The following is a 57671-nucleotide window of genomic DNA, read 5'->3' as shown; positions in this document are numbered from 1 at the left end:
AAGATTTATGTCAGAATTAGAAAGGTTGTCACGTAGTACATGGATCCCGATGCAGGATGGACGTAAATCAGATCGGAAATGGTATTTCGAACGCGCTCGCGGTCAATATATGGTTGATATTGGACGTAGAAAACGTGGAAAAGAACAGAGTGGTTTTAAAAAACAATTTCCAAAAGAAAATGTTTTAACAAAAGTAGATTTAGCAAAATGTTTTATGTCGTGGGAGGGATTCCCTCATATATCAAGTAAAGGAGGGGAGGAAGCTTTTAAGAAGTTTATGGATCAGAATCGTAAGTACTGGAAACACGAACGAAGTCAGGATGATAAACACCAGCAATTAATAGATGTAACAGTTGAAATATATCAAGAATTAATCGCAAAGAGTATTATTAATAAACATATATCGAAGGTAATCGATCAAATAAAGCTAAAAGGTTATAGAGCGAATGTTATATACTATACAACGGCTATGTTGCAACATATTTACGGTGAAGAAATAGATTTACAAGAAGTATGGCAAAAACAAAAACTTTCCCAGAAGTGGGATAATGTAATAAGAACCATCGCCACTGATTCTTTAAACTATCTTAAGGAATCAGCAGGGGAGCAAAATGTAACTCAATGGGCTAAAAAGGAAGATTGCTGGGAACGTTTTAAAGCAGAGCGTTATAAGCAATTAAGAAATTTAGTTTAATATTATAAATTTACAATAAATACCGCTTAAATTTTTAGGCGGTATTTATTGTGGTATGTAATTGAATTCATTGTAAATATTAAAATGTTTTTATGTGTGAAAAGTATTAAATGAAATTCTTACTTATTCTATGTCACTCTCTTAAAATATAGTGTAAGGAGAGCATCTGAATATACTATATTTTAAGAGAGTATCTTATGTTGTATTTACTTACAAGGAGTTAATTTTAATAATTGAAGATTTAGTTCGTGAACAAATTTATTTGACTTAGATATATTTATTATATTTTCTTGTAGATAATTAATTTTATAACCTTCGATAGTTTGGAGAATAAAAGTATAAGAACTATTTATAATATTATCAGTTATTTGTTCCTCAGTAATAATTGAAATATCTCTATCGCTATATGTAGCTTTATTGGTTATTAAAGTGGCGCATACTCTAGCAATGTGATATGAAAAATTTCTTGCTATTCCCTTTTCGCTTTTTTCTATATTTCTCTTGATATAATTTGTTACCTTTCTATATATAATTGCGGAATTTAAAAAAGCACCAAATTCAATATGGGGATTGAATATTGAATTATAGGATTCTTCGTCTTTTATTAAGCTAGTTGGTTTAGATCGAGCATTTGCTGGGCTATAATTTAGTACAGCTTCTATAGATTGGGCCATATTCTGGATGCTGATAATTTTACTTGCAGGCTTTTGTTTATTTTTATAATAATTTTTTCTTCTATCGTAATAATAGCCTTTATTTAAACAAAATGTTTCGATATCTCTTTGGATATCATCAGTAGCTCTTAGTAGGGCAGGTGGTACTGGATTTTGGCTATTTGAAGCAGAGATAATTTTATCTATTGTTGGCTTTTCACTTGTAGTAATGACTTTAACTAGTATGGATCTCATATCATTACTATTCTTAGTATAATATTTACTAAAGGTATAAGATGTTTGTAAGCCGTTAACTATTTGTACATCATCTAAATAAAGAGTTTTTAATATAGGCCTACAGTTAGATGCTATGATTGTAATTCCATTATTTAACCACCAAAAATCTTTTTCATAATCAGCAGATAGGCTACTGGCTATATTTGAATTTACATCGACATCACCTTGGTAATGTCTAATATTGTTTTCAAATATATTTTCCCGAATATTATAATTTTCATCCATTATAAAATCGTAATAATCATTTAAATTTACTACTCCTACGTAACCAAATTCATTCTTTTTAAATGGGATAGGTATAGGAGTTTCTTTAAATGTTAATTCTAATTCTTCAGCAATAGATTGTTGATAAATTGTAAGTAACTCCCTAGAACTATAAAGTTTAAATGCAACATTTTTGATATTGAGCTGTTCCTTGGTTAAAGTGACTAACTGTTCTTTTTTTGAATCCAAAGCACTATTAATAACAATTTCATCGGATTTACATGAATAAGTATAAAATATGTGTAATTGTGATTTTTTTCTTACACTATTTCTTAGTATTCTTCTAAAAATAGTAATTTTCTCTATTAAATTAGGATTGAATCGAGATGATAATGTATTTTCATTGATTCCTAAATTTAAAATTAAAGGTAAAGATGCAAGTAATTTGTCAATGGATTTTTCTGTGAAAGATTTTTCTAATTTCGCTTGAGATATGTATATTTTTATCTCAGTTTTTTCGTTAAATTTAATCTGATCAAGTTGATCTTCACTAGAAATTGAACTATCGTTAATCAAAAAAAGAAAAGAATCAATTCCTCCGTCTAATCCCCCGTCAACTATACTATTTTCAATTTCTTCATAAGAAGTGTCGGAATCTTTAGTGATTTGAAGGGTGGAAAATAGTTCAAAGGCATCTTGTTTGTTGAGTGGCAATTCATTTTGTTGGATAAATTCTTCTAAACAATCTTCTAGCATAATTGTATTATTCAATCTTAATCCCCTCATTTCTATATAGTATAGAAATTATAGCATTAATTAGAATTAATTGGGATTAAATATGGTGTAAAAAGTATTTATAAAAGAATATATTAACGGAAACATATTTTAATCGAAGTAACCGATAACTAGCCCCTCCTAAGCCCCTTACAAGCCCCTACCAAGTAATAAATCACTAAGAAAAAACATAACAAAAACAAAAACAAAAACAAAAACAAAAACAAAAACAAAAACAAAAACAAAAACACCAACAAACACCATAGTAGGAGTCGAAAAAAAATTTGAAATAACACGCCAAAAACCCGGCCATCCTCCCATATATATTATGAAGAGGTTTTCATTTTGAACGGAGACAGGAGGAGTTAGGATGGCGGTATACCGTACTGTGCAGGTGAATTTTTGGCAGGATGATTTTGTTTTGGATTTGACGCCGGAGGAGCGGTATTTATTTGTTGACTTGTTCGAAGACGACGCAGTGTGGGATTTTTCCTTTTCCGAAGCGATTAGCTGAGATGGAGACTGGTTATAATCGGGAGACTGTTGATAAGCTTGTGCAGCGCTTTGTTGATTATGGAAAGATTCTTTATGATGCGGATACGCGGGAGTTATTCGTTTTGAATTGGCTTCGTTATAATCCGGTGACGAATACGAATGTGGAGAAGTGTGTGCTTCGTGAGCTTAAGGGTGTGAAGAATAAGGAGTTTGTACATATGTTTCTTCAGAAGTGCGTAGAGGAGGAGCTGAATGTTCCAATGCTTTTAGCGCATTTCGGTATGCCGAGTAATTTGGCTGTGGATGATGTTGAGCCAGTTTGTGAGGAGACAGAGGCGGAAGAAGATGTTATAGAGGAAGAAACGGGAAGTCGTGTGTTTTCCTTTTATGAGCAGCATTTCGGTAGTTTGTCTCCGCATACTGTGGAGGAACTGAGTGCGTGGATGGAAGATTTGTCAGAGGAGCTTGTGCTGAAGGCTCTTCAAATTGCGTTTGAGAATAATAAGCGGACGGTTGCTTATGTGAAGGGGATTTTGAGAGGGTGGCACGGGAAAGGATTTACGAAAGTATGTGAGGTTGAGGCGGATACGGCTAAGTTCCGAAAGAAGGATTCGTCTGTTAGTACGGGGGAGACGGAGGAGTTTTTGGCGAGGTGTGAGGAGTGGGAGAAGAATGCGCCGTCTGAGGAAGAGTTGCAGCGCTTTTTAGCGGAGCGCGGGTGGCGGCCATGAGCATTCAAAATGTGGAGGCGGAAAAGACGGTGTTAGGTTCTCTATTACTTGATGGAGAGCTTATTAAGGAGTGCCGTTTGACGGAGCAGTATTTTTCGATGCCGGTGCATAAGTCTATATTTCAGTTAATGCGAAAAATGGAAGAAGAGGGGCAACCGATTGATCTTGTGACGTTCATTTCTAGGGTAGATCCGAAGTTTTTAGAGGGGATCGGGGGAATGGAGTATTTTATAGGGTTAATGGATGGTGTGCCTACTACTAGAAACTTCTCTTATTATGAGGGGCTTGTTCGAGGTGCCTGGAAAATGTATCAGGCAGGTGTTCTTGGGCACAAGATGGGGGAGCGTCTTATTGCGGAGAAGAGTGAGAAGATTATTGGTGAGACGATTACGGCACTTTGTGAGTTAGAGGAAAAGGACTGTGTATGTGAGTTTGATTTGAAGGATGCGTTAGTTGATTTATATGAAGAGCTTCATCAAGATGCGAAAGAGATTACGGGTATTGAGACTGGTTATACGTCGCTCAATAAAATGACGTGCGGATTGCAGGAAGGTGATTTTGTCGTTCTTGGTGCGCGTCCTTCTATGGGAAAGACTGCGTTTGCGTTAAATGTTGGACTGCATGCGGCGAAGTCTGGAGCTGCGGTTGGATTATTTTCGTTAGAGATGAGTAGTAAACAATTGCTGAAAAGGATGGCGTCTTGCGTAGGTGAAGTGTCAGGAGGCAGATTGAAAAATCCGAAGCATCGTTTTGCGATGGAAGACTGGGAAAGGGTGAGTAAGGCGTTTGCGGAGATTGGTGAGTTGCCACTTGAGATTTACGACAATGCAGGGGTTATGGTGCAAGATATTTGGATGCAAACTCGTAAGTTAAAGAGGAAGCACGGTGATAAAAAGATTTTAATTATTGTAGATTACTTGCAGCTTATTACGGGCGATCCGAAGCATAAGGGCAACCGATTTCAAGAGATTAGTGAGATTTCTCGTAAGCTTAAGTTATTAGCGCGGGAATTAAATGTTTGTGTAGTAGCATTGTCACAATTGTCTCGTTCTGTAGAGTCGCGTCAAGATAAGCGACCTCTTTTATCCGACTTAAGAGAAACAGGACAAATTGAGCAAGATGCGGATGTCATTATGCTTATGTATCGCGAAGATTATTACGATAAGGAAACGGTGCAGAAAGAGATGACGGAGATTCATGTGGCGAAGCATCGGAATGGGCCTGTTGGTATTTTTAAGCTGAGGTTTTTGAAGGAGTTTGGGCGGTTTGTGGAGGAGAAATAGTGAAAAGACTTGAGTATTACTTTGCATATAAAATAAAGCATAAGTTTTCCAGTGTATTCACTTATGCTTTATTTTTTGAATATGCTTCTTATTTCCCCATAAAGAAAGATCGTCTCTCTGCAGTAATCCATTGCTCCAAGTCATCTTGGCTACGTCGGACAAGTCGGTTCACTAACACATCATGCCATACATAATCCTCTAATAGGTATATATGAACCGGATCATCTGTATAAAAGGCAACGTTACGCTCTTCAAGTGATGGTCCATAAATCATCTCTTTAGAATCTATGGATAAAATAAACCAATGTTCTGTAGAGAGGGTTTCTGTATAAGTTGTTATACGATGGGCTTCTAGATTTTTAATAGGATTTTCAACATGCAGGGTAATGCCTTGTACTGTGACTTTATCAGCTACCTCAGCTAGGTCCTCTTTTAACGCTTCATACATTTCATCCCACATCGAAATGACAATACGTCGTTCTGCTTTTTTTATTAATGTCTGACAATAGCTAATGATTGTTTTGTTGTCTTTTAAAGTAATTACTCGATTATCCGTTTTTTCCTCGGAAGTTTCGAGTTTGTTTAATGAATCACTGATTCCTTCATAAGTAGACTGCCATTCTGATTGAGCTTTCTGTAAAAAGATTTCAACAGGTAGAGGTGAATAGCGAGTGGTGTCATTTATTTCTTCCTTCATGACAATTCCTTTTTCTACAAGGTTACCTAAAATCTCATAAATTCGCGCTCTTGGGACACCCGAATCCTTACTCACTTGATAGGCTGTGACAGGCCCTTGTTTCACAAGAGATACATAAGATTTAGCTTCATATTCATTAAAACCAATTTTTTTAAGCTGTTGTACGATGTAGTCCACTTTTTCGTCCTCCGATGTTTGCTGTTTATTTCAACGTTACAATAACTCTTTACATTTAGCAAATTGATAGTTACTATTACAATAGTGACTAAAGGGGAGGCTACTAGTATGGATTTTTATTTAGACCCATCTGTATTAATGATTTTGATTGTTTTTGGATTTGTAGCTGCATTTATTGATTCAGTTGTAGGTGGTGGCGGACTCATTGCCTTACCAGCTTTATTATTTACAGGATTGAATCCAGCAAGTGCGGTAGCCACAAATAAGCTAGCATCAACAATGGGGAGTGCAACTAGTAATATTGTGTTTTATCGTTCTGGTCATCTTGATTTGAAATCGGCGTTTAAATTATTTCCAATCACTTTCATAGGTTCCATAATAGGGGCATGGACCGTTCATTTAATGAATCCAGAAGTACTGAAGCCGTTGATGCTGGTAATGCTTGGTGCAGTCGCTATTTATACGATATTCAAAAAGGATTGGGGTAGTATTTCTACTCATAAGAAATTGTCTGGTCGACACGTCATTATTTTTACCTTTTTTATTTTTGCTATTGGTTTTTATGATGGATTTCTAGGTCCTGGTACAGGTTCATTTTTAATGTTTTCTCTTTTATTTATTGGATATGATTTTTTAAAAGCAGCAGGTACTGCGAAGTTTCTTAATTTAGGAAGTAACGTTGGTGCATTGTTCATGTTTATGTATGTAGGGCAAGTAAACTATGCGTATGGTTTTATAATGGGGATTGCTCAAATTGCTGGAGGGATTGTTGGCTCCAAATTTGCTATAAAAAAAGGAAGCGGGTATGTTCGTGCTCTCTTCATTACAGTAACTTGTTTATTGTTAGCGAAAAATCTGTATGACTATGTGCAGTAAGTAATGTAGAAAAGGTTAACTATGCAGGCTACATAAATATAATAATTCCTTGTAACATTTTTTAGATGCTACCTTATTCGAAGGTAGCATCTAAAAAATTAAGGTAAGAGGATGAAAATAATGCAAACGAATATTTTTGGGGTATGTTTATGTACTTTAGCGAAATAACTATTCCATATTCTTCTTATAATTAACCCGCAACAACCCCTTAAAATCCACCTCAGCAATCAATACACTTATTAATATAAGCGTCGCCCCTAAATATCCTTTTCCTGTGAGCGTTTCACCTGTAAAAACGAAAGCGAACCCTGCGGAAAAGACAGGTTCTAATGAGAAAATAAGTCCGGTATGTGTAGGCGTCGTGTATTGCTGGGCGATCACTTGCACGATGAATGCGACTGCGGTGCAGAATATGCTTAAGGCTAGGATGATGAGCCATGAGTTGGTTGTGCTAGGCAGTTTTGGCGTTTCTATAATGAATGAAAATATAAGACTAAATAGACCGACGAAACCGAGTTGTATGACTCCAAGTGCAATGGAGTTCACATGTTTTGTTACGCTTCCGGTAATGATGACGTGAATGGCATAAAATAAGGCTGACAGTATGCAAAATATATCGCCATTACCGATCTTGAATTCGCTCGTTAATGTTAATAAGCCGATTCCTATTATCGTTAAAATGATTCCTACTATCACTTTCTTTTCTGGAATGTGTTTTAAAAATATAGCTGATAGTATCGGAATGAAGATGACTGTGAGACATAGTAAGAAACCAGCGTTAGAAACACTCGTGTACTTTGTACCGAAAGTCGCGAAAATGTAAACGATAAATAAGACAGAAGCGAGTATAAATGCATATTTTACAGTTTTAAAATCGATTTTGAATAAATGTTTGTAAAATATTAAACCTGATAAAAGAAAGGCAATAATAAATCGTAATGCGATTAAGTTGTATTCTTCTATACCTTCAAGTCCAACCTTCGTAAGTAAGATCGATGCACCCCAGAAGAATGTAACTAGTAGTAGCCCTAAATCCGCTTTTAATTGTAGTTTCATTTCTATTCCCTCGTTATGTATAAATTTTTAAATCCCATACCCCTATCCCCATTCTTCATTTTAATATTAATTCTGAATATTTGTAACTTAAATTTATCGACGTTTTATTCCATTAAAAAAAGAGGCTGTTTATAAAACAACCTCTATGTATCTGAAAATCCGGACCTTGATTAAAGACTACGTAGAATCTCCAAACCTTTTCCTGTTAAATGAATTCCTGCTCTACCTCTTTTTATTTGCACATACCCTTTCATTTTTAGGAAGTTCAACCGGTGTCTCACTTGTGCTTCAGATAAATTTATTTCGACTTCTTGGCTCTTTTCAGAAATAATTCTTCTTCCGATTGCTTTTCCTTTTTCTTCATAATTCATGACGAGCGTAAGGATGAAAAGTGATTCTTGGTCAAGAGCGTTTGAACTTGAAGAAAAGGGTGTTATACCCTCGGCCTGATCACTATCTGTTTTCCTATGTGGAGGCTTTTGAAAGTAATGTTGATTAGGCAAATCATTTTTTGTTATTTGGTTTCCAGTACGGACAGCAAGCATATAATCTATCGTATTTTTAAGTTCTCTTACATTTCCGTACCATGGATATCCTTGCAGTTCTTCAATTAGTTCTTGTTCAATTTTGACTTTAGGGTCCGATAGTGAGACAAAATGTTTAGCTAATAATTCAATGTCATTTCGGCGCGCCCTTAATTCGGGAAGGTGTATAAAGAGTACTTTAAGCCGATGGTATAAGTCTTCTCTAAACACATTTTCTTGAATCATTTTCAGTAGATCCTTATTGGTTGCTGCAATAATCCGGACGTCTATCGGGATAATTTGGCTTCCGCCAACACGCATAATCTCTTTTTCCTGCAATACTCGAAGGAGTCGTGCTTGAAGTTTCAGGCTAATATCTCCAATCTCATCTAAAAAAATAGTGCCACCATTTGCTTGTTCAAATAATCCCATTTTCCCGCCTTTTTTTGCTCCAGTAAACGCTCCGTCTTCATAACCAAATAATTCACTCTCGACTAAATCATCCGATAAAGCACTAAAGTTAACAGCAAGAAAAGGACCACTATTTCGCTGGGAAGCATTATGAATAGCACTTGCAAACAACTCTTTTCCGGTACCACTTTCACCCTCAATTAATACAGTTAGATCAGTCTTAGCTAACCTTTTTGCAATTTGTTTCGTGTCTTGGATCGTAGAGCTAATGCCAACGATATTATGAAAATTGTATTTTGCTACATAACCTTTTTTGACAAATTCTTTTCTCAATTTACGTTCAAACCCAATGGTCTTAAGGGCATTTCTAAAAGTAACAATAATCGATTGATCATTTATATGTAGACGTTCCACTATTACATCCAAGCCGTTTACAACAAATATTCCGCTTTCTTGTTGCTTATTTGAAAGGATGAAGTTTACTAAATCAATATTATCAATAATGGCATCAATCGGATGACCAATAGCGTTTTTACTTTTTATTTTCAGCATGCTTTCCAGAAATTCATTAAAGACAACAATTCTTCCTTCATAATCAATAGCTAGTATGCCATCACCAACACCATCAATAACTTGATGAAGTTGTCGATGAGCTTTAGCTAAATTCTTTGTTAAATCTACTATTTTTCGATAGTATCTCTCAGAAACGTGGTTACCCGATTCCTCCATTAAATGAAATCGATCTAGAATGGACATGATTGTAGTAATATCTATTAATCTATGACCGATATTAATTACTTTTTCTACAAAGTCAGGGATAATTTCAAGTTCGCCAGGTGTGATTGCGAGCTTGATCATTTGTATATTCGTTTTTCCAGGATAGTATGGGAAATATTCAATGTGGTTCAGCCCCAATTGACGCATCGTTTCAATTGATTCGTATACTGTTTCATGATTATCATTCACATATAGGGCTTGTGTTCCTTCTGGTAAAAATAAAAGCTGGTCCACGTTTTCGTAATTTAATGTTCGTTTTGCTATTATTACTTCGCAGTTTTCCCCGATAAAGTCTTTCACCGTTTCTATCGTAAATGTATTAGGTAACAAGATTAATGTAGAATGAAATACTTTTGGAATACTTTCTTCTACAGAAAAACTTTCAATATCTATGAGGTCACCTACCATCTCCGTTAGTTGTTGATGTAGGGCTTTTCGTGTTTCTTTTAAAACGGTGATCAATACAATGTGGTTAGTTTCAAATTTGTTCATAGAACACCTCTTTAGTTGAATGTAATTGGTCTAAAGTTGGTTATTAATTGGTTATTATGTAACCAATTAATAACCAATTATAATACATATCAACATAGTAAACACCGATAAAGTGACAAAATATTTAAATATGTGTAAATAATCGTTTAAATTTTAATGTTGGCATGATTTTTGCTTATATCAATGGTGTGTAAAGAAATAATGAAATGAGTAGAGTCGTAATTTACATATTTAATTCTTTACCACTTGTTAGAAAAGGGAGGTTAAGAGTATACAATTTCAGCAGAGAAAGACAACGAAACCATTTAAATTATGAGGTGAGAGAAAATGAAACCACTAATTGGTGTTACGGGGTATTATGTTGATCATAGTGAAATAGGGAAGGAGGGCTTACGAGGGCTACCAGGTCAGGATATGGCTATCTTTTCTTACGACTACATCCGTTCACTTCAACGAGCAGGTGCAACGGTTGTTCTACTTCCAATTGAGGAAGTTGATCAAATTGAGTCCACACTTAATCAATTAGATGGATTGTTATTGGCTGGTGGCGCGGACATCAATCCAATTTATTACGGTGATATTTCAAAATCATATATAGGTACTGTAGAGGAAGAACGAGATAATTTTGAATTAAATTTGGCAAAGCAGGCTTTAGAAAAAGATATTCCTATTTTAGGAATTTGCCGAGGATTACAGGTGTTAAATGTTGCAGCTGGTGGATCCCTTTATCAAGACTTAGAGCAAGAGATGGGCCCAGAATATTTCCATGTTCGAGAACAGTTCCGTAAATGGCAAGGCTCTCATTCCGTAGATCTTCTGGAAGAGGGGAAAATTTATGAGGCTATTGGCCAAAAATCTTTAATGGTTAATTCTTTTCACCATCAAGCAGTGAAAACATTAGGGAAAGATTTTGAGGCGAGCGCATGGTCCTTTGATGGTGTAATAGAGGCTATTGAATCGAAGGCTCATCGTTATGTAGCAGCGGTTCAATGGCATCCAGAAATGATGTCGGAAAGGGATGTCTTGCAGCAACGTTTATTTAACCAATTTGTAAATGAAATTAGTAAAAAGGTAGTTAAATCATAGCGTGTTATAAGTAAAAGAATTGATGGATAGCTTGGTACGTCATGGTAGTGGGGAAACCAGACTGCCGGCTGTCTGTAAAAGTAATAATCATTGAGGGAAGAACCCCCCAATGATTAAAGTTTCACTTTATCCCGCTTTAACGGGCAGTAAGACCACCCTCAAAATTCAGCGGAAGCAAAGAGAAGTTAGATGGGTGATCAACTGCCCGTAAAAGCCCGATTGGTTCAACTAATAATCATTGGGGGAAGAACATCACCACTGATTAAAGTTTCACTTTATTGCAAAGGGGATTGGTATATGAGTCAAGTGTCAGAAAAGGCGGTTTCATTTGAGCCAGAAGAAAAAAAGGAAAGAAAAGAATGGAAAATAAACGTATTTGCAATGTTACTTGTCTTGTTAGTTATTGCGGCTGTTATTACACATATATTGCCGGCCGGAAAATATGAACAGATTGAAAAAAATGGGTATACAACAGTAGATCCAAATTCTTTTAAATGGATTGCATCATCGCCACTTGGATTTTTTGATACGGTAAAATCTATTCCTACAGGGATGGTAGAAGCTGCTAATATTATCTTTTTTATTCTTATTATCGGAGGTTTTTTTGGTGTATTAAAGGCATCAGGTACAGTTGAGGCTCTTGTTTCAACGATGGCAAAAAAACTTGCTAACCGTGAAAAGTTAATGATTCCTATTATCATGCTGTTCTTTGCGCTTGGTGGGTCATTAATGGGAATGGCGGAGGAAGCTTTAGTGTATGTACCTCTATTCATCCCACTAGCTCTTGCGGTTGGATTTGATACGATAACAGGAACCGCAATGGTACTAGTAGGAGCGTCCGTCGGATTTACAACGGCAATTATGAATCCGTTTACAGTTGGGCTTGCGCAAGGGATAGCGGGTCTTCCTATGTATTCTGGGATGGGGTTCCGGCTCATTTTATTCGTAGTCATATATGTAATTGCGGTTACATTCGTCTATCGTCATGCTATGAAAGTAAAGAGGGATCCTGCAAGTGGAATTTACGGAAAATTCGATACAAACGAGCAAGACAGCCTACTAACAGCGAAAGTAGAGTTAACCAAAAGACATAAATGGATATTAACGGCCTTTTTAATCAATTATATTATTCTTGTATTTGGTGTAATTAAGTACGAGTGGTATATAAAAGAAATTGCAGCCTTATTTATTATTTTAACTATAATCATTGCAATCCTCGGCAAGATATCTCTTGATGATACTGTAGAATCTTTTACACAAGGATCGGCATCTTTAATCGGGGGAGCTTTAATCATTGGTGTATCACGCGCTATTTTAGTTGTATTGAATCAAGGGCATATTATAGACCCACTACTGTATCAAGTGTCGGAAGAAATGAAACATGTTTCTCCTTTTTTAAGTGTTGTTGGAATGTACAACTTCCAAGTAGCGATTCATTTTATTTTAGCATCAGGTAGTGGCCATGCGATGTTGACAATGCCTATCATGGCGCCACTTGCAGATTTATTGGACATTACACGCCAAACAGCCGTATTATCCTTTTCATTCGCGGATGGTATTGGAAATATTATTTTTCCAACAGGTGGTACGCTAATGGCTGGATTAGCAATTGCAGGAATTTCATGGACAAGGTGGGCAAGGTGGATTCTTCCTTTAATTCTAATTGAATACTCAATTGGTTTAATAGCAGTTATAATTGCTCATCTTATTGGTTATGGTCCGTCTTAATAAAAGGTAGATATGCTTTCAAGGATAGAAAGTTCGGATTTGAAGAAAATCGCTAAATAATGGTGATAGAAAAGCCCAGTTTAGAAGGGCTTTTTTTCTATGTAAACTTTTATTTGTTTTGTTTACATAATATCTTTACAATTATTTGATAAAATAAATTCAACTGCGTATTGTGAGGGTGGGTGGTTATCCCTTCTTTCTATTTGGAAGGAAAGGAGGTGATAATATGGACTTTTTGTTTGACCTTGTAAAAGAGTTTGTCAAAGCGAATGTGCGCGAAGTTTCAGCGTATTTTTTGCGGAAGCAACTTCTAGATAAGGACAACAAAAAACCCACTCCGCGCCGTAGGAAGCAGAAGGGTGGGTTTCGTAAAAAGAAATAACTTATAATAACTACCACCCTATACGGTAGCAGTTAGGGAAGAGATGTTAGCGCATCTCTTCTTTTATTATATGCCATTTTATTTGATGTCATACTTATATAGCACTCTACCGAAAATATATCATATTCCTATTTTATGGTCAATTTGATTACATTTCCTCCGTAACATCATACCGAAGCAACTGCCCCTGATCATAAAACCTCTCAAAAATAATCCCCATTACATAGAAGAATACGAGACCGAAACCAATATGAATGAGTGTAAAAGTAGCTCCAAATGAAGAAAATTCATATACGATAATCGGTAATTTTGCAGTTGTCCAAACGCCTAAGAAAAATACGATGTACCGAATGCTTGCACCTTTTTTTAAGAGTAGTGCTGCGATGGGGAAGGCAACATAGAGGGGACCAGCTGCAATGCCTCCTAATAATAGAGAAAATAAGATTCCGTACATACCTGATTTTTCTCCCATATATTTAATTAACGTTTCTTTCTTCACCCATTGGTCAAGCAATCCTACAAATACTAGAACAGGAGGAAGGAGAAACAGCATATCTAAAATGCTATTCCCTGTTAGTTGTAATGCACTCCATCCTAAAGATTGATTTATGAAAGTTAATACAAAGAGCCCGAGTAGTAAGACGAAAAAGAAGCGATATCTTTTTAGTTCTTTCATACCATCACCATCCAAATGATATAGGAGAATAGAAGTGACATGAGCAAAGCGGCTGCATTACGTGCGTAAGCAAAGCTTCGTCCGAATATCTTTTGTTCCATGGGCAAGGTTGTAATTCCTACTGACATGAGTGTAGACATAAGTGCCGCAACTTGAGGTAGGCCTGCACCGTGTTGGACTAATGTATTTCCAAGAGGAAATACGACAAAGCTTGGAATAAGTGCAACGGAGCCGAGTATTGCTGAGTAAATAATACCTAACAATCCGGACTGTTCTCCAATGATAGAAGAGATAAAGGACGGCGTTAATATAGAAAGCGATAAGCCAACGAAAAGCATGATGGAAAGCATGGCAGGGAGAAGGTTGCGAAACATTTTCCACGACTTCGTTAGAGCATCTTTCGTTTTCTTGCGGTCCTTCATAAAAGAAATCCCCGTAAGAATAATGGCTAAAGTATAAAGAATCACACCGTTAATCATGGTCGGATTCCTTTAAGTCTTTATATTTATCTAAGAAAAAGGATAAGTTCTTCATTTTTTCTTCAATATCCATTTGAAAATCTACCAATTGTTCCTTTCCAGCAGGCGTAATTTTGTACATCTTTCTCGGTTTGTCTTGATGATCTGTGCTTACGTAAGATTCAATTGCACCTTCGTTTTCTAATTTTTTTAGTGTGCGATATAGAATGGCACTATCGATTGGATTGACGGGAAGTTCTTCCTCGCACTTTTGTAATAATTGCCCGCCATAGTTATCTCCTTCAGCTAGAAATAACAAAAGAAATGCACCTGTATGTCTTCCTGTATGTTTCATGGATATACCTCCTAGAATAAATTAGAATTCATACTGTTAATAACAGTATACTGTTATTAACAGTATATGGTGCATGAAATGCTATGTCAATTTGAAAATGTGCAATCTCGAGATAGGGGCTGTACATCCAAAAACACAAAAAAAAGACACTCTCAAGAGTGCCTTCCTTTAGCAGCCGAATCCGCCGCCCCAACAGCTAGCGCCAACGATGATTAATAAGATAAAGAGTACAACAAGTAAAGCGAATCCGCCGCCGAAACCGCAGCCTCCACCACAACTACCGCCATAGCCCATATTAACTCCTCCTTCCATAAAGACCATTAATTAATGGATTTAATTCACTTTATGTTTTTACAGATAATCTTGAGCAGGTCCTTTTGAAAAATAAAGGTGCTTAGATTTTAAAAGAGTTGACGACCTTATTTTTGTCACCGCTATTCGGCTGATGACATATTGTATTTTATTCTGTGTATTGGGGGAAGGAGGATCTTTATGGCTAATTCTGAAATGATTTTACGTTTACTTACAGATTTAAAGATTGAACAGCAAGCTTTAAAAGAACAGCTGGAGAAAATGCAAACAGCTGTGAATACTCTTGAAGAAAAATCAGCGATTGTGGAAGAAAAACCAAAGACTATTGAAGAAAAACCAGCTGTTGCTGCTGCAAAGCAAAGAGCTCATTCTGGACACCCAACATCTTTTCGTGCTTGGAGAGCATCTGCTCAAAGGAATTCATAAAAATATAAGAAAAGAAGACATCAATTAAGATGTCTTCTTTTGCTTGTACAATCCAAATGCGATAAGAAGGTATATATCCATATTGCTTTAAAACTAAGAAGAAAATAACGATTGTCGACTCCTTTTTTTAGTATAGCATGTAATAATAAAGATTTTTATGTAATATTGCATATATATGGATTATATGATGTTTTATGATATATATTTTAGTTGTCTGTTATTTGTTTTAATTCATTTACTTATATTATTTTTTGAGTGCCCCAGTGATGGGGCCTTTTTTTATAATTGTGTGAAAGCAGAAACCCCTCACACATAAGGAGGGGTTACATAACTAGGTAAATGGTTATTAGTGTTTAATGAGAGGAAGGTCAGGATATTGCTTCTGAATTTCTTCTAAATGATTTTCGTTTATCCCTTTTAAAGTTTGATCGAAAAAGCTAGTTACTAGTTTATTAATGAGTGTATAATTTGCGGCTACATCTTCACCGGGTTCATTAATAATACGTGAAAATGCGGCTAAATCTGTAAAACTATTATGATTTGTTTTTGGAATTACAACTGTGTACGCGCCAGGTTTTTCAATGGTTTTATTTCTTAAATAGGATATTTCAAACAATTCATCTTGGATTCCGCCTGTCTTTTGATTCTCCGCTTCTTTCATATAATGAATGGTGGCTTCAGCATTCATCAACATGAATGGTTTTTGAGGGCCGTCTTTAGGCATTGGATCTCCATACAATCCGCCGTCCATATCAATTGCAGCTTTAATACGATTATCCTTTACTAACATTTGTGCGGCAGTTGCTCCTCCATAAGAGTGACCTAACATGCCGATTTTGTCATCGTCAATTAAATTTGCAATGGCTGTAAAGTTTTTATGAAAATTGCCTTTTATTACTTCGTTTAAAACAAAAGTAGTATCCTGTTCCCAATTTCGAACCATGTTATTTAAAGCGTTAGGTGTAAATTCAATTGGTACGGAATCTATACGTTTTCCATTAGGGAAAATTGTTGTTGCTGCGTATCCTGTGAAATTAAGAGCGATTACTACATAACCTTGGCTAGCTAATTCTTCTAACTGGAATGTATTTTGTTGTCCGTATAATTCCATCCCATGGCCGAATAAAAGGAGTGGGAATTTTTCCTTAATTTGAAGTGGTTTAGCATCTTGATAAGAATGTGTTTTTGTCAGCCCTAAATGTGTCGTTACGATATACGGAGCACCTTTTGTTACAGCCAGTTGTTCAGCGAGGGCGTCTATGTTCTCAAAGTAGGTAGAAGGTTTCCCAGATCCTTTTTCGGCAGGATAGTACACTTGTATCATTAGTTCACGATTTCCGTGAATACTGGATACAATGGTTTCTTTTCGGTTTGTATCAATTAAATGAAAAGCTTTCGTTCCTACTGTATATTTTCCAGTAGGCTCTGGGAGTGTTATGATCGGAAAAAGCAAGGGTAGCGTAAACATTGCGATAGCAGTTACGATAATTCCTAACCCTTTTAAAATTTTCATCACGAACTTTTTAGAAACAGCTGTAGTTTTTGGTTTCAAAAAAACTTGTAATGTTAAAACGAACAATAAGAAATAGGCAGGGATTATACGCCAGTTTGCGCCAATTAATATGATGGTTGCTAACAAGAATATGTAATTTATCATTAAGATGAATACATTCTTTTTCGTCAAACCACGCTTGATAAAGATAAGTTGGATGCTAGACAAAAGTAATACAGCAACAAAAACGATTTCTAACATTTTCGGCTTTTAGCTCCTTTCCTAATCATATAAATGTAGATTGCTAAATTGATAATCTATAATCTTATCGGTTATGAACCGTCATTGATAATTGTATGCATGTAAGAAAATTTAGAACGTTTTTAGATGACAGTTTAAGAAAAAAGTACTCATACGAGTACCTTTTTCTTAAACCGTGCCCCATAAATGATAAACCATACCGATAACAAAAAATGCTAGTCCTACAAATAAAACGATTAAAGCAAGCATTCCGTTTTTATTATGTTCCATACAATTAGCTCCTTTTTAAGTTATATACGAAAAGCCTTTAGTCATAATTATGGCTAAAGGTTTTGGTCTTCATACTTTGTAGTTTATAAAAAAGTTGCACTTCTGTATGAATTTGGAATATGATTGTTTAAAGAGTAGGTGATGAGTACATGCAGGAAAGAAAACAATTCCCGCTTATCTCTGGAAATCTCTCATTAGATTTAGTGAATACAGAGTTAGTTAGGCGTGGACAACGTTATGATTTATTAATAACAGATGAAGATGTATTAGAATGGCTACATGTAATAAAGGTTAATCTTCCTTTTTGGAATGAAAAAACACTTATAGGAATTCAAGAGCGAATGAATCAAGTTACATCTAGCATACTAGAGCTAAGAGAATTACTGAGAAAACAGTTTGAGGCAATTGCCGATCAGCACGAAATTTCGGATGATTTTATTACGTATTTAGAAAAACAAATTGAGAAGGCGCCATTTACATATAAAGTTATTGAACAGAGTTTAGTACCTATTCCAGTTGGAGAAATTGAGGATGTACTTGTATCGTTAATTGCGCTTGATGCTTTAACGTTAATAGCAGAAAATAAGCTTATTTCTCTTAAAAGGTGTTCAAATCCTGACTGTGTTTTATTATTTATAGATAAAAGTGGAAAACGAAAATGGTGTTCTATGAAAATATGTGGGAATCGAAAAAAGGTAGCAAAATTTCAAGTTCGAAAATCTGAAGAAGTTTAGGGAATCAACTTATAACAGTTGATTCTTTTTTTGTATTTTTAAACTAACCTCTAAATTTAATATTGACTGGTTAGTTTGCTCGGAATATAATTATTGGTAAATAAAGGAGGAGAATGATGAGTGATATAACAGCAGCTAAGCAGAAAGAGGCTCAACCAATAAGTGTACGATATTTTGCAAAAATGAAAGGGAAAGGAAGAAGTCCATTACAAGTAAATATAAAGGACTCTTTAACGGGATTATTGGGGGGATTTTTAACGATTCTTACCTTAACATATTTAACGAGTATAACTTCTACAGAATTACTAATGGCCCCATTTGGAGCGAGTTGTGTATTAGCTTTTGGAGTTTGGAATGCACCGCTATCTCAGCCGCGTAATATTATCGGAGGACATTTGATTTCAACTTTCATTGGTCTATCAATATATCATTTGTTTGGGAATGAATATTGGACAATTGCTTTAGCAGTTGGTATGTCGATTGCTATTATGATGTTAACAAGAACAACGCACCCTCCGGCAGGGGCTGATCCAATTGTCATTATTTTAGGAGCATACAGTTGGAGTTATTTAGTAACACCAGTTTTAGTTGGTTCTCTTGTTATTGTAGTTATTGCTTTATTTATTAATAATATGAGCAGTAAAAGGAGCTATCCAACTTTTTGGATATAATTTATTAGGTGAAAAAAATTTGAGTGAGTATTCTGTTTTTACTATGTTTTCATTTCAAATACTCTTTCGTTTACAAAGAAAAGACACCCATATAAGAGTGTCTTTTCCAATAGTTTTTTAGCAGAAGCAAGAAGCTCCAACGATGATTAATAAAATGAATAACACAACTAATAATGCAAAGCCTCCAGCGAAGCCACAGCCTCCACAACTACCACCAAAGCCCATAATAGTTCCTCCTTTAATAAGAGGGGAAAACAAAGGGTCACTCGTGTTTTTTAACGGATTCCATTTACTTTATGTTTTGAAGCATAAACGTGAGCAGGTCCTTTTGAAAATAAAAAAGACACCTTGAGGTGCCTTTATGTAATTAATATTCGCTAGCGTAAAATTCTTTTATTAGTTTTATTTCATTTGTATCGGGGTCAAACTTAAATATTTTAATTTGATTAGATTCGTCTTTATAAGCAAATGTATTATCGCCAACTTGGGTCATATTGCTAATGTTTAGGCTAGGATCACTACCATGGTCAGTGATTTCCACAGTTTTCTCACGATCCCAAAATGCAATGACAATGATCAAGATAATAAAGCATATACGTATGTTACGTAGTTCTCTTGCTAGAGGATGCTCCATATGATAGTCACCTTCTTCAGTTAATAGATTTTGTGTATAAAAGAGATATTTTTCATGAGAATATAAATAAAAAAGACACTGTACAAAGTGTCTTTTTTATCTAATTTATGCGCATTGCTTAATAAGACGCTAGTTCCTCAGTATGAATATGAGTAACTATGTAGGGTAGTTCTATTATAACATTTTAACATTAATGGGTCTATATGGAATTTTATTAATGGTTATGTTTGATTATTCGGAATGATACACGTAGTGAAAGGTATATGTTACCTACAGTAATTGTAAAATATAGCGATGTATATAACTAGTCTTGTAATAAATTTTTACTATATTTAAGATTGAAATATAAGAAAAAAGTACAAAGAAGGAGCTGTAGCATATGGGCGCTTGGGGAACTGGATTATTTGATGATGACACGACTTGTGATGTGAAAGAGCAGTTTATTGAGTATGTAGAAGAAGGTAACAGTGTAGAAGAAGCAACTAAGCTTATTTTAGAAGAGTATGTAGATGAGTGTGATATAGAAGAAGAGTTGGAAGTAATGTCTTTAGTATACATCGGTCTTGCGGCAATACAATTGGAGAAAGGTTGTCTTCAAGAGGAAGTTCGTAGTAATGCGATTGCATTAATTGAGCGAGGGGCTGACCTTGAGCTTTGGGAAGAAGCTGATATGGAAGATTATGAAGAGAGAAAAAAAGTTTTAGATGAATTTAAGCAACAGCTGATTAACGATTAATATTTTTCAACATGAAAAGGAGACATCTTAATGGGTGTCTTCTTTTTCATTGTGAATAAAGTACGGAGCTATATTTCCCTTTACACGAACATAAAGGTGTAATATAGTTTAGTTAACTAAACTAAACTAAATAAAAGTGTGACTGGAGGAAGAACGCTATGACTAGATCATATAAAGAAGTAATTAATGAAATGAATCGAGCCTACACGGAACTCTACATTTTACTATTTCAGGATTTAAAGGATGAGTTCGGTCTTACTGGGCAGCAAGAGAGCATGCTATTTCATATCAATTTAAATGAAAACACGACAGCAAATAACATTGCGAGTACGTTTAATATAACGAAAAGTGCTGTAAGCCAAGTTTTATCGAAATTGGAAAAGCAACAGATGATTTCAAAACAAGTTAATCCGAATAATAAAAGGGAGTATTTCCTTACACTTGGTCCAAACGGTAGTAAGTATATGGAGCAATTGTCGAAGTTAGATGATGTATTAATTGAGAAGTATTTCTCGAAAATTGATATTGAAGCTTTGCAGCAAATGACTGATACGTTAACGAAAATAAATAAAGTGATATTGGAAGAAAAACAGAAGGATCTTGAGTCTAATGAGTAAAATCCGGGATGAAGCAATTAGTAGAAAGGAGGAGAAGCATGTGATGAGTTACATACCGAATATGCTTACGATAGCAAATTTTGTGTGTGGACTTTTGGCTATTCACGCTGTTTTCGTTCAAGATATGTATGGTGCAGTTCTATTCATTATTACAGGTATGGTATTTGATCTGTTTGATGGTATGGTTGCTCGGAAACTTGATGCTGTTTCGGACATAGGCGGGGAGTTAGACTCATTTGCGGATTTAGTTACCTTTGGTGTGGCGCCATCTATTCTTGCCTATAGTGCCTCGTTAAAAGATTTGCAGTCTATCGGGATGATATGTGCACTAGCTTATAGTATTTGCGGAATGCTTCGGCTCGCTAGATTTAATACACAACAAAGCAAACTCCCGACATTTATTGGAATGCCCATTCCATTTGCGGCAATGTGTCTCCTCATTTTATGCCTCTTAAATAATCCAGTTTCCGTGGCGGTTGGCACATGCGCACTCGCTTATTTAATGGTGAGCAAAATCAAATTCCCCCATTTTAAAAAAGATATATCGGAAAGCTTGAAGTCCGAAAGATGGGATTAATGGGAAAGATAAGGAGCATATCATGATTCGTATGGCATTAAAATCATTCAACATACAAATATATTGTTTGCTAGGCGTGATGTTATTGGGATGGTTGATGACACCTTTTCGAGCTCAGTTTGTAGGGATAAGCATTGGCCTGTTAGTTAGTATGTACTGCGCCTGGATTTTAGGAAGACGTATCGAAAAGTTCGGAAATAGCATTGTAAAAAAAGAAAAAGCACCAATGCTTGGCATGATGAACCGGTTTGCAGCGGCAATACTCGGCGCGATTATTATGTATGAAATTGAACACCGTGAGTACATGTGGACATTTGCTGCTGGAATTATGGGTGGGTATTTCTTGGTTATTATTAATTTGGGGTATTATAGTATGAGGGATGAGAAGGGATAGATGAGTAAACGCTCCGGTATAGAACGATATACTGGAGCGTTTTTATTATATAAAAAGTTTGCTCATCTTATACTTGCGTATCTTCCTCAATTGTGCCCGATTGTTGAATAATGAAATGTGAAAAAATCTTTATACAGTCGAACTAAATGACTCCGGAACGTTCTCGACTGCTAACACATTCAACTTAAATTTATCTATTACTTGTTGCAATATATCCATTAGAAAAACCACCATTTCAGTACCTCTAACAATATAACATATATATTCATTATTTTTAGAAATCTTAATCTATTAAATGTTTCTTTTTCGGGGTTCACTTCATTTCGCTAGAAGGCTTTTCTATTTTTCTCGAGAATGAACAGTAATATATAATCTAATTTCCATGAATATAATAGGGAGGCAGTGAATTTTGAACAGGAAAATTTGGTTTGTATTTACTTGTTTTGCTTTTTTAGTAGCTGGCTATGTTGTTGTCCAATATTTTATTATGGATGGATTTCAAACAGGGCTTGTAAAAGCGAAGCTTATGTTTGGATCTAAATTAAGTGAGTTCTGGTATAGTATGTTATTTATACATATTACAACTAGTATAGTAGCATTAGTAATTGGTCCGTTTACATTATCCGCAAAATTTAGAGAAAGGAATATTAACCGTCACCGAATAGTTGGGAGAATTTATATGGTTGGTATATTATTAGGAGGCGTTTCTGGACTATATCTATCTTTTTATGCTACGGGAGGTTTGGTAGCGAAGCTAGGTTTCGGTTTGTTATCCGTATTGTGGCTAACATCAGCATATCAAGCATTACATAGAGTTAAAAATAAAAAAATTAAAGATCATCGGAATTGGATGATTAGAAATTATGCTTTAACCTTTGCGGCAGTTACATTAAGAATTTGGCTACCGTTGTTTATCGTTCTATTTGGAATAGAGCGGTTTGAACTTAGTTACGCTATTATTGCTTGGTTAGCGTGGGTACCAAATGTAATTGTTGCAGAATTATTTATAAGAAAAAGACGTAATAAAGGAAAATACGAAGAAAATGAAGATTTACATTTTTGATGTGAATTTGCTGTCATATTGAGGGCAGAAATTTTTAATAGCTGAATTACGTACAAAAATAGGATGGCCAATGGAAGCCATCCTATTTGTATTACCAACTAGCAGTTTCCGTACTTTCCTTCAACCACTTCACCCAATCCAAATCCTCCACCTTAAGCAAACTGAGCGAAACACCCTTCATATCTAAAGAAGTTAGCAATGTACCAACCTTTACGAACTCCACATGTAAGCCTTCCAGCTCACATAAACGGCGAATATCATTTGCGAAAATGTATTGTTCCATTAGTGGAGTTGCGCCTAGTCCGTTAATAAGGATGGCGAAGTTGTCACCTTTTCTCCAGCGGTAAATGCTTTTTAGTTTGTTCATTAGTTCGATCGCTAATATTTCAGAAGAGGATAGTGCTTCTTTACGGTAACCTTTTTCGCCGTGGATACCGACGCCGTAAAAGACTTCATCTTCGTTTAATGTGAATGAAGCTTTTCCTTTCACTGGATCATTCGCAGGTGAAAGGGCAACTCCTAATGTGTGTAAGTTTTCAGTGATAGAACGGCCGAGTACTGTTAGTTCTTCTAAAGAGTGACCCTCAAGAGCGGCCGCACCGAGTATTTTTTGAACGAAAATAGTACCAGCGACGCCGCGTCTTCTTTTATTAAACGAAGTATCATCTTCAATTGAAACATCATCATTTACGATGATGTGGTCAATTTGTCTTCCTTCTTCTTTTGCGATTTGTTCTGCGGCTAGAAAGTTCGCTACATCATCTTTAAAGTTTTTGATGATGAATAAAATACTCTTATCTTTTGGCATGAGGCGAGTTGCCGAAATAATTTGTTCCACTGTAGGCGGAGTGAAGATGCTTCCGTTTACTGCAGCCGTAAGCATTCCTTTTCCTACATAACCAATATCAGCAGGTTCGTGTCCGCTACCACCGCCGCTTATGATGACAACGTTTTGCTTCATTTTCTCGATATCTTTTACATAAATGATGTTATTAGTTTCGTCGTAATTTACTTTGTCGTTATGTTCAAAATAAAAGCCGTGCATCATATCTTGAACGATATGTTGTACATCATTCATAATTTTTTTCATTGCTTTTTCCACCCTTTAATTACTTTGCAGATTGCTCCAGTAATAGTAGTAATTGATTGTTTATCATATTTTTCATGAGAGAAGACATAATGGAAGGATCTACTTCGCATTTGCTTTCAATCCAGTCTTTTATCGTTCCAACGAAGCCGTGACTATAAAAGGAGGCAATCGTATTTTTTGTCTCATCAGAAAGGCTGAATCCACAGCTCACAGATAGTTCATCAATAATCTTCATATATAAGTTTTTCGTATGCTCAAATAAATAGTGATTGAACGAGTTTTGCTCAATGACTTTAAAAGCATTTCGGTAAAATTTTTGATTTTCATAAAAGTAATCAAATAATAAATCAAAAATATTTTCCCACGTTTCATAGTCGAGAAAGTCGATAATGTTTTCTTTCGTTTCTTCCCTATAAATCCAGCTTAATAGTTCAAATTTATCTTTAAAATGATAATAAAAAGTTTGCCTACGCATTTGACAGTGTAACATAATATCACTCACTGATATTTTATGAAACGACTCTGTTTCCATTAAATACTTCAATGAATTTGCGATTATCTTTTTAGAAATTATAGAAGAGGTCATGTGAATCATCCCTAGAATGTTAGTAATATGAAAATCCTACCCATAAATGAGAGCGGTGTCTTTAGACAGATTGTCCATTTTGTCCGTTTACTATAAAACGCTTTCATTTTAACATGAGTAGTAAGAAGAAGATTTCAAATATATCACAATATATTAAAGGAATTGAGGGAGAATCACAATGAAAAAGATTATAAACAAACCAGAAACATTAGTAATGGAAATGTGCAACGGAATGGTTATGGCTCATCCAGAGCTTGAGCTTTTGAAAAAATATAAAGTCATTAAGAAGAAAGAAATGAATGAAAACAAAGTAACGTTAATTAGTGGCGGCGGTAGTGGTCATGAGCCAGCGCATGCAGGTCTAGTCGGAAAAGGAATGTTAGATGCGGCAGTTTGCGGAGATGTGTTTGCTTCGCCTTCACAAATTCAGGTGTATCAAGCAATTAAAGAGACAGCTAGTAAAAAAGGTACGTTATTAATTATTAAAAACTACAGCGGCGATATTATGAATTTCAAAAACGGAGCTCATTTAGCAACGGAAGATGGAATTGAAGTAGATTACGTAAAAGTGGACGATGATATTGCGGTAGAAGATAGCTTGTACACAGTAGGACGCCGCGGCGTTGCGGGCGTTATTTTAGTTCATAAAATTGCCGGCGCAGCAGCGGAAGCAGGTATGGATTTAGAAGCGGTGAAAGCCGCCTCTGAAAAAGCAGCTGCTAACGTGCGCACAATCGGTTTAGCGTTAACGTCTTGTACAGTTCCAGCGAGCGGATCACCTACTTTCACACTTGCGGAAGATGAAATGGAATACGGCGTAGGTATTCACGGTGAACCAGGAATTAAGCGTGAAAAAATGCTGTCAGCAGATGAACTAGCGAACCGTATGACAAACGATCTTGTAAAAGATTTAGGAGTAAAAGATGGCGAAGAAATTGCACTTCTAGTTAACGGTTTTGGCGGAACACCACTGCAAGAACTTTACTTATTTAACAACGCAGTGACGCGAGAATTAGCTGCTAGAAACATTACAATTAATAGAGTATTCGTTGGTAACTATATGACGAGTATCGATATGGCGGGTATGTCTTTAACAGTAATGAAATTAGATGATGAGCTAAAAACATTACTATCAAAAGAATGTAATACACCAGCGTTTAAAGTAGATGGACCAGTTGAAAGTGTTGAGTACGTAAATGTGCTTGAAGAAACAGAAGAGAAAGAAGTTTCGTTCGAAATAGAAACAGCGGAAGAGCACGCCGTTATAAAAGATAATGTCATTACATTAAACAACATGATTTATCTCGTTGATAAAATGAGTGACGTCATTATTAAAAATGAAGTACCATTCTGTGAGTTAGACACGCACGCTGGTGACGGTGACTTCGGAATGAGTGTGGCAAAAGGGTTTAAGCAATTAAAACGTGAGTGGCATTCTATTGTAGATCAAGAGAACGTAACGATCGGATCATTCCTTGACGGTTGTTCGATGATTATTATGGAACATTGCGGCGGCGCATCTGGTCCAATTTGGGGCGGAGCATTCCGAGCAGCTAGTAAAGCAGCCGGCGAAAAACGTGAGCTAACAGTGAAAGAATTCGCTGAAATGTTACAAGCAGCACTGCAAGGCATACAATCTATCGGTGAAAGATCATTCGGTAGAGGAGCGGTAGTTGGTGATAAAACACTTGTTGACGCACTTGCTCCATGTGTAGACTCTTGGTTAGCTAGCGCTTCAAACGAAGAAGATATGAAAACTGCCTTTGAGAAAGGAGCAGAAGCAGCGGTTAAAGGAGCAGAGTATACGAAAGAAATCGTAGCACGCATGGGCCGCGCTGGTACAGTTGGTGAAAGAAGTTTAGGCTATCCAGATGCAGGTGCACATGCGCTTGGGGTTATCTTTACGGAGATTGCGGGTAGTTTGAAATAGGAATGAGAAAGTCCCTTTGCCTTAAGGCGGAGGGACTTTTATATAGTTGATATGTAGAAGACTTCTTCGATGCTCTCTCTGTAAAGATATGAGTTTGTTAATATTTTTGATAAAATCTTATTTCAAAAATCCAACTAATATTTCTCAACATTAATATATTGAAAATAGTTAGAATATTTAGGATAATTGTTTGTGAAGAAACATATTATAAAAAAAGGGGGAATTGATTTTGTTACGTCGCTTATCTATTTGTACTTTATTAACAGCTTTTATTTTTACTTTGTTTACATTTAATGGCTCTGCTTTCGCGGCTACGAATACTACTGAAAATGAAACAGTAGTAGCAGCTTGTGCAAAGGGAGGTACGGTAGGTACATATGGTGCAAAGATGCGCAGTGGTTACACTGTTGGATCACCTGTGTTACATACATTTAATAGTGGTGAGAAAATTACTGGAACATGGGTAACTGGTGAATATGTTCAAGGTCATTACAGTAATTCTAATCAGTGGTTAAAAGTTACTTATAAAGGGATGACAGGTTATGTATCCCACACAACATTATATAACATTTGCTCATAAAACTATGTAATATAATAGCTTTTGAGATATTGAACTAATCCCTTCTAGGGATTAGTTCTTTTTTATTTCCTAGTTTTTAATGGAGCATTTTTTTTGGGAAAACCAACGATTCATTAAATCAAGAGCTTTATGTTTATATATGATTCATTTGTACCTATATCAAATCTTTCAATGTTTTTGCTTATTTGAGAGATTTCTTCAATCAAATAGATATATTAATCATATAATTTGTCCCTATCAAAATGAACGTTTCTTGCATCTAATATATTGTAACTATATTTTATCCCGCATTAACGGGCAGTAAGACCCCCACCTAAAAATTCAGCGGAAGCAAAGAAGTTAGGTGAGGGATCAACTGCCCGTAAAAGCCCGATTGGCGAGGGCTGATTAAAGTTTCACTTTATTTTGAAAGGATGTGATTATATGGCTCATAAATCTACTGGAGTGTTTCGAGTTCCAGTTTCTGAGAATGGAATTATTCCAACTGCTCTCAACATTATGTTAAACAATGATTCACGTCACCATACTAGTAAGGTAACGGTAAGTGTTAAGAGAAGTCGAAATATTTCTTTCCCAACTCAAACTGAATTAGTTGAAATCTCTCGTACGTTTGTTTCTTTAGAACCAAACAGTACAACTAAGATTGTGTTGTTTACTCCAGAATTCCAAATAGAAGATTTTCTTGATGTCATCATCAGTGGAAATAAATATGATGTTAAGGATGTTCTTGTATATTCTTTTTTAGCAGATTCAGCAGGTCACAATCTGCCATCTACTGTTTTCAGAAATGCAGAATATACTTTTACTCTTGCTTGCTGACATCGTGATGATGTATTCTTTACTGTCATATATCTGAAGGGAAATGTTAAATAGGAGTTGATTTAAATTTTATTTGGGTCCTCCAAAGAAGTCTGCTTTGGCTAAATAAACATGAAATTTCGTGTCTATTATTCCGAAAGCAACTTTACAGGGGAACAGATTTTTCCCGATGAAGCAGCACTTATAGAAGTAAAGCAACTTAGTTATAAATGATGTTTTCGACATGATACAACATACCCCTTTATATATCTGCAAGTAAAACAACATAATACTCGTATAAACCTCTATAACAATATGATTTTCTAGATATCATTTAATATTTATCGGAAAAATAAGCATTAAAGTATTGATTTTCATTATTCTGATGATTATAATAAATGGAAATCAAACAATTCTTATGTTGAGAAGTGGAGGGACGGGCCCTATGAAGCTTCGGCAACCTCGTTTTAGACGAAAGGTGCCAAATCCTGCAGGTGAAAAAACACCTGAAAGATAAGAGCGGTTCACTTAGTCAAGAAGGCTACTCTTATTTCGATAAGAGTAGCCTTTTTTTATGGCTAAAAGATAAAGGGGGAATAGGTAGTGGAGTATGGTTTTTGGTTACCGATTTTTGGGGGATGGCTTCGAAATGTAGATGATGAATTTATGCCACCTACGTTTGAGTATGCAAAACAAACAGCGCAAGCGGCAGAACAATTAGGTTTTTCAACAACACTTATTGCGGAGTTAAATTTAAATGATATAAAAGGTGTGTCAGCACCAAGTTTAGAAGCGTGGACAACTGCGGCAGCACTTGCAGCAGTAACGGATAAATTAGAGATTATGACAGCTGTAAGACCTGGATTCCACAATCCAGCAGTTACAGCGAAAATGGCAGCGAATATCGATCAATTAAGTAATGGTCGTTTTACACTGAATGTAGTTTCAGCATGGTGGGAAGAAGAAGCAAGACAGTACGGCGGAGTATTTACTGCACATGATGAAAGGTATGATCGCACAGAGGAATTTGTAACAATTTTGAAAGAGCTTTGGAAAGAAGACGAGTTTTCTTATAAAGGGAACTTTTATGAGCTTCAGCATACACATTTAAGTCCAAAACCTGTGCAGAAACAAGGCATTAAGCTTTATGCAGGTGGTGAGAGTGAGCGAGGAAAAGAGGTCATTGTAAATCACGCGGATGCATATGTAATGCACGGGGGAACAGTGGAAGAAGTATCTGTGAAAATAGAAGATATGAAGAATCGTAGAAAGAAAGTGACAGAGGAGCCATTGCAGTCATTTGGGCTTGCAGCTTACGTCATTTGTCGTGATACAGAAGAAGAGGCGTTAGAAGAATGGAGACGCATAACGGATGTGAAAGATGATGCGTTAGGTTACGCGGGTTACCAAGATTTTGTAAGTAAATCGCAGTTGGAACAGCAAGTGAAGCTGAATGATTATTCCGTATCGAATCGCGGGTTACGTCCTAATTTAATCGGAACACCAGAACAAATTGCAGAAAGGATACTTGCTTTTGAAGAAGTCGGTGTTACGTTATTACTTTTACAATTTTCACCACAGCTTGAAGAGATGAAACGATTTTCTGAAAAAGTGATGCCATTAGTTGAAGCAAAAAGAAAGGAATTGATTACAAATGAGTAAAATTTACATATTACATGAGAATAAGGAATGGACGAATCATTTAGTGAAAAGGTTGGAAGAACTGGAGTTGCCATATGAGGAATGGCTTTTAAATGAAGGAACACTTCCGTTAGAACAAGAACCTCCCAAAGGTGTTTTTTATAGCCGCATGAGTGCTTCTTCACATACGCGAGGGCATCGATATGCACCTGAATTGACTGAAGGAGTTCTTGCTTGGTTAGAGGGATACGGGCGAACAGTATTTAATGGATCTCGTGCATTACGTCTTGAAGTAAGTAAATTGAATCAATATGCAGCATTAAGAAAATTTGGGATACAAGTGCCGAAAACAATTGGTGCTGTTGGCCGTGATCATATAGTAAAAGCAGCAAAGGAGTTAGGAGAAGTACCGTTCATTACAAAGCATAACCGTGCAGGTAAAGGGCTCGGTGTTCAACTCTTTCATTCCATCGATGCTTTAGAACAATATTTGGATAGTCCGGCGTTTGAAGAACCTATTGATGGAATTACTTTAATCCAGCAATATATTGAAGCGCCAGAACCATATATTACACGTTGTGAGTTTGTAGGTGGTCAGTTTGTATATGCAGTCAAAGTAGATACATCAGAAGGATTTGAACTTTGTCCAGCAGATGCGTGTTCTATCCAAGATGCTTTCTGCCCAGTAGGAGAAGAGAGTAAGAAAGAGACATCAACAAAATTTGAAATTATATCAGATTTCCAAGAGCCAATTATTGAACAATACAAAGAGTTTTTGAAAGAAAATGAAATTACCGTTGCTGGTATTGAATTTATTCGCAGTGCGGATGGAACAATTTATACGTATGATATTAATACAAATACAAACTATAATTCTGACGCAGAGTCTACAGCGAATCAATTTGGTATGCTTGAGCTTGCTACATTCCTTGGAAGAGAATTAGAGAAACAAGTAGAGGCAGTTAAATAATAGATAAGGTTCTAGTGAAAACTTTTGTTAAAGTAATCGTTGTCGTATGATTCAGTTTTAGGCTATCCAGATACAGGTGTACATGCGTTTGAAATAGGAGTAAGCAGATTGCCTCTAGCTTAAGCGAAAGGGGATCTGCTTACTCCTATATATATTCCCATAATTGCTTCTATTGTATTGAGAATAATGGCATCTACATCAAAAAAATGTCTTGAAAAATATTTATCAAACTTAACATACAAATGTATCATAAAAGTGAATAAGGCTTATATTTTGTTTTTAAATAGATATAATTTGAGGGGATTCCGATGATATTTCCTCTAATAGAATTGTGTGATAAGCTATATATAACTGTATATTGTGAGGGTGGGAGATTGCTATCCTTTCTCTGATTTTATATAAGAAAAAATTATTTGAGCTTTAATGGAAATGGAGAATATATTATATGATTTTAGGAATTTCATATTTTGATATTTTTTGTATTGTAGTGATTGTCTCGTTTTTCTTGATTTTTTGGAGATTGAATGTATGGTATAACAAAAAATATAATGTTCCTAAAGTTTTTCAATGGTTTCCTAGAAAATGGGGTAAAAGAAAAGTCTCAGAGCATTTATCACAATTAAATGAAAAGCTAGCGGCTGAAGGTAAAGGGATTTGGGTTACAATCTATGCTATAGATTTATACATTGTAACTATTCCTTGTACAGTCAAAAAATATAAATCTTAATAAATATATTTAAAGAAAGACCTTTTAATTAAAATAAAAGGTCTTTCTTTGCGGGACAAAATGCCCCCAAATTCTTTTCGTTAAAAGCTCATGTCTTAAATCGATTCATATTTGAGGGATGGCAAATGTGAAAAATAATCAATTGTTATAAAAGTTTGGAACCCAATAATGAATAGGGCACATAAAGAAAAGGTACCTATATATAGGTACCTTTTCTAATAGTTTTTTAGCAGAAACAACTGCATCCGATAATGATTAATAGAATAAATAATACAACTAATAAAGCAAATCCTCCAGCGAAACCGCAGCCTTCGCCGCAACTACCACCATATCCCATAACAATAGTGCCTCCTTTAGATAAGAGGGTAAAACTAGGGTTCATTCCATTGATTTTAATGGGTTCACTTTACTTTATGTTTTAAAGAACAAATGGAGCAGGTCCTTTTGAAAATAAAGAAAAGACGCCATTAGGCGCCTTCCTTTTAGGTAGATAAGACTTTAGTTTTCCAATCTAAAGAAATTTTGTATCAGCTCTTTGTGAGTATAGCATAATATCTGATTGATTTATTATGCATTGTTACATATTTTCCAATCACCCTTTATTTTCCATTTGATAAAATAAAATCCCAATATTACCAAAAGTTAAATAAATATTTCTACATATTCAAGATATTTACATAAATTACAAAAGTGATACATTTAAGTTGTAAGCTATAAAAACTATTAAAGGGGGATTTATTATGTTCAAGAAATTAGTAGTAGGGCTATTGGCAACTGGTATTGCATTAACAGGAGGAATTGGGGCAGCTTCAGCTGATACGCAAAAAGCTGTGAGCTCTCCGAAGCAAGCAACGTGCTCAATTCCTTATGAGTATTCTAATGGTAAATTCAAAAGAACTCTTTATTACTCAAATGGAGTATATGCTAATAGTTTTAATGAAAATGTTTGTGGCGGGACGATTACGTGGTATTTAAAACATGTTCAAAATGGAGTTGCTTTTTACGAAGGTAATTTAAAATAGTAGATTTTTTGAACCTCATTTATCCCGCATTAACGGGCAGTAAGACCCCCACCTCAAAATTCAGCGGAAGCAAAAGAAGCTAGGTGGGGGATGAACTGCCCGTAAAATCCCGATTGGTGAGGGCTGATAATCAGTGGGGGATGAACAAAACCTCCACTGATTAAAGTTTCACTTTATTTTGTATTTCAATCAGTTCATCTGGTAGCGTTTTTGTATAATATTCTTTTTCTGTTAGTTCAAATATAAATAATGCTTTTTTCCAGTTATAAACAACCTCTTCTACATTATGTTGTTTAATCTTTAATAAATATTGACCTTTTAAATAGAATAGTTCACCTAATAGGTATAAAGTATTTAGATTAATTGCTAATTTTATACCCTTATCAAGGTATTTTATTGCCTCTTCATGTTGATATGTGGAGTCTAAACATTTTGCTAAATTTAACATGATTTTTAATTTGATTTCTTTATCTCTAGGAAAATCTAACTTATTAAAATTAGTTAAACATCTTCTTAATATATTAATACCTTTTTCATAATTTTTATTTTCCGCATAAAATATAGCCATTGTTTGCATAATATCTATTTCTCTTTCTGATAAAAAATCAGAATTAGTTAAAGTCAGTTTTAATGCATTATTTAAAAGATCTAAAGCAGTTTTTATTGATCTATCCACCGTAAATATAGCAATTGCTTCGTGCCATATTAGAAACTGTTTCTCTTCTTTTGTTTGAAAATTATTTAAGTTTTTCTCTTTTTTTACTATTTCATAAAGTTCTTTATATTGTTTTTGTTTTAAGCAGTCTTTTATTACATATTTTACGTTTTCTACATATTTTAATCTTTTGTTTTGAGTTAGTGCAAATATATTATTTGGATCAATACCAAGTCTTTCTGATAACTGATATAACAATATACTAGATGGATAAATCATACCTTTTTCGATCTTGCTAATTTGACTTTGTGAACATATTCCATGACATAATTCGGATTGTGATATATTTTTTTTCATTCTAAGTTCTTTAATGATAATACCCAAATCGTTAAATTCCATTTTTCCACCTACTATCTAGCACTTTATTAGTAAAGGAATATTCCTTAACCTTAATGTAATGTAAAAATAATGTAGTTGCAATTATTGTTTGTTGTAAAGGGCTTACCGTTTTCATAAGGTGGTAAGGATTATAATATGTACAAAAAAGGCACCCAAAGGTGCCTTCCTCTGACTTGAACCATCTTCATTTTCATAATGTGTATTGGACTCCCATACGAATATTATTTTACCATGTTAAATACCTGAATTCATTGAGAAAAAGATATAATTCATTATTCATTCTGTTAAAGGATATTTATCTAACGCAACATATGAATAGTCCATAAATGTATCAAAAAAATGAACAAATCGTGATTGAAATAAAAAGGTTCTTACTATTACGTAAGAACCCATAAACAAAAAAGTCGGTTGTTTCCGCAACCACCTTTCAGTGAAACAAAGCAATTTTTTAGAAATAAAATATGGATGATTCCTGAAAATGTTATAGGATATAATTCAATTTTTATAATTCAAGTGACGAGTTTAATTTATCCCACTATTTGAGGGCAGTAGGAAGCCCATCCAAAAATTCAGCGGAAGCAAAGAAGTTAGGTGGGGGATGAACAAAACCCCCACTGATTAAAGTTTCACTTTATAAGAAAGGAATGACTACATTATATGGAAGCTTGTCTAACAAAGTTACAAATAAAAGAGCAGCTAGCAAGGGCTAACTGCTCAATACAAGGAGATACAGAGAAAACTAAATGGGTTTTGGCATACAGCCTATCAACATTATGGACATAATATTGAGTTTTATTCAAAGGAATTCATGCTTTATAAATTAGATTACGATAGTCGATATTCTCCATATTGACCAGAAAAGAACCAAGAATTCTAGTGAAATTCCAAGTGTTCTTTTTCTAGTTTTTTGAAATTCTTTTATTAAATAGCCAACAGCACTAATTGCTATAAGAATGAAAAGAATAAGTTCTAGTGTAACTGGCATTTGATCCGCTCCTAATATGTTAATTTGTAATATAAACATTATAGGATATTTTTGTGGTTAGTAGTGAAAAATTTAGCAAAACTATCTCTATATAAAAAAAGATCCTGCTATCTCCAACAGAACCTCTTCTAAAATGTCATTCATAGTTCTTCCAAGTCTGGTTAATGAGTCGAAAACAATTGTATCACCTGAACGGGCGTATCTTTTCATTGCTTGATACTTTTCTCTATCCATATTACTACCAGTTTTTTTATCGATAAAAATATCTCGTTCGTCAATTCCACATTTTCTCATATTTACGATTTGACGTTCTTCGTTCTGATCTTTGCTGGAAACACGAACGTATCCTAATTTTTTACTACTCATCAATTAACAACCTCTTTAAAAATTTGAATCTTAAAACTTTTTAATCTAGTCAACTTAAATCATAACAAAAACACTTCAAAAGGTATATTTTCTTTTTGATGTGTGCCAAAAGTATTTTTCGTACCTTTTGAAGCATATTTTTTTAGTTCCCTTCATTCCCAAAAGGTGTACCTTTTAGAAGTGTGGAGATAGAAAAATTTCCAAATAGGAGCTGGCGTAGCGCTATGTCAGAAGCAGAGAAGTAATGGAGTCTAATAGTCATTTAGAGGTACAGTTAGAGAGTATTGGGAGGTTCTTGAACGTGAGGGATATGAAGTAAGAAAGTATAGTCGAGGGTAAAGGGGATATATATAGTTTGAGGTTATACTTATTGAACAATTAGTAGAGTTGAGCAAGCAAGATGGTATGACTTTACAAAAAGCTGCGAAAATGATAGCAAAGCAGTTTGGAATCCCAGGGAGTAAATCTGGTTCCTTATCAAATAAAGTATTAATTCCAATAACAATATAGCGCTATGTTATCCTTTTTGTATTAATGTTTGTGGCAAAGGGCAGTGGGACCCCCATCTGTAAATTTATAATAAGGTTGCATCGTTTATAAAGAAAATTAATAAAAAGTCCTGTATTAATCAAGGACTTTTTTTGTTCTGCTATTGTACCATATTTTGGATTTATTAAGGGGATTGGATTGTTCTATTTGAAAGATTGAGTTATTCTATAGAAGAACAAGGATTTATAAAGATAAATATAATAAATTTATAGAATGGAGAAAGTCAATTGGAACAAATCACACAAAATATTTATTCACCGCCAAAACATATAGTTTCAGCAACGACTATTGTAATCAATGAACAAAAAGAACTTCTATTGATTAAAGGACCTGGAAGTGATTGGGGAATTCCAGGTGGACAAGTTGAAGAAGGAGAGTCTTTGAATGATGCTGCAATAAGGGAAACTAAAGAGGGAACAGGTATTGACATTGAGGTTTTAAAATTTTGTGGAGTATTCCAAAATTTGAACCATTCAATATGTAATACGTTGTTTTTAGCTAAACCAGTTGGAGGCAAATTAACGATTACACCAGAAAGTTTGGAAGTAGGGTTCTATCCTATTGAACAAGCTTTAGAAATGGTAAATCTGATGGATTTAAGACAAAGCATTGAATACGGTTTGGAAGAAAACAAACAAGCTTTTTATAGAGAATTTTAAAAACAGTCTCCTATAATAGTGTGTTATTATTAGACAACATAAGTAAAAAATGAACAAGCTTTTTTATAAAAAACAATCTTAAATCTATTAGAAAAGCATCCATTTTAATCAATTTTTTTTCAAGATGGATGCTTTTAATTTATTAGGAGAAATAGCATTTTTTCACGTTTTTTTCAGGGTGTTCAATACTATTATTTACTAAGGGATTGAATTAACAAGAGTTCAAACGATATATAAACAAAGACGAAGTCTTGAATCAGACTTCGTCTTTTCAGTGTACAAAGAACTACAGCCATTAGTAACGATCGCTTAATCCTAGTTCTAATTTGTAGACTTATTTATATTTTTGACTGTGCAACAGAAGCGCTAAAGTTACCTCAAAAATTAGATGTTGACGCTAGTTTCTGAGGACATTGATAGTTAGGACATGTATTTATTTTTAGTTTTTAATAAACTAATTGTATTATTTTTTATTAAATGAACTATTAAGGCAATTAAAGGTAAAGCAGCTCCAATGAGTAAAGTTACTTCACTATTAAATTTATAGTAAGTATAACTTCCAATCCATGAACCAAAGGCTCCTCCCAAAAAGAAAATAGTCATATATAATCCATTAAGTCTGTTTCTTATCTCGGGATTCAAACCAAAGATAATTTTTTGACCTAATAATAAATTTCCTGCTACACCAATATCAATGCAGATACCTGAGATAAGAATTAAAATTATGCTAAATATTGAATGATCTTGAACAAAGAATAATAGTACGATCGATAATAGTACGAGTACCATTGATACATTAGTCATTGTAAAAATATAACCTTTATCTGCTATTTTACCAATAGTAGGAGTTAATAAAGCTCCAGCAATTGCAACAAAGCCAAATAATGCAATTTCATTATTTGAAAAATGTAATGGCTCTGATCTTAATAAAATTGGAATAGCTGTCCAATAAAGGCTAAATGTAGCAAATAAACATGCGTGATAAAAAGCTCTTTGTTGTAAAGGAGAAGTATTTATTAGTAGCTTTACCATAGAAGCTATTAAATTTGGATATGTCATGTTACTAGTTGAGACAACTTCATAGTTGGGTAAAAATTTTAGAATTAATAGTAATACAGTAACTAGGGTTATTAATGAAAAAAGAAATACCATTCTCCAGCCAAACCAGTCTGCTATTCCGATAGATAATGGGCGAGCAATCATAATCCCAATCAATAAACCACTCATAACTTTGCCCACATATTTACCTGCCTCTTCAATCGGCACGATTCTCATTGTTAATGGAACTAACATTTGAGCTGCACAGGCACCAATGCCAATTATAGTTGTTAATAGTAAAAAAATAATTCCATTTGTCGAAATTAGCGTACCAATTAATGAAAGAATAGTTAACCCGATAAGAATTCCTATTATTTTCTTACTTTTAAATAAGTCAGCCATTGGTACGATAAAAAATAAACCCAGTCCATATCCAATTTGTGTCAAGGTAGTGAGCAATCCAGATAAATCAGAAGAAATGTTCAGATCTTTTGCAATGAATTGTACAATTGGTTGCGCATAATAAATATTTGCAGCAAGTGAACCACAACTAATTGCTAAAATAAATATTAGAAAATTTGTCTTTTTAGTCAATTTTATCATCCCTTTTAATTATTTTCATTATTTTGGTACGTTCGTTCCGAAAATCTTAAAAAAGAAAGACTATAGGTCTGCAATAGTCTTATCCACTAGATGATAGGCTAAATCTTTCTCTTTTTTATATCTGGACATTAAATTAATGCTATGATTTAAACTCAATAAAGAATATGCCACTAATTCAGAATTAGCATCTTGTGAGATTTCTCCTTTCTTTTTTCCTTCTTCAATGACTTGTTTAAATACTTTATCAAGTTCATTAAAATCATTTATAAGTATTTCTTCTATGGAAGGATCAATATGTCCAATAAGCAGTGAAGAATTAGTTATAATACAACTTTTTGGAATATGATCTGAATAGCATTTTTCAATATGTTTATAAAAAAAGGATTTAAGTGATGCTTTCGTATTTATACCACTAAAAAGTAATTGTCTCTTTTGAGAGCCATAGTTTTTATAATGTTCCAAAACCATTTTAAATAGTGCATCCTTATCTCCAAAACTATCGTAGAGAGTGGATCGACTTATGCCCATCTTTTTAATAAGATCTGATATATGTGTAGCGTCATAACCTTTTTCCCAGAATAAATGCATAGCTTTATTTAAAGCATGTTCTTTGTTAAAACTGATCTTTCTCCCCAATTTAAAACACCACCATTCATATAAATTAGTATACGTGTTTTGGAACGATAAGTCCATAAAATCCATCTTGATATCAAGTCTTCCATTAAAAAATGAGGGTGTTAATACCAAATGTTTCTGGCTCAAATGAAATGTGGTCATACCATTTCGATAAAGACTAGGCAACTCTAGAGTTTTAAAAATAGGAGTGTATGTTCAGGAGTAATCAACCCAAACATTGGTGGATATTGCGATGAACCAATGTTTAATTTTACAAAAATCTATTAATATATGGGAGTGTATGAGTCAAGATTTTTCTTTCAGATAAGCATATGAAGCAGAGGGAATTTTGATAGATGAGATTATATTTTTTTCCTATCATCGTAATGAAAAGAAGAAGGGGTTCAACAAGGAAAAATACAGACAATCAAAGGTATGAATGAACTTGGCGTGCCACTTGAAGTAATTACTAAGGACAGCAAACTAAATGTTGATAAGGTTGAACGTATTCTAGAAAAAAGTAATTTTGAAAAAAGAAACGAAGTCAAAGTGACTTCGTTTTTTTTATGTAATTAATTTGTTTCATATATAATTTCTAATTTGTTTATAATCTCGTTTGCAAGCTTTTCAGCTTTTTGTGGTGTTTTATCTTCAACAATAAAGTATCCTACACGGCTTAAAAATTGGGCTGGTGGAATATCCGTTTTAATGCCTTTTAGATTATTCATTATATAGAAATCTTTCACCTCAGGTCTTTTTAAATGCTCTAGCCCTTTAATGTGACTAATAGTACCTTTTTTATCAGGAATAATGAACATTATACATGCACCTTTATCCTTATATTTATGAAGACTTGTAGGTTGTTTTCCTAAAGCAATTTCAAATGCTCCCGTCGAAAAATCAATACCAGTCGCATACTGTATTAATAGGGGGATAAAATCTCCGCCTATCCGGAGATTTAGTTCAATTAAACAAGGGCCCTGTTTAGTATAACGAACTTCTGCATGAATTGCTCCATTCTCAATTTCAAATGAATTAACAATTTGCTTGATATAAGTTTTAATTTCATTATAAAATTGATTATGTTTATACCCAGGGAAAACATGCCCTCTTTCTTCAAAATAGGGTTCAGCACTTAATAGTTTATCTGTACATTCTATGAAACATATTTCCCCCTGAAAAACTAAAATTTCTACACTAACTTCAGGTCCTTCAAAATACGGTTCAACAACTACTTTTGATATTTCAGGAAATGAATTTAAGATAGTATTAAAATAATATGAAACATCTTGTAAACTCTCCGCTTTAAAGACTGAGATACTACCATAACCAGAAACGGGTTTTAAAATTAAAGGAAATTCAATTTTATCTATGACATTTATAAATTCTTTTTCATTCTTGACAAGATATGAACGAGCATCTGAAAGCCCCTTATTATACATGAATTTTCTCAATTCATATTTGTTACGACAGCGATTTATTAAAGCAGATGAATGGAAGGGCAAATTTATTTTCTCTGATATCTTTGCTGTTTCAATCAATTTCAGTTCATTATAAGTAATAATACCATCAAATTTATTTTCATTATCCATATTTTGTAGCTCTTGGTTTGTTATATAATCCATAATATATGGTTTTTCCCATGAAACTGGATTTTCTTTTACTAAACATATAGGAATATTATTTGCTTTTGCATTCTGTAAAATATATTTACGAAATATTCTTGAACCACTATCAACTAAAAGTAGCATAATTATCCCTCTCTTATTTTTTATAGACACTATATTTTGCTTTTGAAATTTGTAGGATCTATTCTTCATTAATCAATTTTTGATTATATGGTATGGTGATAAAGATTGCAGGTTACTAAATTATAGATATTTAAATTAAATAAACTTGAAATTTTAATAACTATACAATACCCTTTCTTTTATTCCCAAACTATATTTTTATCTAACCACTCTGCGGTTAGATTTATTCGTTTTTCAATTTCGGTTATATTTGGCCCTTGAACAATAAATGAAACACTACTATCTAAAGATGTAATTAACTCCTTTACTTCAAGCCCTTCTTTGGCCCTTACTAAATATTCCGTCACCCAATTAAATGGTAATTCATTAGGCAAAGATTTTAATTTCCCTATTTTTTTAGGCATAAGATAAAAGCCTGATAGTACTTTGGCATCTACATCCTTTAATTGTAGATTTATATTTATTCCGCATAAAAGCTTTACCCAGAGCTCATTTAAGTTAATACCATATGTTTGTTCAATTACTTTAGGTATTCTAGCTCCTGAAGTTCGGCTGGCAATTTCACAAAAAATAATTTCTCCTTTTTCATTTGAAAATACTTCACAATGAAAAGTAGTACACTTAGGTAAAGGAAGAGAAGAGAGGACCTTTTTTGTATAATTTTCTAGTCTTTTAAACATTGGATTTTCGGGGGATAATAATATTCCACCGGCTCCCTTACTCTCCTGATATGATAGCCAATTATTTATATATTTACCGACAGCAATAAACTCTAGATTATAATTTACAATTATACCGTCAATATGAAACATATCACCTTTAATGTAAGCTTCAACTTGCATGTTTTTTGGTATTCCATTAGATAGGTATTTTTTTAATTGTAAGCTATTTTTAATAATAACTGTATCTATCCCACCGGCTCCCCAGATTGGTTTTAAAATTATAGGATAACCATTTTCTTCAATAAAATCATAGATATCTAATGGAGATACTATTTCTTTATAGTTAGGGGTTTTTAGTCCCCCTTTGGTTATATAATCTTTCATGACAAGCTTATTTCGAAACGCAAGTGCACTTTCGAAACCTTGTCCATCCGAATCTATTTTTAGATGTTCCCTTAATTTTGCCGCTCTTAATATATCACTTTCATTAATACCTATTATTTTTCTAAAGGGGTTATTTTTGAATAGCTCCATAGCATCAAATTCAACCATTTTATTATCTTTGAAATTCTCATAACCTTTTACAATATCGAAATTAAGATAACCTTCTTTATATTTATTGTCAGTCAATAAATATATCTCTTCGTCTAAATCTTTAAGCCAGGAATTATAGTCAGCAACAATTTTAGGGAGAGAATTAAGAATTAAAATTGCCATTTTATAACCTCATTTCCAAAAATTAAATTTGTAGATTTGTTTTTTTTATGCGAATCATAGCAAATTTTTATAAGTATTTACTATGAGTCATATAGATCTATTGTACAAAAGCAATATACTTTTATTTGGAAAATTTATGGACAATAGAAGCTGCAGTAGGTATTAATAAAATTAATGAACCTATTAGAATAGATCTTGCATCAAAAAATACAATTAATAAAGCACACAATAATGAAGCAGAAATTGCTGTTAAATTACTAACAGTTTGTCTTACACTAATAGCTTGGCCTAATATATCTTTGGAACATTTTTCTTGAAACATAAAACTTGTAAAAATCATTACTATCTGATTAAAGAATCCTGCAATAAAAATCATAATGAACATAAGAATTGTATTAGGAAAAATTAAATAGCTTATTTCAGCAATACCTACCATTATGCAGGAGAAGAAAATCAAGTTAAAATAAGAAAGTTTATTTTTTAAGTAATCCATAAAAAAGTTTGATATTATACTGCCACCACCTTGGATTGCTATTAATAATGCAAAAGTACCTTCATTATTTTGAAAAGATTCACCAATAAAAAGGTAAATAAGACTGGTATAAAATTGAGCAGCTATGGTTAAAACACTAAAAAAGATAATATTATATTTTAGTACTTTATTATTAAAAACAACTTTAAATGAAGAGACAGCAGTTAATTTTTTCTTTTTAACTTTGAATGTATAATTCAAAGGATTTTTTATACCACTCGCTAATACTGTAGTAACTATAAAAAAGATAAAGAAAATTGTATATATAATATTTAAAGATAGATCATTTACTTTTAGGCTTGTAATTAAAGGAGCAATTAAAAGTGAGCAGGAGAAAATTAAGCCTAATCTTGAATTTACTTTTAATAAGTCATCACCTTCAACCATCTGATTGATTAAGGTAACCCTAGTAGTATAAATAAGTTTCGTTAAACCAATTATTATAAAAATGCTTGCATATAAAAAATATATATTTTTTAAGTTAAAGATTATAAAGCTAAAAAAGATTAAAGCTAAAGAAAGATTAGATAAAACAAAAACATTTTTTTTGCTAAATGAATCAACTATAAATCCTGCCAAAAAACTCATTAAAATTGCCCCTAAAGAAGCAAAAGTGCTCCCTAGGGGGACAAATTCAGCGTTATTTGTAATTCTGTATATCCAAATAGGAATAAACATATAGAAAAACCGTCCAAATAACGCGGTGAAAACAGAGCTCATATATATAATGTTAAGATTCTTTTTAATAAAAATCACCCTTATTTCAGTTTACATATAAGAAAAATATGAATTATTAATAAAATTAAAACTTTACTCATGTGTATAGTCGGAATTTAAAGTTTTCTAAGAAGAGACTTTTATTCTATTTATATTTTGCCCCGTATCTACTATTAGCTATCCATGTCTGTGATGAGAATTCGTTATTTTTTTTACTGGGATATGGATATGGCAGAGTCCTATTTTTAAATTCCAATTCTTTTGGATTATCCTTGAGTATGATACCATTACTCTCACAATATTTTTTTAAAAATTGATAAGGCAGACCATAAGTATCTTTAATTTTCAAAAAGTCCTCATAGCTAATGTATCCCTGAAAGTTATCTAGTTTACCCGTATTTATTAAAAATTGAAGATTCTTTTGAGAATTTGAATAGTAAGTTTCCAATTCCTTATAGAAAATGTTGTAAATATTCGGAAGTGGCTTACTAAAATAGTTAGGATCATAAATATATAAATCATGTAAAGCTGACTGTAACCATAGAGTAACTGTATATTCGTTTAAACTAGCAAACTGATCTACAATTAGGTTAAAAAATTCTCTAATGATCTTACGAAGAACATAGTTTGCATTTTTATTATTTGGTAATAGACCTTCATAAAATAGGATTGTAATTTGCCTCAACAAAGCAGCAAGCGTGCATAGTTCTTCATCTGTAACCCTATTTAGATGTAATTTTAAAGTTTTTAATGTATTTGAATAAAGATAGGTTTCATAGATATTATGTTTTTTTTCTTTTATAAATGTTAAACGTTCTAAAAAGAATACACTGTCTATCATTGCCTTTCTATCTTCTTGATTAATTAAAACAAGATTACAAATTGGAACTAACCCATTTTTATAAAAATATAAGAACTTTACGTAAAATGCTTTGTTTTCAAAATTCGGGATTTTACACATCAAAACACTTGATTTTGATTGTGTAGTATTAAAAAATTGGTATTGATGTAAAATTTCTTGCAAATAAGGGTTGTCTTCCGAAAACAAGACATGTATTCTATCTTTTTCTAAACCAATGATATTAAAAAAGAAATCTGAACAAAATGAAAAAACTTGGCTGATATCATGTTGATAAGGATTATATAAACTAAGAACTCTCTGACTATTGTTTGCTAAAGGGTTATTAAGTAAACGATAGACTTCTATACTTTTTATACAGAATTGAGCATTATAAATACCTTGCATTGTGCTATTATCTGTAAATTTGTCTATGACATCTAGCATTGGTGAGAAAGTAAAGAAAGGTTTTTTATTCGTACTTCTAAGTATTTTTTTCCCTTCACTATTCTTATAGTTATATTTTTTTGCTAATTGGATAAATTGATTTTCAATATCTATATGGGTATACGGAAACATGATGTAACACATCCTTTTAGTTAGTTAAATTCCTTATTCATTTTTATGAAGGAATAACTGACTCAATAATCGCCGAATTTTTGCTTATTTTTATTATATCTTTTAATTTTTTATGAACCTTTTCGGTATGATAAAATTTCTCTTCACTAAATAAATCAGCAATTAAAAAAGCTCTAACTCCTAGTTTGTAGTAATTAAAAAGATAGTCCGCTACATCTTCATAGCTTCCAACTAGAAATGGGTTATTATTTCGGCCGCTTAAATAACTGCCTAACCAAAATACATCGTCATAAATTTCAGCTTTCTTGGCTAACTTTTCAATGTTTTTATCACTTGCATTAGAGGGTTTTTTATTCAGTTTTATTGCCAAAGCAGCTTCTTGCTCACTTATATTGTAACGTTCTCTAGCAGCTCTCCATGCTTCTTCTTTTGTTTCTCTTGCTATTATACCTATACGAATACCCAGATTAGTATTTACTTCCGCAAACTGCTTTTGATACTTCATTCGAAATTCTTCTATTGGTAATGGACGTGATACAGATATATCAGCTACTTTTTTTGCAACATTTATATTTTCTGCAGATGATCCGGCTATATAAAATTCTGGGAGCATCTCTTTGCTAATGTTTGGTAAAAATTCTAAATCTGCGCAGTTAAAATGATTACCTGAAAAGGTCGTTGTTTTTTTGTTTAAAAGTAAACTTCTTAAAATTTTTATATGTTCTTCAACACGTTCATATCTTTCGCTAAGAGTGAGACGGTTTCCTATTTTGTCTAATTCGGACTCACTAATACCAGTAATAAAATTAAGGTTGACTTTGCGATTATATAAATTTGAAATACTTTGAACAAACTTTGCTGTTGCAAACGGTGATACAGCATACGATTGCACTGCAATTAATGGAATATTCTTTGAGGTGTTTTCAATTATCTTTTGTGCAACAATCCACGGATCATAAGAAATATGATTGTGGATTACCAGTGACCCTGTAAAATTGTACTTATCTGATAGTTTTGCAGTTTCAATCATAAAATCAATATAACTCATATTTTCAGGTTTTTTGACATTTGGACCAGGAATTTGACTGTAAAAACTAACCATTTTAAATCTCCCTTTATCTTTATATTTATCATTATAAATTAATGATAGTTAATAATTATTAATATGTAATCTAAATACCTACAGATATTTACATAATCTAAATGTAAATCAAGAAAGAATATTCAGAATTATAAATATTTATTTGTGTATAATTATTTTGCAGATATAGTAAATTACATTGGAAACAATTGTAATAATAATTTAATTTAATGGTTACGTCAATCCATTAAATTAAATTATTAATCTATTTCAAATTTTTTTATTATATATAAGTTAGTTAGATATTAGATAAACATATAGTTTTTTTAAAGGCTAACTTAGTGAAATGACCACATTCAAAGTCTTACAAAAGTATATATTCTTCGATTAATTTCGTGAATAGTCATAAAAAATAATAATTTCAAAAAAATGATTGAATAATTTTTTTTTTATGTTAAGATATGGGATATTCCATTATTTAGTAAGCGTATTGGTAAGAACTGGACTAAATCGATCGAGAAGACTGATTCATTTAGACTCGAGGATATTACCTTAAACTTTAAAACCGCATTAAATTTATTGGTATTATAGGTTTTTAAGGTTAATTATCATCTGTTTATAAAAAGAAATCATATTTTATAAACTTGTAGGAACTGATTATCACCTTTGTTTAGGGATTTCTGGAATAGAAAGGGGCTAAGAATGTATTAATTTTTTGTAAAAGAAGTATATTATATTTTCTTGCTTGTATATTTATATATCGAATCAATCACGTTTATAAAAGATATGGGATGTAAGATTTTTTTTGAATTTAAATCAGACTAAATTCATAGATATAATATGAAAAATTGAATTTTTTAGAAGTTAAAAAGTTATTATTTAGTGTAAAGGTATTAAGGTTTTACTATTAGGGTTTAGTTACCTATGTTTCGGTATTTTGTAGCGTACTAATTTTATGTACTAGAATTAATTTTATTTTTGTATGTAAAACTCTAATTCTTTTTTTAAACATTGTTAATTCTATATATTAATCTGTTTCCTGGTAACTTAAGGTTACTTTACAAGAAATTGAATTGGAGAACTACAATAAATAAGATTAGCAAGAATTTATTGACAAAGGGGTGCTATGTGTTGAATTTTGAGATTAATGAGAAAAATGAATTCTTCTTAGCTAAAGTTAAATCATTCCTTATTGAAAATAATGTTGAAGAGTCTTTTAATTCTGATCTCGAAAGGTTCCCATTACACTTAAGAGAAATCGCTGGAAAAGAAAATCTAATCGGTTTAGATATTTCTAAAGATGATGGTGGATTGGGTCTAGACTTAGTTACTATGGGATTATTGTATAAAGAATGTGGAACAGCTAGTGTAAATGCAAGGGAATTAATAGGTGCTGGGCATGGGAGAATATTATCCGAATTTGGTGATGTGCAACTAAAAAAATCTATTATTCCCTCCTTACTAAAAGGACGCTCCTTAATAGGCATAGGTTTAACTGAGCCAGATTGTGGATCGGATTTATCTTCTATTAAAACTTTTGCAACAAAACACAAAGATGGATATTTGATTAATGGCGAGAAGGAATGGGTTAGTCGTATTGATGAAGCCAATTATTTCATAGTCTTTTGTCAAACGAAAGAAGACAGTGGTGTTCATGGAATAACTCCGTTTTTGATACCAATGGACGATTCAAATATTGAAAAATATTATAAAGAACCGATGGGACTAAAAGGATGGTCCTATGGTGGTTTTAAAATGGAGAATGTATTTATTCCTGCAGAATATAGAATTAGTGAAGAAGGAAATGGATTTAAAATATTTAATAGTCATTTTGAATATTGGAGAGTTCTTATGGCTTTAATATGTATTGGGAGTGCAGAAAAGGCTACTAATCTTGCAATTAATTATGCTAAAACAAGAAAGTCTTTTGGGGGTCCTATTGGCCGATTCCAGGCTGTCATGCATAAAATTTCTGATAATTTGACTAAACTTGAATCTGCAAAATTACTTTGTATAAAATCGTTATTTCTATTAGATAAAGGATTAAATTGTACTAAAGAAGTAGCGATGGCTAAATGGTATGGCACTTATTCAGCGTATGAAGCAATTGATAATGTAATGCAAATATTTGGTGCCCGTGGTTATGTTAAAGAATTTGGAATTGAACAACGGCTTAGAGACGTTAGAGGATTAATGATAGCTGACGGAAGTAATGATGTAATGAAGTCAATCATTGGTAGGGAAGTTTTTGGTAAAAATATTTATAAGCAGATGTACGGATGGAGAGAACAAATCCCTTATGACAATAAGGTGATTTATGGTAGTTCTGTTATTTAATTGAAGTTAAATTTGAAAAGTGAGGGAATTAGGTTTGAAGTTACAAAAGAAAAGCAATATTACCACTTATAATCATATAAAAATAAGAGGAAACATTAAACTCAAAGGTAAAGTAGCAGTTGATGGTTCAAAAAACTCTGCTTTACCTCTTATTGCAGCATCATCTTTAACAGATGAAATAGTTTCATTGTCTAATGTTCCAGATATATCTGATGTATCAGTTATGTGTGACATGATAGCACAATCTGGTGGGAACTATAGTTATAGTAATGGATTTTTAAAGATGTGTAATAAGTTGGATAGTTTGTCTTTTTCAAAAGAATTAGCTCATAAGGTTAGAGCTTCAATACTATTTTTAGGACCAGTTGTTGCAAGAAAAGGAGAGGTATCAATTCCACTACCTGGAGGTGATAAAATTGGTCCTAGGCCGATAAATATTCATCTCGAAGGTTTAGAAGAACTTGGAGTAGAAAGTTTTATTTCTGAAGGAGTAGTGTATGCCAAAGCAAAGTCTCTGCCTTTAAAAGGTGCCTCAATTGTTCTTAAATTTCCAAGTGTCGGAGCAACACAAAATATAATGATGGCCGCTACATTAGCACAAGGAGAAACAATAATAGAAAATGCAGCAAGGGAACCAGAAATTGTAGATTTGGCGCTACTTCTAACTAAAATGGGAGCAAAGGTAACTGGAGCGGGAACAAGTACAGTAAAAATAAAAGGGGTTAAACAACTCAACGGAGCAATACATGAAGTTATTCCAGATCGATTAGAAGCCGGAACATTAATGATTGCAATAGCGATTACAGGTGGAAAAGCAATTATTAAAAATGTAATTCCTGAGCATAATAAGGTGCTAATATCGTTGCTAAAAAGAAGTGGCGTGAAAATACAAAGTTTAACGAATGATTCTTTATTTATTACTGCTGAGAATTTTATTAAACCTTTTAAGGCAATTGCACTCCCATATCCAGGTTTACCAACAGATTTACAACCGCTTCTCGCTTGTTTAGCTTTAAAGTGTCCAGGAGTTTCTGAAATAAAAGATATAATTCACCCTGAAAGATTTTCTCATATAGAGGAACTTGAAAAAATGGGTGCTGCCATAGAAAGATTCGGGAACTTAGTAAGGATTTCAGGTGATAGACCGCTAATAGGAACTGCGATAAAAGGAGATGACATTCGGAGTGTCACCTCGTTGATTTGTGCAGGATTAATTGCAAAGGGAACAACAGAGGTAAGCGGAATTAATCATTTGCATAGAGGGCATGGGCATTTAATCGAAAAGTTGCAACAACTGAATGCTGATATTGATTATGATACTTTTAGATAAAAGATATGTTTAAAGACTACAAATTTAAGTTATAGATTTGTATTGATAAAATATAATGAAATACTTTTAATAGGTATCTTTAAAAAAAAGATTACATATTTCTACCAAATCAATAGTACGAAAGAATAATATTGTCTTTTGAAGATACTAATTATTATTGTTAAACGGCTTTTAATAATATAAAGACTGGAAGTTATATTTTCCAGCAGGAGGGTATTTTCTAATGGATTTATTGCATGGGATAGAACAAAAGGATTTTAAGTTAGTGGTTTGGGGATTAGGTTATATAGGAATAACGACTGCAATAAAATTTGCTGAAAAAGGTATTGAATGTTTAGGGATTGACATCAATCAAGATATAGTAGATGAAATTAACAAAGGAAACATCCCTTTAAAAAACATTAGTTCTTCGTCTTTTAAACACCTAGTAGAGAATGAGAAAATTAAAGCAATTAATAGTAGTGAAGTAACTTGCTTAGATGATTATGATATCCATATAATTTGTGTCAATACGGATGCTAATAATGAACCTTTTAAAGAAAATTTATTAGGGGTTTTTAATAAAATAATCAATCTCATTAAAGATAGTTCAAAACAGAAAATGGTCATTATAGAGAGTACTATCTCACCAAATTGGATTAATGAGGATATAGTTCCTATAATAGATAATCAAACTCCTTTAAATAAATCAAGAATTCATTTTGGCATTTCTCCAAGGAGAGACTGGTTTATAAATGAAGAGACAGATGAGGATAGTGTACCTAGAATAGTTGGACTCGCATCGTTTAATTCAAATGAATTAGGTAAAAAGTTATATGAAATTTGTTATAAAAAAGTTTTAATTGCAGAAAACTGGATACATGCTGCAATGGTAAAAATCGTTGAGAATGCAATTAGATATTTAAATATCAATTTCTCTAATCAACTAGCAGCAGCTTTTCCAGACCTTAATATTACGGAAATTCTTCAACTATCAGGTACGAAATGGAATATTCCTGAGTACCATCCTTCTTTAGGTATAGGAGGATATTGTATTCCTTTAGCACCTAAGTATTTATTAGAGGGTGCCAAATATAATGAAAATTTAAATTCACTTCTGACAAATATGTTTTGGGAGGAAAAATATACGAATCAAATTTCGGAATATATTTTCAACTTGGGGGTTAGACGTGTTGGAATTTTAGGGCTAAGTTATGCGCCGAACATTAAGGTACATAAACTTTCGCCTGCAATTAACTTATTTAATGCCCTTCATAAATTAGGAGTAAGTTGTATGGTATCGGATCCATTATATACTGAAAGAGAAATTAGAGACATAACAGGTGCGGAGACATTTGATTTTAATAAGGACCTAAATCAGTTTGATTTATTACTAGTTGTTGCAGCACATAAAGAATTTTATAACATTAAAGATATTTTAGATGAGCAGGTAGTTAATCCTATTATTTTTGATAATCTGGGCGATCTGAAATCAATATTTAAAAATAGTAAATATAGATATTATGAAATAGGTAATGTCAGAAATATTAAAGAATTTAGTTTTAACAATTAATTAGATAAAGGGAGTAGATACTATGGTTGTTTTATCAGATAATATTAAAGATTTACAAGAAAAAGGATTATTGTATTTAGGGGAAAATGTTGAAATTCAAGAACAAGTAATTCTTTGTTTAACAGAGGAAGGAAATTCAGGTACAATCACCCCCGTGTATATTGGGGATAATACCATTATAAGAGCGGGGGCAATAATTTATGAAGGAGTACACATTGGCGAAAATTGCAGAATAGGACATCATGTAATTGTAAGATCCTTTTCGAAAATAGGAAATAATGTTGTACTTTCACATAAAGTAATTATTGAACATCATTCATCTGTAGGGAATTGGGTTAGAATCTCTCCTCATTCACATATTACAAGTCATGTAACTATTGAGGATAGAGTTGCCCTTGGAGCAGGCGTTATCACTGTCAATTCAAAATACTTAGCTTGGAAGCGACCAGATATGGAAGTGAAATTAGTACCTCCTTATTTTGGCTATGGCTGCCGAGTTGGTTCAGGGAGTACCGTTTTGTCAGGTGTAAAAATAGGAGAAATGAGTATGGTAGGAGCTGGTTCTGTTGTTACTAAAGATATCGCTGACCATAAAGTGGCATTTGGTAATCCGGCAACGGTTCAGAAGGATCTTTACCAAGAACATCAAGTTCCTAATGGTTTTGATCAAATAAAGGATTGAAAACAAAATATTTTTTTAAATTATTAACTCGAAAAATAATTATACTTATTACCTTAAAATACTATGATTACTTTTAAGGTAATAAAAACATTTAGAATGTGAGAGATCTTCCTTAGAAAATTCCACTATGTTGAAGACTCTCACAAAATTAATAGGTTCATTGCTAATAAAGAGGGAACTGGAAATATTTTACGTGTGAAATCTCTTATTTATATAAATCGGGACGAAAACTAGCTCCTTACGTTAATTTTATATAAAATGAGAGTCTTACTTTTGTGAAAAAAAGGGTAATTTTATATTATAAGCATTAACCTAAAAAAAATGAATATTATGTGTTCTTTATCAATTTACAATTAATTCCATGTAGGCACGACTAGTATATTATTATTATATATATGCAGAAGGAGTATCCAATAAATGTCAATTGCTATTATAAATCGATATCCAGAGGCCATGATGAAATACTCGGAGTGGTTATCTCCTCTAAACGAAGAGTTATACATGTTTACTGGGAAGAAATATCAAAATGAATATAATGATATAAATAAAAAAACATATAATCATTTTTATTCAAATCAATTAGTTGATATTGAGATGTTAGAACTATTTCGAAATAATCCATACAGAAAGATCATTGCTTTAAGTGAACTAGATATATTAAGAGCAGCTCGTTTAAGAGAGAAACTAGGAATAGGGGGACAAAATATTGAGAGTGCCACCGCTTTTCGAAATAAAATTGTAATGAAGGATCTAGTATCGCGGGCGAAATTTAAGGTGCCGAAGTATCGGGAATTAGTTTCTGTTTTTGATCTTTATGAATTTATAGAGGAAAATAATTTTCCTATTGTTATAAAACCAGTTGATGGGATGGGCTCTAGGGATACATTTATTTTTTATACAATGGATGAATTGAAATTGTATCTAGAAAAGGCAACTTTATCAAACGTAATGGTAGAGGAATATATTGAGGGGGATATGTATCATATTGATGGATTATTTATTAATCATGAAGTCGGATTTGTCTCAGTAGGTAAATATTCTACTAGTACACTTTCCTTTAAAACGAATCAAGGGCAGGGAACTATACTATTACATCCTAATAATGAGGTTTTTATACGTTTGAAAGATTACATTGAATGTTTAGTAAAAGCATTTCCTACACCTAAATACAGCTCGTTTCACTGTGAAGTTTTCCTAACAAAGTCTAATGACATTATTTTTTGTGAGATTGCAAGTAGAACTGCTGGTGGTAGAGTATCTGAAGCAATTCATTTTACATATGGAATAGATTTAAATGAAACGTGGATAAAACTTGAATGTGGATTGCAAGTAAATGTACCAACTAATAACACTCCAACTTCGTTAGCTGGAATGTATTTTGTTCCTAAAAAAGCTGGGTTTTTAAAATCTATACCTGAAAAAATCCCTTTTGACTGGATTGTAGAATATATACCTCTTTTTAAGGAGCAAACTAGAGTTAATAGGAATATGATAGTGGCAAGTGATTCTATCGCTACGGTGGTCTTTTCCGGGGAGAATGAAATAATTTTGCAGGAAAGATTAGCAGAATTAGTCATTTGGTTTGAACAAAACGTGATTTGGGAGGAATAAGATAAATGACCGTTTTAATCCTTAATCGATTTTCAAAGAAAAGAAAAGATTATATAGAATGGTTTAAAGATATAAATGAAGAAATAATAATGTTTGGAGTTCCTGAAACTATCGATGATTTTCCTGAAGTAGAATATAGGAAATCCTACATTAATATGGAAAATAACGGTAAATTAGACTGGGATGCAGTTTCATTATTCAATGAAAAACCGTTTCAGACAATTCTCGCATTACAAGAAAGTCAATTAATTCGAGCGGGAAGATTAAGAACATTACTAGGGCTAAAAGGACAATCTCATCAAAGTGCAGTTGCTTATAGGAATAAGATAATAATGAAGAAAAGGTTAAAACAATCTAAGGAAATAAACATAGCACCATTTAGAAAGATAGAGGACCCTGTTGATTTATTTGAATTTACAGAGAAACACGGTTATCCAGTAGTTATTAAACCAATACAAGGCTTTGATTCTAGAAATACTCAAATATTCTACAATCAAGAACAATTATATAATTGGTTATGTACAGACGAGTGGATGAATAATAGAATGATTGAAAAATATATCGAGGGAACGATGTATCATGTTAATGGAATTGTAATTAATGGTGAAATAAAATTTTCTTGTGTATTTTCATATATTGACAATTGTTTATCCTATTTAGAGGCAAAGGGTGTAGGGCATGCATTATTAGAATATGAAAATCCTCTAAGGGAACTTTTAATTAAAAATGTTGAAAAAGTTATAGAAATACTCCCAACACCAGATTTGATGACTTTTCATGCAGAATATTTTTATACAAAAGAAAATGAAATTGTTTTATGTGAAATTGCGAGCAGAACTGCTGGTGGTAGTATACCAAATTTAATTTTCGATGCATTTAATATTGATCTTGATCGTTATATTTCACGAGCACAGTTGGGAGTAATTGATCCAATTCCTGATGAGAAAAAAAGTTTAGCAAGCTCTATAGGTAATTATTTGGTCCCACCTAAAGAAGGTATATTAAAAGGTTACCCAGATAAGTTACCTTTCAATTGGGTGACAAAATATGAAAGAAAAAGGCCGATAGGGCAATGTTTTGAAAATATTAATAAGTCCTTTCAACATTATGCAATAGTACATGTAAAAGGAAAAAATGAACAAGAGGTAAGAGAAAGAATTGAAATTGCAGTAGCATATATAGAGAACCATACAACTTGGGAGATTTTATAAAATTTAAAATCTTAATTCTTACATATAAAGGAGAAGAGAAATATGAAGAGAAGCAAGAAACTATTAGTAATAGGAATTTCAGCAGCTAGTATTTTAGCATTTCAAGATTTTAGTGGTTATCAAGTAGGCACACCAAACAAAGTTATGGCTGCAGAAACAAGCTTAAAAGTATCGAATCAAGCCGAACTCTTAGAAGCTTTGAAAAAGAAGACTAGTGTTATCGAGATTACACAAACATTTACCATTAATCAAACAATCACAATTCCAGATAATGTAACGATCAAAGGAAATAAAATGGGTACAAAGCTAATATTTGATCCAGGCATTGATGGTGTTGAAGTTACAAATAATAATACTATTTCTAATTTACGTATAGAAGTATCACCTAAAAATAGGGCTATTTATAACTCTTACACTCAAAATTCGATAGGGAAACTAATAGTTAAAAATGTAGAAACAATTGGTAGTGTCCAAATACTAGCAAAATCGAAAGTTCAAAATGGACATATAGATATTAGTAATTTACATATTATTGAGGCGGATGTGTTAGATAAAATAGAAAGGCCAATAGGTTTTGGTGTATCGGTTATCCAAGGAGCATTAACTATTTGGAATCAACAACCATCAAAAGATTCCATTCTTTCGGTTCGTCTAGATGAGATAAACATTGGAGAAAAAGGAAAACCAGTTTTGGGAAGTGGTGTTTTCTTAAGTGGATATGGACATAATGCCCTACCAAATAATAATGGAATTTTAACCGCTGATGTTGTTAATACTGGCGAAATTCACTCTACAGGGAATATTAAGTTTGGGACACCTGATTTAATATCTGGTGGTGTATTTGTAGTCCATGGTGCTAAGGTAAATAATTTAACTAATAAAGAAAAAATCACAACGTACGGTGCAAATGATATGGTACTAGATAATTGGGGGGAAGTATCACAATGGATTGCAAAGGATTCTATTACATCTTATGGACCAAGTGGAGTTGGATTTGTTAATTTTGGTAAAATAGATAAACTTAATGTGCTGGGTACAATAGAAACATTTGGTTTAGGAGCTCGTGGTTTTAATGCATACACTGGTGTTATTGGTAATGCAAATTTCCAAAAAATCATTACCCATGGTGATGGTGCAACTGGTATACAGACAAGCACCCAAGTTGAAAATCTAACAGTAAATGATGGAATTTTCACATATGGAAATATAGGGGATTCTTTAGTACAAGGTGTTATTAAGAAAATTGCAGCTCATGGACTGAGTCTATTAAAAGGTACGCAAACAAATACAATTGAGATTAATGGTGGAATTCATGTCGAAGGAAAGGATGTAAATACCTTGAATGTTGAAAATGGTGTTCATATGAAATCATTGATTGTAAATGAACACCATAAAAGCTAACTGAATTCCGACGAACAAAGAATAAGGTTCAGGTGCATTGATAAAATGAAAACAAGTAAAACACATATATTCTTAACAAAATTGTATTTTATACTAAAAAAATATTATTTTTTAATTTAATCTATTTACAAAATTTAGAGATTGAAATATTTAAAAAATAGGAGTGAAATATATGAGCCAAAAAATACACGCTAATGAGCAGAGCGAAATCCAAAATGAACAATCGGGAGATTATAATCCTTTCGAATTTCCAGAGTTGGTGAAGGATGCAGACGAGCCTCTTATCCTGGGGCCAGCAGGAGAAACATTTGATTTTATTCAGACAGGAAAAACAACGGATGGCAAGTACCTATTTGCCAAGTTGGTTGTACCCCCACATGTCGGACCACCGCCTCACGTTCATCACTGGATAGATGAATGGTTCTATGCACCAAATGGAGGCTTTTCAATCTTTGTAGGTAAGAATAGGTATCCAGATCTCGAGAAAGCACCAGGTAAAGGTGCTCCGAAAGATACATTGCAAATAGTACAAATGCGACCTAAGGAGTTATTTTATGTTGAAAGAAATATCGTTCACGGATTTGCAAATGTGACAGATAAACCCCAAGAACTCTATTTAGTGTGGACACCTGATACGCCGGATGTTTCATTCCTTCCATACTTTTTGAACGCTGGAACAATTCGTGATCCAGATAATCCAGATCAAATACCAGATTTCATGTCAAAAATCAGGCTGGTGAGTATGGCTTCTACATATGGAAAAAATCAAAGCGATAGTTTCTGGCAATTCGTGGAGAAGATCGAGGAAATTGATCACATCCCCAATATGGTAGATAATCGAGAAAAGTTGCTAGAACTGATGTCCGACACGAATAAATGCCAGTGAATGGAACTAAAATGAAACACATTGCTGTTGTTGGCTGTTACCTTGGCAGAGCTACAATCTATGTAATGCTTTAATATTGAGATTTTCGTTTACAGTTCACACTAGGAATCTGAGTTTTAAAAAAATCCGTACCGAAACGTAATTTCCGAGCTGGTCTTGGGTGATCCAGATGTAAGAATTGAATAGCTCGAATTAGCCTACTTTACGGTTCAACGTGAAGATTTTCGTACATTGATGTTCGATGCTCTCAGTTCTACAACACTAAAAATTGGAAAGCATCAGTATCCATTGAATGTGCTAAAAAATGACTACTCAGCACAAGCGAGTTGCAAGGATTCAAAAAACTTCCAGCGAAAACAGTTGGATGTGAATCACCCTATATACCTCTTTTAAAATTAAAAGATTTCATAGAATCAAAGAAAGTGAGGATATATTATGATGGAAACCGATGTTGTAATTATTGGAAGCGGGCCTGCAGGCTCATCTGCTGGATTGATGTTGAGTTCTTATGGCATCAAGAATACTATCATCACTAAACACAGGTGGTTGGCGAACTCTCCACGCGCTCACTATGTTAGTCAGCGAACAATGGAAGTTATCCGGGACCTTGGTATTTCCGATGAAGTAATTGCGAAGGCGTCTCCAAAAGAAATTATGGGGGATGTGGTGTTTTGTTCCTCTCTCACAGGAGAGGAACTCGGTCGATTTCCTTTTGGAATGAATAGTCCACAACGGACTACAGATTATTTGGAAGCCAGTCCGTGCGAACAATGTGATTTGCCTCAGCATCTCTTTGAACCAATTCTACTTTCGAACGCTGCATCACGTGGTTCACACATCCGTTTTGATACGGAATACCTTTCCCATCTACAAGATGAAAAAGGTGTTACGGTTGATGTGCTAGATCGCCTTACTGGGGAGATATATCAAATTCGATGCAAATATTTAATAGGTGCTGATGGAGCAGGTAGTACGGTCGCCACAGATTTAGGTTTGCCGATGGCCGGTGAGATGGGAAAGAGAGGTAGTATCAGCATCATCTTTGATGCCGATTTGACAAAGTACATTGCTCATCGACCAGGGTATCTGTGGTGGATTATACAACCTGGTGCAAATATTGGAGGAATCGGTTTAGGTTTGTTGCGCATGGTAAGACCTTGGAATGAATGGCAAATTGTGTGGGGCTATGACATTAACCAACCCGCACCAGAACTAACAACGAAAGAAGCTATTTCTATTTGCCGTCAACTAATCGGTGATCCTGAAATAGAGATTAAAATAAAAAGCAAATCCATCTGGACTGTTAATGAGATGTATGCAACACAGTATTCTCATGGTAGGGTGTTTTGTATGGGGGACGCGGTGCATCGCCATCCACCATCCAATGGGCTAGGTTCAAATACATCAATTCAAGATGCGTATAATTTGTGTTGGAAGCTTGCGTTTGTGCTGAAAGGAAAAGCAGGCTCAGCGTTACTCGATACCTACAGTGTCGAACGTGCCCCTGTTGGTGAAAGGATAGTAAAACGTGCAAACAAAAGCGTTCGGGAATTTAAAC

At 33.5% G+C, this 57671-nt stretch carries 53 protein-coding genes, 6 pseudogenes and 1 riboswitch (2 of these 60 running past the window's edge); of the genes and pseudogenes, 35 read left to right on the top strand and 24 right to left on the bottom strand.

Annotated features, from left to right (window positions below):
- Nucleotides 1-694, top strand: partial view of an AIPR family protein gene (locus Q9B79_RS20845; protein ID WP_283729585.1) — the end only. Its footprint begins 1148 nt before the window's first position; 694 of the gene's 1842 nt are visible here — the last part of the coding sequence; the start codon falls outside the window, past its left edge; it ends in the stop codon at nucleotides 692-694.
- A gap of 206 nt (nucleotides 695-900) precedes the next feature.
- Here Q9B79_RS20845 and Q9B79_RS20840 read toward each other — a convergent pair whose 3' ends face one another.
- Nucleotides 901-2619 (bottom strand): AIPR family protein, encoded by a 1719-nt coding sequence (locus Q9B79_RS20840; protein ID WP_270707706.1) that lies wholly within the window; start codon nucleotides 2617-2619, stop codon nucleotides 901-903.
- A 373-nt stretch (nucleotides 2620-2992) separates the two neighbouring features.
- Here Q9B79_RS20840 and Q9B79_RS20835 point away from each other — a divergent pair.
- Both Q9B79_RS20835 and dnaB read left to right on the top strand, forming a co-directional pair.
- A pseudogene (locus Q9B79_RS20835) lies at nucleotides 2993-3848 on the top strand (DnaD domain-containing protein).
- A complete protein-coding gene (dnaB, locus tag Q9B79_RS20830; RefSeq protein ID WP_306187227.1) occupies nucleotides 3845-5131 on the top strand; it encodes a replicative DNA helicase in 1287 nt (428 codons plus the stop codon). The pseudogene Q9B79_RS20835 and the gene dnaB overlap by 4 nt, the downstream one beginning before the upstream one ends.
- Before the next feature lie 88 nt (nucleotides 5132-5219).
- Here dnaB and Q9B79_RS20825 read toward each other — a convergent pair whose 3' ends face one another.
- On the bottom strand, nucleotides 5220-6005 hold the full coding sequence (locus Q9B79_RS20825) for a TrmB family transcriptional regulator (RefSeq protein ID WP_306187225.1): 786 nt from the start codon (nucleotides 6003-6005) through the stop codon (nucleotides 5220-5222).
- A gap of 108 nt (nucleotides 6006-6113) precedes the next feature.
- On the opposite strand from Q9B79_RS20825, the gene Q9B79_RS20820 reads away from it, so the two are divergent.
- Nucleotides 6114-6881, top strand: coding sequence for a TSUP family transporter (locus Q9B79_RS20820; protein ID WP_306187223.1), 768 nt, complete (start codon nucleotides 6114-6116; stop codon nucleotides 6879-6881).
- A 168-nt stretch (nucleotides 6882-7049) separates the two neighbouring features.
- Here the strand turns inward: Q9B79_RS20820 and Q9B79_RS20815 are convergent, their stop codons facing one another.
- Together Q9B79_RS20815 and Q9B79_RS20810 are read right to left on the bottom strand one after the other, a co-directional pair.
- The gene (locus Q9B79_RS20815; protein WP_306187221.1) at nucleotides 7050-7937 is read right to left on the bottom strand and encodes a DMT family transporter; all 888 of its coding nucleotides are present in this window, start codon (nucleotides 7935-7937) and stop codon (nucleotides 7050-7052) included.
- 170 nt (nucleotides 7938-8107) lie between these two features.
- Nucleotides 8108-10141, bottom strand: coding sequence for a sigma 54-interacting transcriptional regulator (locus Q9B79_RS20810; RefSeq protein ID WP_306187219.1), 2034 nt, complete (start codon nucleotides 10139-10141; stop codon nucleotides 8108-8110).
- 327 nt (nucleotides 10142-10468) lie between these two features.
- Here Q9B79_RS20810 and Q9B79_RS20805 point away from each other — a divergent pair, with 327 nt between their 5' ends.
- From Q9B79_RS20805 to Q9B79_RS20795, 3 genes are all read left to right on the top strand, one after another.
- Nucleotides 10469-11227, top strand: a complete 759-nt coding sequence (locus tag Q9B79_RS20805) for a gamma-glutamyl-gamma-aminobutyrate hydrolase family protein (RefSeq protein WP_306187217.1) — start codon at nucleotides 10469-10471, stop codon at nucleotides 11225-11227.
- Nucleotides 11228-11524: 297 nt separating this feature from the next.
- Entirely contained in the window at nucleotides 11525-12955 is a 1431-nt protein-coding gene (locus Q9B79_RS20800; protein ID WP_098313356.1) for a YfcC family protein, read from the top strand.
- Between the two features lie 226 nt (nucleotides 12956-13181).
- A complete protein-coding gene (locus tag Q9B79_RS20795) occupies nucleotides 13182-13337 on the top strand; it encodes a hypothetical protein (protein ID WP_306187214.1) in 156 nt (51 codons plus the stop codon).
- 148 nt (nucleotides 13338-13485) lie between these two features.
- Here Q9B79_RS20795 and Q9B79_RS20790 read toward each other — a convergent pair whose 3' ends face one another.
- From Q9B79_RS20790 to Q9B79_RS20775, 4 genes are all read right to left on the bottom strand, one after another.
- Nucleotides 13486-14013, bottom strand: coding sequence for a permease (locus Q9B79_RS20790; RefSeq protein ID WP_306187212.1), 528 nt, complete (start codon nucleotides 14011-14013; stop codon nucleotides 13486-13488).
- Nucleotides 14010-14492: a hypothetical protein gene (locus tag Q9B79_RS20785; RefSeq protein WP_306187211.1), complete on the bottom strand. Its 483-nt coding sequence runs from the start codon at nucleotides 14490-14492 to the stop codon at nucleotides 14010-14012. The genes Q9B79_RS20790 and Q9B79_RS20785 overlap by 4 nt, the downstream gene beginning before the upstream one ends.
- Complete coding sequence (locus Q9B79_RS20780) at nucleotides 14485-14826, bottom strand: PadR family transcriptional regulator (protein WP_306187209.1); 342 nt, start codon at nucleotides 14824-14826, stop codon at nucleotides 14485-14487. The genes Q9B79_RS20785 and Q9B79_RS20780 overlap by 8 nt, the downstream gene beginning before the upstream one ends.
- Nucleotides 14827-14994: 168 nt before the next feature.
- The gene (locus Q9B79_RS20775; protein ID WP_000540377.1) at nucleotides 14995-15120 is read right to left on the bottom strand and encodes a YjcZ family sporulation protein; all 126 of its coding nucleotides are present in this window, start codon (nucleotides 15118-15120) and stop codon (nucleotides 14995-14997) included.
- A 198-nt stretch (nucleotides 15121-15318) separates the two neighbouring features.
- On the opposite strand from Q9B79_RS20775, the gene Q9B79_RS20770 reads away from it, so the two are divergent.
- The gene (locus tag Q9B79_RS20770; RefSeq protein ID WP_000013677.1) at nucleotides 15319-15564 is read left to right on the top strand and encodes a hypothetical protein; all 246 of its coding nucleotides are present in this window, start codon (nucleotides 15319-15321) and stop codon (nucleotides 15562-15564) included.
- 346 nt (nucleotides 15565-15910) lie between these two features.
- Here the strand turns inward: Q9B79_RS20770 and Q9B79_RS20765 are convergent, their stop codons facing one another.
- Nucleotides 15911-17317, bottom strand: a complete 1407-nt coding sequence (locus Q9B79_RS20765; RefSeq protein ID WP_306187205.1) for an alpha/beta hydrolase family protein — start codon at nucleotides 17315-17317, stop codon at nucleotides 15911-15913.
- 419 nt (nucleotides 17318-17736) lie between these two features.
- On the opposite strand from Q9B79_RS20765, the gene Q9B79_RS20760 reads away from it, so the two are divergent.
- Together Q9B79_RS20760 and Q9B79_RS20755 are read left to right on the top strand one after the other, a co-directional pair.
- Nucleotides 17737-18321 carry a CGNR zinc finger domain-containing protein gene (locus Q9B79_RS20760; protein ID WP_306187202.1) on the top strand — a complete coding sequence of 195 codons (585 nt, stop codon included), beginning with the start codon at nucleotides 17737-17739 and terminating at the stop codon, nucleotides 18319-18321.
- 116 nt (nucleotides 18322-18437) lie between these two features.
- Nucleotides 18438-18992 carry an HPP family protein gene (locus Q9B79_RS20755; RefSeq protein ID WP_306187200.1) on the top strand — a complete coding sequence of 185 codons (555 nt, stop codon included), beginning with the start codon at nucleotides 18438-18440 and terminating at the stop codon, nucleotides 18990-18992.
- 117 nt (nucleotides 18993-19109) lie between these two features.
- Here the strand turns inward: Q9B79_RS20755 and Q9B79_RS20750 are convergent, their stop codons facing one another.
- Complete coding sequence (locus tag Q9B79_RS20750) at nucleotides 19110-19217, bottom strand: YjcZ family sporulation protein (RefSeq protein ID WP_000505671.1); 108 nt, start codon at nucleotides 19215-19217, stop codon at nucleotides 19110-19112.
- Between the two features lie 142 nt (nucleotides 19218-19359).
- Nucleotides 19360-19626, bottom strand: coding sequence for a YmzC family protein (locus Q9B79_RS20745; RefSeq protein WP_306187197.1), 267 nt, complete (start codon nucleotides 19624-19626; stop codon nucleotides 19360-19362).
- A 379-nt stretch (nucleotides 19627-20005) separates the two neighbouring features.
- Between Q9B79_RS20745 and Q9B79_RS20740 the strand changes: the two genes are divergently transcribed.
- From Q9B79_RS20740 to Q9B79_RS20725, 4 genes are all read left to right on the top strand, one after another.
- Nucleotides 20006-20362, top strand: a complete 357-nt coding sequence (locus tag Q9B79_RS20740) for a DUF4259 domain-containing protein (protein ID WP_306187195.1) — start codon at nucleotides 20006-20008, stop codon at nucleotides 20360-20362.
- 158 nt (nucleotides 20363-20520) lie between these two features.
- Nucleotides 20521-20979, top strand: a complete 459-nt coding sequence (locus Q9B79_RS20735) for a MarR family winged helix-turn-helix transcriptional regulator (protein ID WP_000198627.1) — start codon at nucleotides 20521-20523, stop codon at nucleotides 20977-20979.
- Nucleotides 20972-21556, top strand: a complete 585-nt coding sequence (pssA, locus tag Q9B79_RS20730; protein ID WP_306187192.1) for a CDP-diacylglycerol--serine O-phosphatidyltransferase — start codon at nucleotides 20972-20974, stop codon at nucleotides 21554-21556. Before Q9B79_RS20735 ends, pssA begins: the two co-directional genes overlap by 8 nt.
- Before the next feature lie 22 nt (nucleotides 21557-21578).
- Nucleotides 21579-21950 (top strand): ATP synthase subunit I, encoded by a 372-nt coding sequence (locus Q9B79_RS20725; protein WP_306187189.1) that lies wholly within the window; start codon nucleotides 21579-21581, stop codon nucleotides 21948-21950.
- A gap of 132 nt (nucleotides 21951-22082) precedes the next feature.
- On the opposite strand, the pseudogene Q9B79_RS20720 reads toward Q9B79_RS20725, so the two are convergent.
- Nucleotides 22083-22169, bottom strand: a pseudogene (locus Q9B79_RS20720) (aminoglycoside phosphotransferase family protein); the annotation flags it as partial.
- 190 nt (nucleotides 22170-22359) lie between these two features.
- On the opposite strand from Q9B79_RS20720, the gene Q9B79_RS20715 reads away from it, so the two are divergent.
- Entirely contained in the window at nucleotides 22360-23013 is a 654-nt protein-coding gene (locus Q9B79_RS20715; protein ID WP_306187187.1) for a DUF2306 domain-containing protein, read from the top strand.
- Nucleotides 23014-23104: 91 nt separating this feature from the next.
- Here Q9B79_RS20715 and dhaQ read toward each other — a convergent pair whose 3' ends face one another.
- Both dhaQ and dhaS read right to left on the bottom strand, forming a co-directional pair.
- Nucleotides 23105-24103: a DhaKLM operon coactivator DhaQ gene (dhaQ, locus tag Q9B79_RS20710; RefSeq protein ID WP_306187185.1), complete on the bottom strand. Its 999-nt coding sequence runs from the start codon at nucleotides 24101-24103 to the stop codon at nucleotides 23105-23107.
- Between the two features lie 19 nt (nucleotides 24104-24122).
- Nucleotides 24123-24689: a dihydroxyacetone kinase transcriptional activator DhaS gene (gene dhaS / locus Q9B79_RS20705; RefSeq protein ID WP_000204220.1), complete on the bottom strand. Its 567-nt coding sequence runs from the start codon at nucleotides 24687-24689 to the stop codon at nucleotides 24123-24125.
- 178 nt (nucleotides 24690-24867) lie between these two features.
- On the opposite strand from dhaS, the gene dhaK reads away from it, so the two are divergent.
- The 6 genes from dhaK (at nucleotide 24868) to Q9B79_RS20675 (ending at nucleotide 31335) form a co-directional block, all read left to right on the top strand.
- Entirely contained in the window at nucleotides 24868-26619 is a 1752-nt protein-coding gene (dhaK, locus tag Q9B79_RS20700; protein WP_306187182.1) for a dihydroxyacetone kinase subunit DhaK, read from the top strand.
- Nucleotides 26620-26848: 229 nt separating this feature from the next.
- Nucleotides 26849-27199, top strand: coding sequence for an SH3 domain-containing protein (locus Q9B79_RS20695; RefSeq protein WP_306187181.1), 351 nt, complete (start codon nucleotides 26849-26851; stop codon nucleotides 27197-27199).
- Between the two features lie 423 nt (nucleotides 27200-27622).
- Complete coding sequence (locus tag Q9B79_RS20690) at nucleotides 27623-28018, top strand: hypothetical protein (RefSeq protein WP_014893254.1); 396 nt, start codon at nucleotides 27623-27625, stop codon at nucleotides 28016-28018.
- Between the two features lie 392 nt (nucleotides 28019-28410).
- Nucleotides 28411-28517, top strand: a riboswitch (SAM riboswitch).
- Nucleotides 28518-28600: 83 nt separating this feature from the next.
- On the top strand, nucleotides 28601-29659 hold the full coding sequence (locus Q9B79_RS20685; RefSeq protein WP_306187180.1) for an LLM class flavin-dependent oxidoreductase: 1059 nt from the start codon (nucleotides 28601-28603) through the stop codon (nucleotides 29657-29659).
- The gene (locus Q9B79_RS20680) at nucleotides 29652-30608 is read left to right on the top strand and encodes an ATP-grasp domain-containing protein (RefSeq protein ID WP_306187178.1); all 957 of its coding nucleotides are present in this window, start codon (nucleotides 29652-29654) and stop codon (nucleotides 30606-30608) included. The genes Q9B79_RS20685 and Q9B79_RS20680 overlap by 8 nt, the downstream gene beginning before the upstream one ends.
- 445 nt (nucleotides 30609-31053) lie before the next feature.
- Complete coding sequence (locus Q9B79_RS20675) at nucleotides 31054-31335, top strand: hypothetical protein (protein WP_098346312.1); 282 nt, start codon at nucleotides 31054-31056, stop codon at nucleotides 31333-31335.
- Between the two features lie 226 nt (nucleotides 31336-31561).
- On the opposite strand, the gene Q9B79_RS20670 is transcribed toward Q9B79_RS20675, so the two are convergent.
- On the bottom strand, nucleotides 31562-31672 hold the full coding sequence (locus Q9B79_RS20670; protein ID WP_000540371.1) for a YjcZ family sporulation protein: 111 nt from the start codon (nucleotides 31670-31672) through the stop codon (nucleotides 31562-31564).
- Between the two features lie 403 nt (nucleotides 31673-32075).
- Here Q9B79_RS20670 and Q9B79_RS20665 point away from each other — a divergent pair, with 403 nt between their 5' ends.
- The gene (locus Q9B79_RS20665; RefSeq protein WP_000473837.1) at nucleotides 32076-32357 is read left to right on the top strand and encodes an LCI fold-containing protein; all 282 of its coding nucleotides are present in this window, start codon (nucleotides 32076-32078) and stop codon (nucleotides 32355-32357) included.
- A gap of 160 nt (nucleotides 32358-32517) precedes the next feature.
- Here the strand turns inward: Q9B79_RS20665 and Q9B79_RS20660 are convergent, their stop codons facing one another.
- Both Q9B79_RS20660 and Q9B79_RS20655 read right to left on the bottom strand, forming a co-directional pair.
- Nucleotides 32518-33411 carry a helix-turn-helix domain-containing protein gene (locus Q9B79_RS20660; protein ID WP_306187174.1) on the bottom strand — a complete coding sequence of 298 codons (894 nt, stop codon included), beginning with the start codon at nucleotides 33409-33411 and terminating at the stop codon, nucleotides 32518-32520.
- A gap of 1108 nt (nucleotides 33412-34519) precedes the next feature.
- Nucleotides 34520-34762: pseudogene (locus Q9B79_RS20655) on the bottom strand (recombinase family protein); the annotation flags it as partial.
- A gap of 270 nt (nucleotides 34763-35032) precedes the next feature.
- Here Q9B79_RS20655 and Q9B79_RS20650 point away from each other — a divergent pair.
- From Q9B79_RS20650 to Q9B79_RS20640, 3 genes and pseudogenes are all read left to right on the top strand, one after another.
- Nucleotides 35033-35236, top strand: a pseudogene (locus tag Q9B79_RS20650) (DUF3967 domain-containing protein); the annotation flags it as partial.
- A 302-nt stretch (nucleotides 35237-35538) separates the two neighbouring features.
- Entirely contained in the window at nucleotides 35539-35970 is a 432-nt protein-coding gene (locus tag Q9B79_RS20645; RefSeq protein ID WP_306187171.1) for an NUDIX hydrolase, read from the top strand.
- 202 nt (nucleotides 35971-36172) lie between these two features.
- Nucleotides 36173-36283 (top strand): annotated as a pseudogene (locus Q9B79_RS20640) (IS6 family transposase); the annotation flags it as partial.
- 107 nt (nucleotides 36284-36390) lie between these two features.
- On the opposite strand, the gene Q9B79_RS20635 reads toward Q9B79_RS20640, so the two are convergent.
- Nucleotides 36391-37611: an MFS transporter gene (locus Q9B79_RS20635; protein ID WP_306187169.1), complete on the bottom strand. Its 1221-nt coding sequence runs from the start codon at nucleotides 37609-37611 to the stop codon at nucleotides 36391-36393.
- 60 nt (nucleotides 37612-37671) lie between these two features.
- Entirely contained in the window at nucleotides 37672-38247 is a 576-nt protein-coding gene (locus tag Q9B79_RS20630) for a TetR/AcrR family transcriptional regulator (RefSeq protein ID WP_306187167.1), read from the bottom strand.
- Nucleotides 38248-38455: 208 nt separating this feature from the next.
- Between Q9B79_RS20630 and Q9B79_RS20625 the strand changes: the two are divergent.
- Nucleotides 38456-38802, top strand: a pseudogene (locus Q9B79_RS20625) (hypothetical protein); the annotation flags it as partial.
- Here the strand turns inward: Q9B79_RS20625 and Q9B79_RS20620 are convergent.
- The 5 genes from Q9B79_RS20620 to Q9B79_RS20600 form a co-directional block, all read right to left on the bottom strand.
- Complete coding sequence (locus Q9B79_RS20620) at nucleotides 38799-39977, bottom strand: ATP-grasp domain-containing protein (RefSeq protein ID WP_306187165.1); 1179 nt, start codon at nucleotides 39975-39977, stop codon at nucleotides 38799-38801. The pseudogene Q9B79_RS20625 and the gene Q9B79_RS20620 overlap by 4 nt on opposite strands.
- 179 nt (nucleotides 39978-40156) lie before the next feature.
- Entirely contained in the window at nucleotides 40157-41356 is a 1200-nt protein-coding gene (locus Q9B79_RS20615) for an ATP-grasp domain-containing protein (RefSeq protein ID WP_306187163.1), read from the bottom strand.
- 121 nt (nucleotides 41357-41477) lie between these two features.
- The gene (locus Q9B79_RS20610; protein ID WP_306187464.1) at nucleotides 41478-42608 is read right to left on the bottom strand and encodes an MFS transporter; all 1131 of its coding nucleotides are present in this window, start codon (nucleotides 42606-42608) and stop codon (nucleotides 41478-41480) included.
- 142 nt (nucleotides 42609-42750) lie between these two features.
- Entirely contained in the window at nucleotides 42751-44022 is a 1272-nt protein-coding gene (locus tag Q9B79_RS20605; protein ID WP_306187161.1) for an alanine--tRNA ligase-related protein, read from the bottom strand.
- 43 nt (nucleotides 44023-44065) lie between these two features.
- Nucleotides 44066-45124, bottom strand: a complete 1059-nt coding sequence (locus Q9B79_RS20600; protein ID WP_306187159.1) for an LLM class flavin-dependent oxidoreductase — start codon at nucleotides 45122-45124, stop codon at nucleotides 44066-44068.
- Nucleotides 45125-46234: 1110 nt separating this feature from the next.
- Here Q9B79_RS20600 and Q9B79_RS20595 point away from each other — a divergent pair.
- The 9 genes from Q9B79_RS20595 to Q9B79_RS20555 form a co-directional block, all read left to right on the top strand.
- Nucleotides 46235-47440, top strand: a complete 1206-nt coding sequence (locus Q9B79_RS20595; protein WP_306187158.1) for an acyl-CoA dehydrogenase family protein — start codon at nucleotides 46235-46237, stop codon at nucleotides 47438-47440.
- A 34-nt stretch (nucleotides 47441-47474) separates the two neighbouring features.
- On the top strand, nucleotides 47475-48770 hold the full coding sequence (murA, locus tag Q9B79_RS20590) for a UDP-N-acetylglucosamine 1-carboxyvinyltransferase (protein ID WP_306187155.1): 1296 nt from the start codon (nucleotides 47475-47477) through the stop codon (nucleotides 48768-48770).
- A 223-nt stretch (nucleotides 48771-48993) separates the two neighbouring features.
- The gene (locus tag Q9B79_RS20585) at nucleotides 48994-50322 is read left to right on the top strand and encodes a nucleotide sugar dehydrogenase (RefSeq protein ID WP_306187153.1); all 1329 of its coding nucleotides are present in this window, start codon (nucleotides 48994-48996) and stop codon (nucleotides 50320-50322) included.
- Between the two features lie 22 nt (nucleotides 50323-50344).
- Nucleotides 50345-51004: an acyltransferase gene (locus Q9B79_RS20580; protein ID WP_306187151.1), complete on the top strand. Its 660-nt coding sequence runs from the start codon at nucleotides 50345-50347 to the stop codon at nucleotides 51002-51004.
- A gap of 501 nt (nucleotides 51005-51505) precedes the next feature.
- The gene (locus Q9B79_RS20575; protein WP_306187149.1) at nucleotides 51506-52615 is read left to right on the top strand and encodes an ATP-grasp domain-containing protein; all 1110 of its coding nucleotides are present in this window, start codon (nucleotides 51506-51508) and stop codon (nucleotides 52613-52615) included.
- Between the two features lie 5 nt (nucleotides 52616-52620).
- Nucleotides 52621-53826: an ATP-grasp domain-containing protein gene (locus Q9B79_RS20570; protein ID WP_306187147.1), complete on the top strand. Its 1206-nt coding sequence runs from the start codon at nucleotides 52621-52623 to the stop codon at nucleotides 53824-53826.
- A gap of 42 nt (nucleotides 53827-53868) precedes the next feature.
- Entirely contained in the window at nucleotides 53869-55227 is a 1359-nt protein-coding gene (locus Q9B79_RS20565; protein WP_306187145.1) for a hypothetical protein, read from the top strand.
- A gap of 172 nt (nucleotides 55228-55399) precedes the next feature.
- Nucleotides 55400-56113, top strand: coding sequence for a cupin domain-containing protein (locus Q9B79_RS20560; RefSeq protein ID WP_306187144.1), 714 nt, complete (start codon nucleotides 55400-55402; stop codon nucleotides 56111-56113).
- Nucleotides 56114-56548: 435 nt separating this feature from the next.
- On the top strand, nucleotides 56549-57671 hold the 5' portion of the coding sequence (locus tag Q9B79_RS20555) for an FAD-dependent oxidoreductase (RefSeq protein ID WP_306187142.1). Its footprint extends 641 nt past the window's final position; 1123 of the gene's 1764 nt are visible here — the first part of the coding sequence; its start codon is at nucleotides 56549-56551; the stop codon falls past the right edge of the window.

The sequence above is a fragment of the Bacillus sp. MHSD_36 genome (genome assembly GCF_030757775.1).
In the GTDB taxonomy this organism is placed as follows: Bacteria; Bacillota; Bacilli; order Bacillales; family Bacillaceae_G; genus Bacillus_A.
Note: the sequence above shows the minus strand (reverse complement) of the source record. Positions and strands in the feature narration are given on the sequence as shown.

What these genes read in the sequence shown, in the direction of transcription:
- Q9B79_RS20580 (WP_306187151.1), top strand. Translation starts at nt 50,345, where the DNA reads ATGGTTGTTTTATCAGATAATATTAAAGATTTACAAGAAAAAGGATTA.
- Q9B79_RS20770 (WP_000013677.1), top strand. Translation starts at nt 15,319, where the DNA reads ATGGCTAATTCTGAAATGATTTTACGTTTACTTACAGATTTAAAGATT.
- Q9B79_RS20755 (WP_306187200.1), top strand. Translation starts at nt 18,438, where the DNA reads ATGAGTGATATAACAGCAGCTAAGCAGAAAGAGGCTCAACCAATAAGT.
- Q9B79_RS20795 (WP_306187214.1), top strand. Translation starts at nt 13,182, where the DNA reads ATGGACTTTTTGTTTGACCTTGTAAAAGAGTTTGTCAAAGCGAATGTG.
- Q9B79_RS20620 (WP_306187165.1), bottom strand. Translation starts at nt 39,977, where the DNA reads ATGCTACTTTTAGTTGATAGTGGTTCAAGAATATTTCGTAAATATATT.
- Q9B79_RS20575 (WP_306187149.1), top strand. Translation starts at nt 51,506, where the DNA reads ATGTTTACTGGGAAGAAATATCAAAATGAATATAATGATATAAATAAA.
- Q9B79_RS20775 (WP_000540377.1), bottom strand. Translation starts at nt 15,120, where the DNA reads ATGGGCTATGGCGGTAGTTGTGGTGGAGGCTGCGGTTTCGGCGGCGGA.
- Q9B79_RS20725 (WP_306187189.1), top strand. Translation starts at nt 21,579, where the DNA reads ATGATTCGTATGGCATTAAAATCATTCAACATACAAATATATTGTTTG.
- Q9B79_RS20760 (WP_306187202.1), top strand. Translation starts at nt 17,737, where the DNA reads ATGCAGGAAAGAAAACAATTCCCGCTTATCTCTGGAAATCTCTCATTA.
- pssA (WP_306187192.1), top strand. Translation starts at nt 20,972, where the DNA reads ATGAGTAAAATCCGGGATGAAGCAATTAGTAGAAAGGAGGAGAAGCAT.
- Q9B79_RS20815 (WP_306187221.1), bottom strand. Translation starts at nt 7,937, where the DNA reads ATGAAACTACAATTAAAAGCGGATTTAGGGCTACTACTAGTTACATTC.
- Q9B79_RS20585 (WP_306187153.1), top strand. Translation starts at nt 48,994, where the DNA reads ATGGATTTATTGCATGGGATAGAACAAAAGGATTTTAAGTTAGTGGTT.
- Q9B79_RS20735 (WP_000198627.1), top strand. Translation starts at nt 20,521, where the DNA reads ATGACTAGATCATATAAAGAAGTAATTAATGAAATGAATCGAGCCTAC.
- Q9B79_RS20690 (WP_014893254.1), top strand. Translation starts at nt 27,623, where the DNA reads ATGGCTCATAAATCTACTGGAGTGTTTCGAGTTCCAGTTTCTGAGAAT.
- Q9B79_RS20765 (WP_306187205.1), bottom strand. Translation starts at nt 17,317, where the DNA reads ATGTTAGAAATCGTTTTTGTTGCTGTATTACTTTTGTCTAGCATCCAA.
- Q9B79_RS20670 (WP_000540371.1), bottom strand. Translation starts at nt 31,672, where the DNA reads ATGGGATATGGTGGTAGTTGCGGCGAAGGCTGCGGTTTCGCTGGAGGA.
- Q9B79_RS20570 (WP_306187147.1), top strand. Translation starts at nt 52,621, where the DNA reads ATGACCGTTTTAATCCTTAATCGATTTTCAAAGAAAAGAAAAGATTAT.
- Q9B79_RS20780 (WP_306187209.1), bottom strand. Translation starts at nt 14,826, where the DNA reads ATGAAACATACAGGAAGACATACAGGTGCATTTCTTTTGTTATTTCTA.
- Q9B79_RS20560 (WP_306187144.1), top strand. Translation starts at nt 55,400, where the DNA reads ATGAGCCAAAAAATACACGCTAATGAGCAGAGCGAAATCCAAAATGAA.
- Q9B79_RS20565 (WP_306187145.1), top strand. Translation starts at nt 53,869, where the DNA reads ATGAAGAGAAGCAAGAAACTATTAGTAATAGGAATTTCAGCAGCTAGT.
- Q9B79_RS20605 (WP_306187161.1), bottom strand. Translation starts at nt 44,022, where the DNA reads ATGTTTCCGTATACCCATATAGATATTGAAAATCAATTTATCCAATTA.
- Q9B79_RS20665 (WP_000473837.1), top strand. Translation starts at nt 32,076, where the DNA reads ATGTTCAAGAAATTAGTAGTAGGGCTATTGGCAACTGGTATTGCATTA.
- Q9B79_RS20600 (WP_306187159.1), bottom strand. Translation starts at nt 45,124, where the DNA reads ATGGTTAGTTTTTACAGTCAAATTCCTGGTCCAAATGTCAAAAAACCT.
- Q9B79_RS20785 (WP_306187211.1), bottom strand. Translation starts at nt 14,492, where the DNA reads ATGATTAACGGTGTGATTCTTTATACTTTAGCCATTATTCTTACGGGG.
- Q9B79_RS20680 (WP_306187178.1), top strand. Translation starts at nt 29,652, where the DNA reads ATGAGTAAAATTTACATATTACATGAGAATAAGGAATGGACGAATCAT.
- dhaK (WP_306187182.1), top strand. Translation starts at nt 24,868, where the DNA reads ATGAAAAAGATTATAAACAAACCAGAAACATTAGTAATGGAAATGTGC.
- Q9B79_RS20810 (WP_306187219.1), bottom strand. Translation starts at nt 10,141, where the DNA reads ATGAACAAATTTGAAACTAACCACATTGTATTGATCACCGTTTTAAAA.
- Q9B79_RS20790 (WP_306187212.1), bottom strand. Translation starts at nt 14,013, where the DNA reads ATGAAAGAACTAAAAAGATATCGCTTCTTTTTCGTCTTACTACTCGGG.
- Q9B79_RS20635 (WP_306187169.1), bottom strand. Translation starts at nt 37,611, where the DNA reads ATGATAAAATTGACTAAAAAGACAAATTTTCTAATATTTATTTTAGCA.
- Q9B79_RS20745 (WP_306187197.1), bottom strand. Translation starts at nt 19,626, where the DNA reads ATGGAGCATCCTCTAGCAAGAGAACTACGTAACATACGTATATGCTTT.
- Q9B79_RS20660 (WP_306187174.1), bottom strand. Translation starts at nt 33,411, where the DNA reads ATGGAATTTAACGATTTGGGTATTATCATTAAAGAACTTAGAATGAAA.
- dhaS (WP_000204220.1), bottom strand. Translation starts at nt 24,689, where the DNA reads ATGACCTCTTCTATAATTTCTAAAAAGATAATCGCAAATTCATTGAAG.
- dnaB (WP_306187227.1), top strand. Translation starts at nt 3,845, where the DNA reads ATGAGCATTCAAAATGTGGAGGCGGAAAAGACGGTGTTAGGTTCTCTA.
- dhaQ (WP_306187185.1), bottom strand. Translation starts at nt 24,103, where the DNA reads ATGAAAAAAATTATGAATGATGTACAACATATCGTTCAAGATATGATG.
- Q9B79_RS20740 (WP_306187195.1), top strand. Translation starts at nt 20,006, where the DNA reads ATGGGCGCTTGGGGAACTGGATTATTTGATGATGACACGACTTGTGAT.
- Q9B79_RS20800 (WP_098313356.1), top strand. Translation starts at nt 11,525, where the DNA reads ATGAGTCAAGTGTCAGAAAAGGCGGTTTCATTTGAGCCAGAAGAAAAA.
- Q9B79_RS20750 (WP_000505671.1), bottom strand. Translation starts at nt 19,217, where the DNA reads ATGGGCTTTGGTGGTAGTTGTGGAGGCTGTGGCTTCGCTGGAGGCTTT.
- Q9B79_RS20820 (WP_306187223.1), top strand. Translation starts at nt 6,114, where the DNA reads ATGGATTTTTATTTAGACCCATCTGTATTAATGATTTTGATTGTTTTT.
- Q9B79_RS20675 (WP_098346312.1), top strand. Translation starts at nt 31,054, where the DNA reads ATGATTTTAGGAATTTCATATTTTGATATTTTTTGTATTGTAGTGATT.
- Q9B79_RS20805 (WP_306187217.1), top strand. Translation starts at nt 10,469, where the DNA reads ATGAAACCACTAATTGGTGTTACGGGGTATTATGTTGATCATAGTGAA.
- Q9B79_RS20615 (WP_306187163.1), bottom strand. Translation starts at nt 41,356, where the DNA reads ATGGCAATTTTAATTCTTAATTCTCTCCCTAAAATTGTTGCTGACTAT.
- Q9B79_RS20610 (WP_306187464.1), bottom strand. Translation starts at nt 42,608, where the DNA reads ATGAGCTCTGTTTTCACCGCGTTATTTGGACGGTTTTTCTATATGTTT.